This is a genomic window from Nocardiopsis synnemataformans, assembly GCF_965343085.1.
Classification (GTDB): Bacteria; Actinomycetota; Actinomycetes; order Streptosporangiales; family Streptosporangiaceae; genus Nocardiopsis; species Nocardiopsis alborubida.
Genome location: NZ_CBDRFA010000060.1, coordinates 1 through 54,315 on the forward strand (window position 1 = coordinate 1; position 54,315 = coordinate 54,315).

Annotated in this window: 65 protein-coding genes; 37 read left to right on the forward strand and 28 right to left on the reverse strand. The window is 69.5% G+C overall.

Going from position 1 to position 54,315, the window contains the following annotated elements:
• On the forward strand, positions 1-460 hold a 460-nt coding region (locus ACSIH6_RS27870), incomplete at its 5' end, for a hypothetical protein (protein ID WP_435111303.1).
• A gap of 88 nt (positions 461-548) precedes the next feature.
• On the forward strand, positions 549-791 hold the full coding sequence (locus ACSIH6_RS27875; protein WP_435111304.1) for a hypothetical protein: 243 nt from the start codon (positions 549-551) through the stop codon (positions 789-791).
• A gap of 206 nt (positions 792-997) precedes the next feature.
• Here ACSIH6_RS27875 and ACSIH6_RS27880 read toward each other — a convergent pair whose 3' ends face one another.
• Both ACSIH6_RS27880 and ACSIH6_RS27885 read right to left on the reverse strand, forming a co-directional pair.
• Positions 998-1,228 (reverse strand): hypothetical protein, encoded by a 231-nt coding sequence (locus ACSIH6_RS27880; protein ID WP_435111305.1) that lies wholly within the window; start codon positions 1,226-1,228, stop codon positions 998-1,000.
• Complete coding sequence (locus tag ACSIH6_RS27885) at positions 1,225-1,416, reverse strand: hypothetical protein (protein ID WP_435111306.1); 192 nt, start codon at positions 1,414-1,416, stop codon at positions 1,225-1,227. Before ACSIH6_RS27885 ends, ACSIH6_RS27880 begins: the two co-directional genes overlap by 4 nt.
• A 138-nt stretch (positions 1,417-1,554) precedes the next feature.
• On the opposite strand from ACSIH6_RS27885, the gene ACSIH6_RS27890 reads away from it, so the two are divergent.
• The 19 genes from ACSIH6_RS27890 to ACSIH6_RS27980 all read left to right on the forward strand — a co-directional run bounded on the left by ACSIH6_RS27890 (position 1,555) and on the right by ACSIH6_RS27980 (position 25,867).
• A complete protein-coding gene (locus ACSIH6_RS27890; RefSeq protein ID WP_435111307.1) occupies positions 1,555-1,908 on the forward strand; it encodes a DUF1360 domain-containing protein in 354 nt (117 codons plus the stop codon).
• Positions 1,909-1,911: 3 nt separating this feature from the next.
• A complete protein-coding gene (locus ACSIH6_RS27895) occupies positions 1,912-3,756 on the forward strand; it encodes a hypothetical protein (protein WP_435111308.1) in 1,845 nt (614 codons plus the stop codon).
• A 13-nt stretch (positions 3,757-3,769) separates the two neighbouring features.
• Positions 3,770-6,691, forward strand: coding sequence for a phage minor head protein (locus ACSIH6_RS27900; RefSeq protein WP_435111309.1), 2,922 nt, complete (start codon positions 3,770-3,772; stop codon positions 6,689-6,691).
• Complete coding sequence (locus ACSIH6_RS27905) at positions 6,691-6,924, forward strand: hypothetical protein (RefSeq protein ID WP_435111310.1); 234 nt, start codon at positions 6,691-6,693, stop codon at positions 6,922-6,924. The genes ACSIH6_RS27900 and ACSIH6_RS27905 overlap by 1 nt, the downstream gene beginning before the upstream one ends.
• Positions 6,925-7,058: 134 nt before the next feature.
• The gene (locus tag ACSIH6_RS27910; protein ID WP_435111311.1) at positions 7,059-9,125 is read left to right on the forward strand and encodes a major capsid protein; all 2,067 of its coding nucleotides are present in this window, start codon (positions 7,059-7,061) and stop codon (positions 9,123-9,125) included.
• Positions 9,126-9,198: 73 nt separating this feature from the next.
• Entirely contained in the window at positions 9,199-10,104 is a 906-nt protein-coding gene (locus tag ACSIH6_RS27915; protein ID WP_435111312.1) for a hypothetical protein, read from the forward strand.
• Positions 10,105-10,138: 34 nt separating this feature from the next.
• Entirely contained in the window at positions 10,139-11,956 is a 1,818-nt protein-coding gene (locus ACSIH6_RS27920; protein ID WP_435111313.1) for a fibronectin type III domain-containing protein, read from the forward strand.
• Positions 11,957-12,029: 73 nt separating this feature from the next.
• Complete coding sequence (locus tag ACSIH6_RS27925) at positions 12,030-12,227, forward strand: hypothetical protein (protein ID WP_435111314.1); 198 nt, start codon at positions 12,030-12,032, stop codon at positions 12,225-12,227.
• 8 nt (positions 12,228-12,235) lie between these two features.
• Positions 12,236-13,084 carry a hypothetical protein gene (locus ACSIH6_RS27930; RefSeq protein WP_435111315.1) on the forward strand — a complete coding sequence of 283 codons (849 nt, stop codon included), beginning with the start codon at positions 12,236-12,238 and terminating at the stop codon, positions 13,082-13,084.
• A complete protein-coding gene (locus ACSIH6_RS27935; protein ID WP_435111316.1) occupies positions 13,075-13,581 on the forward strand; it encodes a hypothetical protein in 507 nt (168 codons plus the stop codon). Before ACSIH6_RS27930 ends, ACSIH6_RS27935 begins: the two co-directional genes overlap by 10 nt.
• Entirely contained in the window at positions 13,581-14,009 is a 429-nt protein-coding gene (locus tag ACSIH6_RS27940; RefSeq protein WP_435111317.1) for a phage virion morphogenesis protein, read from the forward strand. The genes ACSIH6_RS27935 and ACSIH6_RS27940 overlap by 1 nt, the downstream gene beginning before the upstream one ends.
• A 71-nt stretch (positions 14,010-14,080) precedes the next feature.
• Positions 14,081-14,854: a hypothetical protein gene (locus ACSIH6_RS27945; RefSeq protein ID WP_435111318.1), complete on the forward strand. Its 774-nt coding sequence runs from the start codon at positions 14,081-14,083 to the stop codon at positions 14,852-14,854.
• A 6-nt stretch (positions 14,855-14,860) separates the two neighbouring features.
• A complete protein-coding gene (locus tag ACSIH6_RS27950) occupies positions 14,861-15,451 on the forward strand; it encodes a hypothetical protein (RefSeq protein WP_435111319.1) in 591 nt (196 codons plus the stop codon).
• Between the two features lie 167 nt (positions 15,452-15,618).
• The gene (locus ACSIH6_RS27955) at positions 15,619-20,724 is read left to right on the forward strand and encodes a phage tail protein (RefSeq protein ID WP_435111320.1); all 5,106 of its coding nucleotides are present in this window, start codon (positions 15,619-15,621) and stop codon (positions 20,722-20,724) included.
• Positions 20,725-20,734: 10 nt separating this feature from the next.
• A complete protein-coding gene (locus ACSIH6_RS27960; RefSeq protein WP_435111321.1) occupies positions 20,735-21,985 on the forward strand; it encodes a hypothetical protein in 1,251 nt (416 codons plus the stop codon).
• 1 nt (position 21,986) lies between these two features.
• On the forward strand, positions 21,987-23,153 hold the full coding sequence (locus tag ACSIH6_RS27965; protein WP_435111322.1) for a hypothetical protein: 1,167 nt from the start codon (positions 21,987-21,989) through the stop codon (positions 23,151-23,153).
• A complete protein-coding gene (locus ACSIH6_RS27970) occupies positions 23,153-23,338 on the forward strand; it encodes a hypothetical protein (RefSeq protein WP_435111323.1) in 186 nt (61 codons plus the stop codon). Before ACSIH6_RS27965 ends, ACSIH6_RS27970 begins: the two co-directional genes overlap by 1 nt.
• A complete protein-coding gene (locus tag ACSIH6_RS27975; RefSeq protein ID WP_435111324.1) occupies positions 23,331-25,178 on the forward strand; it encodes a glycerophosphodiester phosphodiesterase in 1,848 nt (615 codons plus the stop codon). The genes ACSIH6_RS27970 and ACSIH6_RS27975 overlap by 8 nt, the downstream gene beginning before the upstream one ends.
• Before the next feature lie 71 nt (positions 25,179-25,249).
• Positions 25,250-25,867 carry a hypothetical protein gene (locus ACSIH6_RS27980; RefSeq protein ID WP_435111325.1) on the forward strand — a complete coding sequence of 206 codons (618 nt, stop codon included), beginning with the start codon at positions 25,250-25,252 and terminating at the stop codon, positions 25,865-25,867.
• Between the two features lie 247 nt (positions 25,868-26,114).
• Here ACSIH6_RS27980 and ACSIH6_RS27985 read toward each other — a convergent pair whose 3' ends face one another.
• The 6 genes from ACSIH6_RS27985 to ACSIH6_RS28010 form a co-directional block, all read right to left on the reverse strand.
• On the reverse strand, positions 26,115-26,849 hold the full coding sequence (locus ACSIH6_RS27985) for a hypothetical protein (RefSeq protein ID WP_435111326.1): 735 nt from the start codon (positions 26,847-26,849) through the stop codon (positions 26,115-26,117).
• Positions 26,849-27,433: a hypothetical protein gene (locus ACSIH6_RS27990; protein WP_435111327.1), complete on the reverse strand. Its 585-nt coding sequence runs from the start codon at positions 27,431-27,433 to the stop codon at positions 26,849-26,851. Before ACSIH6_RS27990 ends, ACSIH6_RS27985 begins: the two co-directional genes overlap by 1 nt.
• Positions 27,433-27,828: a hypothetical protein gene (locus ACSIH6_RS27995; RefSeq protein WP_435111328.1), complete on the reverse strand. Its 396-nt coding sequence runs from the start codon at positions 27,826-27,828 to the stop codon at positions 27,433-27,435. Before ACSIH6_RS27995 ends, ACSIH6_RS27990 begins: the two co-directional genes overlap by 1 nt.
• An 18-nt stretch (positions 27,829-27,846) precedes the next feature.
• Positions 27,847-28,194: a DUF3846 domain-containing protein gene (locus ACSIH6_RS28000; RefSeq protein WP_435111329.1), complete on the reverse strand. Its 348-nt coding sequence runs from the start codon at positions 28,192-28,194 to the stop codon at positions 27,847-27,849.
• Positions 28,195-28,249: 55 nt separating this feature from the next.
• Entirely contained in the window at positions 28,250-28,522 is a 273-nt protein-coding gene (locus ACSIH6_RS28005; RefSeq protein WP_435111330.1) for a hypothetical protein, read from the reverse strand.
• A 66-nt stretch (positions 28,523-28,588) separates the two neighbouring features.
• Positions 28,589-28,987: a hypothetical protein gene (locus tag ACSIH6_RS28010; protein ID WP_435111331.1), complete on the reverse strand. Its 399-nt coding sequence runs from the start codon at positions 28,985-28,987 to the stop codon at positions 28,589-28,591.
• A gap of 125 nt (positions 28,988-29,112) precedes the next feature.
• Between ACSIH6_RS28010 and ACSIH6_RS28015 the strand changes: the two genes are divergently transcribed.
• The 3 genes from ACSIH6_RS28015 to ACSIH6_RS28025 are packed head-to-tail and all read left to right on the forward strand — an operon-like array spanning position 29,113 to position 29,974.
• A complete protein-coding gene (locus ACSIH6_RS28015; RefSeq protein WP_435111332.1) occupies positions 29,113-29,364 on the forward strand; it encodes a hypothetical protein in 252 nt (83 codons plus the stop codon).
• The gene (locus ACSIH6_RS28020; protein ID WP_435111333.1) at positions 29,361-29,684 is read left to right on the forward strand and encodes a hypothetical protein; all 324 of its coding nucleotides are present in this window, start codon (positions 29,361-29,363) and stop codon (positions 29,682-29,684) included. Before ACSIH6_RS28015 ends, ACSIH6_RS28020 begins: the two co-directional genes overlap by 4 nt.
• Positions 29,681-29,974, forward strand: a complete 294-nt coding sequence (locus tag ACSIH6_RS28025) for a hypothetical protein (protein WP_435111334.1) — start codon at positions 29,681-29,683, stop codon at positions 29,972-29,974. Before ACSIH6_RS28020 ends, ACSIH6_RS28025 begins: the two co-directional genes overlap by 4 nt.
• A gap of 52 nt (positions 29,975-30,026) precedes the next feature.
• Here the strand turns inward: ACSIH6_RS28025 and ACSIH6_RS28030 are convergent, their stop codons facing one another.
• The 8 genes from ACSIH6_RS28030 to ACSIH6_RS28065 form a co-directional block, all read right to left on the reverse strand.
• The gene (locus tag ACSIH6_RS28030) at positions 30,027-30,974 is read right to left on the reverse strand and encodes a hypothetical protein (protein WP_435111335.1); all 948 of its coding nucleotides are present in this window, start codon (positions 30,972-30,974) and stop codon (positions 30,027-30,029) included.
• Positions 30,971-31,597, reverse strand: coding sequence for a hypothetical protein (locus ACSIH6_RS28035; RefSeq protein ID WP_435111336.1), 627 nt, complete (start codon positions 31,595-31,597; stop codon positions 30,971-30,973). The genes ACSIH6_RS28030 and ACSIH6_RS28035 overlap by 4 nt, the downstream gene beginning before the upstream one ends.
• Before the next feature lie 59 nt (positions 31,598-31,656).
• Positions 31,657-32,844 carry a DNA polymerase III subunit beta family protein gene (locus ACSIH6_RS28040; RefSeq protein WP_435111337.1) on the reverse strand — a complete coding sequence of 396 codons (1,188 nt, stop codon included), beginning with the start codon at positions 32,842-32,844 and terminating at the stop codon, positions 31,657-31,659.
• Positions 32,845-32,927: 83 nt separating this feature from the next.
• Positions 32,928-33,146 carry a hypothetical protein gene (locus ACSIH6_RS28045; protein WP_435111338.1) on the reverse strand — a complete coding sequence of 73 codons (219 nt, stop codon included), beginning with the start codon at positions 33,144-33,146 and terminating at the stop codon, positions 32,928-32,930.
• Positions 33,147-33,269: 123 nt separating this feature from the next.
• The gene (locus ACSIH6_RS28050) at positions 33,270-34,055 is read right to left on the reverse strand and encodes a hypothetical protein (RefSeq protein ID WP_435111339.1); all 786 of its coding nucleotides are present in this window, start codon (positions 34,053-34,055) and stop codon (positions 33,270-33,272) included.
• A gap of 129 nt (positions 34,056-34,184) precedes the next feature.
• On the reverse strand, positions 34,185-34,559 hold the full coding sequence (locus ACSIH6_RS28055; RefSeq protein ID WP_435111340.1) for a hypothetical protein: 375 nt from the start codon (positions 34,557-34,559) through the stop codon (positions 34,185-34,187).
• Positions 34,560-34,646: 87 nt separating this feature from the next.
• Entirely contained in the window at positions 34,647-34,868 is a 222-nt protein-coding gene (locus ACSIH6_RS28060; protein WP_435111341.1) for a hypothetical protein, read from the reverse strand.
• 10 nt (positions 34,869-34,878) lie between these two features.
• On the reverse strand, positions 34,879-36,639 hold the full coding sequence (locus ACSIH6_RS28065) for a hypothetical protein (protein WP_435111342.1): 1,761 nt from the start codon (positions 36,637-36,639) through the stop codon (positions 34,879-34,881).
• 195 nt (positions 36,640-36,834) lie between these two features.
• Here ACSIH6_RS28065 and ACSIH6_RS28070 point away from each other — a divergent pair, with 195 nt between their 5' ends.
• From ACSIH6_RS28070 to ACSIH6_RS28105, 8 genes are all read left to right on the forward strand, one after another.
• Positions 36,835-37,134 (forward strand): hypothetical protein, encoded by a 300-nt coding sequence (locus ACSIH6_RS28070; RefSeq protein ID WP_435111343.1) that lies wholly within the window; start codon positions 36,835-36,837, stop codon positions 37,132-37,134.
• A 24-nt stretch (positions 37,135-37,158) separates the two neighbouring features.
• Complete coding sequence (locus tag ACSIH6_RS28075; RefSeq protein ID WP_435111344.1) at positions 37,159-38,097, forward strand: N-acetylmuramoyl-L-alanine amidase; 939 nt, start codon at positions 37,159-37,161, stop codon at positions 38,095-38,097.
• Positions 38,098-38,121: 24 nt separating this feature from the next.
• Positions 38,122-38,478 carry a hypothetical protein gene (locus ACSIH6_RS28080; RefSeq protein WP_435111345.1) on the forward strand — a complete coding sequence of 119 codons (357 nt, stop codon included), beginning with the start codon at positions 38,122-38,124 and terminating at the stop codon, positions 38,476-38,478.
• A 64-nt stretch (positions 38,479-38,542) separates the two neighbouring features.
• Positions 38,543-39,109 (forward strand): CAP domain-containing protein, encoded by a 567-nt coding sequence (locus ACSIH6_RS28085; protein ID WP_435111346.1) that lies wholly within the window; start codon positions 38,543-38,545, stop codon positions 39,107-39,109.
• Between the two features lie 103 nt (positions 39,110-39,212).
• The gene (locus tag ACSIH6_RS28090) at positions 39,213-39,446 is read left to right on the forward strand and encodes an Acb2/Tad1 domain-containing protein (RefSeq protein ID WP_435111347.1); all 234 of its coding nucleotides are present in this window, start codon (positions 39,213-39,215) and stop codon (positions 39,444-39,446) included.
• Positions 39,447-39,448: 2 nt separating this feature from the next.
• Positions 39,449-39,799 carry a RyR domain-containing protein gene (locus tag ACSIH6_RS28095; protein WP_435111348.1) on the forward strand — a complete coding sequence of 117 codons (351 nt, stop codon included), beginning with the start codon at positions 39,449-39,451 and terminating at the stop codon, positions 39,797-39,799.
• 4 nt (positions 39,800-39,803) lie between these two features.
• Positions 39,804-40,349, forward strand: a complete 546-nt coding sequence (locus tag ACSIH6_RS28100) for a 3'-5' exoribonuclease domain-containing protein (protein WP_435111349.1) — start codon at positions 39,804-39,806, stop codon at positions 40,347-40,349.
• The gene (locus ACSIH6_RS28105) at positions 40,346-41,698 is read left to right on the forward strand and encodes a glycerophosphodiester phosphodiesterase (protein WP_435111350.1); all 1,353 of its coding nucleotides are present in this window, start codon (positions 40,346-40,348) and stop codon (positions 41,696-41,698) included. The genes ACSIH6_RS28100 and ACSIH6_RS28105 overlap by 4 nt, the downstream gene beginning before the upstream one ends.
• A gap of 189 nt (positions 41,699-41,887) precedes the next feature.
• Here the strand turns inward: ACSIH6_RS28105 and ACSIH6_RS28110 are convergent, their stop codons facing one another.
• A complete protein-coding gene (locus tag ACSIH6_RS28110; protein WP_435111351.1) occupies positions 41,888-42,325 on the reverse strand; it encodes a hypothetical protein in 438 nt (145 codons plus the stop codon).
• Between the two features lie 127 nt (positions 42,326-42,452).
• Here ACSIH6_RS28110 and ACSIH6_RS28115 point away from each other — a divergent pair, with 127 nt between their 5' ends.
• Entirely contained in the window at positions 42,453-43,268 is an 816-nt protein-coding gene (locus ACSIH6_RS28115; protein ID WP_435111352.1) for a tetratricopeptide repeat protein, read from the forward strand.
• Between the two features lie 47 nt (positions 43,269-43,315).
• Here ACSIH6_RS28115 and ACSIH6_RS28120 read toward each other — a convergent pair whose 3' ends face one another.
• The 6 genes from ACSIH6_RS28120 to ACSIH6_RS28145 form a co-directional block, all read right to left on the reverse strand.
• Positions 43,316-43,636 carry a MazG nucleotide pyrophosphohydrolase domain-containing protein gene (locus ACSIH6_RS28120; protein WP_435111353.1) on the reverse strand — a complete coding sequence of 107 codons (321 nt, stop codon included), beginning with the start codon at positions 43,634-43,636 and terminating at the stop codon, positions 43,316-43,318.
• A 72-nt stretch (positions 43,637-43,708) separates the two neighbouring features.
• Positions 43,709-44,881, reverse strand: coding sequence for a DNA glycosylase AlkZ-like family protein (locus ACSIH6_RS28125; protein ID WP_435111354.1), 1,173 nt, complete (start codon positions 44,879-44,881; stop codon positions 43,709-43,711).
• 48 nt (positions 44,882-44,929) lie between these two features.
• Positions 44,930-46,240, reverse strand: coding sequence for a B12-binding domain-containing radical SAM protein (locus ACSIH6_RS28130; RefSeq protein ID WP_435111355.1), 1,311 nt, complete (start codon positions 46,238-46,240; stop codon positions 44,930-44,932).
• The gene (locus tag ACSIH6_RS28135) at positions 46,237-46,926 is read right to left on the reverse strand and encodes a dTMP kinase (protein ID WP_435111356.1); all 690 of its coding nucleotides are present in this window, start codon (positions 46,924-46,926) and stop codon (positions 46,237-46,239) included. Before ACSIH6_RS28135 ends, ACSIH6_RS28130 begins: the two co-directional genes overlap by 4 nt.
• Positions 46,901-48,058: a DNA glycosylase family protein gene (locus tag ACSIH6_RS28140; protein ID WP_435111357.1), complete on the reverse strand. Its 1,158-nt coding sequence runs from the start codon at positions 48,056-48,058 to the stop codon at positions 46,901-46,903. The genes ACSIH6_RS28135 and ACSIH6_RS28140 overlap by 26 nt, the downstream gene beginning before the upstream one ends.
• Entirely contained in the window at positions 48,055-48,543 is a 489-nt protein-coding gene (locus ACSIH6_RS28145; protein WP_435111358.1) for an ATP-binding protein, read from the reverse strand. Before ACSIH6_RS28145 ends, ACSIH6_RS28140 begins: the two co-directional genes overlap by 4 nt.
• A gap of 182 nt (positions 48,544-48,725) precedes the next feature.
• On the opposite strand from ACSIH6_RS28145, the gene ACSIH6_RS28150 reads away from it, so the two are divergent.
• On the forward strand, positions 48,726-50,060 hold the full coding sequence (locus ACSIH6_RS28150; protein ID WP_435111359.1) for an NsdA family TPR-like regulatory protein: 1,335 nt from the start codon (positions 48,726-48,728) through the stop codon (positions 50,058-50,060).
• 43 nt (positions 50,061-50,103) lie between these two features.
• Entirely contained in the window at positions 50,104-50,637 is a 534-nt protein-coding gene (locus ACSIH6_RS28155; protein ID WP_435111360.1) for an NUDIX hydrolase, read from the forward strand.
• Positions 50,638-50,699: 62 nt separating this feature from the next.
• Here the strand turns inward: ACSIH6_RS28155 and ACSIH6_RS28160 are convergent, their stop codons facing one another.
• From ACSIH6_RS28160 to ACSIH6_RS28180, 5 genes are all read right to left on the reverse strand, one after another.
• Complete coding sequence (locus tag ACSIH6_RS28160; protein WP_435111361.1) at positions 50,700-51,215, reverse strand: hypothetical protein; 516 nt, start codon at positions 51,213-51,215, stop codon at positions 50,700-50,702.
• A gap of 127 nt (positions 51,216-51,342) precedes the next feature.
• A complete protein-coding gene (locus ACSIH6_RS28165; RefSeq protein WP_435111362.1) occupies positions 51,343-51,783 on the reverse strand; it encodes a hypothetical protein in 441 nt (146 codons plus the stop codon).
• A gap of 127 nt (positions 51,784-51,910) precedes the next feature.
• A complete protein-coding gene (locus ACSIH6_RS28170) occupies positions 51,911-52,387 on the reverse strand; it encodes a hypothetical protein (protein WP_435111363.1) in 477 nt (158 codons plus the stop codon).
• Between the two features lie 204 nt (positions 52,388-52,591).
• Entirely contained in the window at positions 52,592-52,903 is a 312-nt protein-coding gene (locus ACSIH6_RS28175) for a hypothetical protein (protein ID WP_435111364.1), read from the reverse strand.
• The gene (locus tag ACSIH6_RS28180) at positions 52,900-53,151 is read right to left on the reverse strand and encodes a hypothetical protein (RefSeq protein ID WP_435111365.1); all 252 of its coding nucleotides are present in this window, start codon (positions 53,149-53,151) and stop codon (positions 52,900-52,902) included. The genes ACSIH6_RS28175 and ACSIH6_RS28180 overlap by 4 nt, the downstream gene beginning before the upstream one ends.
• Positions 53,152-53,301: 150 nt before the next feature.
• On the opposite strand from ACSIH6_RS28180, the gene ACSIH6_RS28185 reads away from it, so the two are divergent.
• Together ACSIH6_RS28185 and ACSIH6_RS28190 are read left to right on the forward strand one after the other, a co-directional pair.
• Complete coding sequence (locus tag ACSIH6_RS28185; RefSeq protein WP_435111366.1) at positions 53,302-54,147, forward strand: helix-turn-helix domain-containing protein; 846 nt, start codon at positions 53,302-53,304, stop codon at positions 54,145-54,147.
• Between the two features lie 3 nt (positions 54,148-54,150).
• A partial coding sequence (locus tag ACSIH6_RS28190) for a DUF397 domain-containing protein (protein WP_435111367.1) occupies positions 54,151-54,315 on the forward strand: 165 nt, incomplete at its 3' end.

The window sequence follows — 54,315 nt, forward strand, 5'->3', positions numbered from 1 at the left end:
CCACATCAACACAAGGAGGCAACTGCGCGTGGAAGGCAGACGCGGCATCACGCTGAAGGACATCGCCGCCAAGTACGGCGTGAGCCCGGACGGGGTGGCGACCTGGACGCTCCGGCCCGAGTGGAAGAAGCGTGTCCGGGTCATAGGGACCCTCGGGCGAGCCAACGAGTACCACCCCAAGGACGTCGACGCGCTGGTGCGTGAGTGGATGTGGCTGCCGCCGACGCAGACCAACATCCCTCGCGGGCAGTTGCTGACGCTGAAGGAGATCGCCGAGTACACCGGCATCGGCTATGCCACGGTCCGTTCCGATGCGGTGGGCAGCGAGGAAAGGCCCAGCCGCCTAGGGGAGCCGGACGACGTTCAAGGGCGTGCCCGGCTGTGGCGCCGGGAGACGGTGGACAAGCGCTACCGCGGCAAGCAGCTGCGCCGACGCAAACCCAAGGGTGAGGTGAAATGACGTAGTGGTGTGGTTAACTAAGTGTGCTGGTGGGGGGTGGCACCTCACCAACACCCGACACCGACCACACCCGCCCAGGAGGCGCACCATGGCCCACAACCCGACCACCGTCGAGGCCGCCTGCATCAACGCCTGCACCACCGGCTGCACCAACGGCACCTACGCCCGACGCGTCGAGTACGGGCCCGGCCGCGCCGACTACCTCACCATCCAGTGCGCCTGCCGCGGCACCGAGTGCCTCTCCTGCCAGTACGGCTTTCCCTGCGAGGTCAACGGCACCCAGTACGCCGACCCCGAGGCCGACCCGTGGGCGGACCTAGACGAGGAGTAGAACACCACCGTGGCCCTCCCCTCCTGCTCTGGGGGGAGGGCCACAGGCATCTTCGCTAAACCGCCCGCGCCCGGGCGCCTGCTCCGATAACGTCCTGAGTGCCCGATGCACAGGGGGAAGCGCGCATCCAACCGCCTGTGCGTGCTGACGCATCGGCTCCGGCGGGCCGGACGCTCGTGCCCGTGCCCCGGCCCGCCACACCCCTTCTACTCGGCCCCCTCGCGCGCCCCGGCCGCACAGTGAGCATCGATCGCCTCGGCCAGGCTCCTCAGCCCCCCGCTGATCTGCTCCGGCCTCAACGCCACCTCCACCTCCAGATCAGTGCCCGGCTGCGCGTCCTCCAGGTCCACATCCACCCCCACGTCGAACGTGCCCGCAGACGCCTCGACGCCCCCCATGCGCAGCACGACCTCCACCTGCATCTGAGCGACCTTCACTGCTTCCCCTCCTGCGCCTTCTTCGGGCCCTTCGTCAGGCGCCGCACCCGGCCGCCGGCCATCGCGACCACCGAGTCCGCCTGCGGCTTGGAGCGGTACGGCTTCACCGATCCGTCGGGGAAAACCACCTCCCACTCCTCGTCGCCAGCCATCACCGCACGGTCCTGCGGGGCCGTGTCGGCCGTCATCCCTGTTCGCCTGCGCCCACCACAATTGCATCCCATAAAACCCCCCGGCCTATCAAAAACAATAGTTTCTAAAAGTCGTTTTACCGATTTGCGTGTGCGAGTGGAAAAGGGCGTCTCGTGCACCTATAACCTGCGCGTGTGCCAGACCTGATCACTCTTATTGTCGCCGCCGGGGCGACTGCCAGGATCACCCGCCTCGTGGTCGCTGACACCATTTCTGAACCCGTGCGCCGGTGGGCCCTGCCCCGCATCGCCCGCGGCCGCGCCGACCGCGCACGCATCGCCCGCGGAGAACAGGCCCCACCCCCCTCAGGCCTGCGCGCAGCCCTGGTCACTCTCCTGACGTGCCACTGGTGCGCGAGCGTGTGGATCGCCGCCGCCGTCACCGCCGCGGCCTGGGCCAGCGGCGGCCACTGGGCCTTCACTGCCCCATGCGCCGCCCTCGCCATCGCCTACCTCGTCGGCTTCGTCGCCGACCACGAAAGGGAGTAGGCGATGCCCAAAGAGAGGATCAGAGAAGGAGGGGTATTCCGCCATTTCCGTCGAGGAACAGCGGAAAAGAACGGGGTCTCGGTCACCCGAGACGTCACCGTCGCCTCAGCCGCCCTGGTCAGCGACAAGCAGATCAAGCGCGCCGTCGCACGTAAGGACTGGCAAAAAGAACTCTGGGACTACTTCGACACGATCGGTGAACTGCGCTACTCGGTGCGCTGGCTCGCCAACGCCATCTCCCGCTGCACCCTCTACGTCGGCGAGTACACCGAGGAAGGCTCCGAACCCACACCCCTCACCGGCTCCGCCGCGCAGACGCTGCCCTGCCAACTCCTGGACGACCTGTACTACGGGCCCATCGGCCAGTCCGACATGCTGCGCCGCCTGTCCCTGCACCTGTCCGTGCCAGGGGAGTCCTACCTGGTCGGTATCGACCCCGACCCCGAACAGGGCATCACCGAACCCGCCTGGTACGTCGCCTCCAACGAAGAGCTCAAGGCCAACGGCAACAAGGTCACCCTGATCCGGCCTGAGACGGGTGAGCCGATCACGCTCACACCGGAGAACTCCACGGTCATCCGCCTGTGGACCCCCCACCCCCGCAACGCGTGGGAGTCCGACTCCGCGGTGCGCGCGACCATCCCCGTGCTGCGCGAGATCAAGGGCCTGTCCGACCACATCGCCGCCACCGTGGACTCCCGGCTCGCAGGCGCCGGCATCTTCGTCGTCCCCCAGGGCGCGTCCCTGCCCACCCCCGCGGCCGCCGACGCCACCGCGGTCCAGGAGGACCCGGACGAGGACATCCTGGGCGCCCTCACCACGGCGATGCTCACCGCGATCGAAGACCGCGACGACGCCTCCGCCGTGGTGCCCATCGTCATCCAAGTCCCCGACGACTCCATCTCCAAGTTCCAGCACATCAACTTCTCCAGCGAGCTCTCCGACAAGGTCTCCCAGATGCGCCGGGACGCCCTGGAGCGCTTCGCTACCGGCGCGGACCTGCCCAAGGAGGTCGTGACCGGCGCCGGGAACGCCAACCACTGGGGCGCCTGGCAGATCGAGGAGAGCAGCATCAAGCTGCACGTGGAACCGCTCATGGCGGTGATCTGCGACGCCCTCACCCGCCAGTACCTGTGGCCTGCCCTGCGCACCCACGGCGTACAGGACCCTGAGCAGTGGGTGGTCTGGTACAACCCCAGCGAGCTGTCCCAGCGCCCCAACAAGTCCGCGGAGTCGCTCGCCCTGTGGGACAAGGGCCTGCTCTCCGACGCCGCTACCCTGCGCGAGAACGGGTTCGCCGCCACCGACGCCCCCTCCCCGGCCGAGCACCAGCGGTGGCTGGCCGAGCGCCTCCTGCTGACGCGCCCCAGTTCCTCCGGCCTGCCCCAAGGGACCACCGCGGCCGAGATCAGCGCCGAGGACGGCTACGACCGCACCGCGCCCGCCCTGGTCGCGGCCATCACCACCGACCCCGGCCACATCGACCCCTGGTGGGTCAGCGCCGTCGAACAAGCAGCCCTGCGCGTCATGGAGCTGGCCGGCAACCGCTGGCTGGGCCGTCAGACCAAGCGCTTCCGCGCCGAGAACGACCTGCGCTCCCACCCCTCCTGGGACCTGCACACCCGCATCGGCGACACCCCCACCATCGAGGAGATCGACACCCACCTGCTGCGCGCAGACGCCCTCGCCGCGGCCGCCGTGTCGTTCAGCCCCTCAGTGCTGAACGCCCTCGACTCCTACTGCCGCCACCTGCTGACCACCCGCACCTCCCACAGCCGGGCCCTGCTCACCGGGTGGCTCGTCGAGAACGGCTGCACTCCGGCCTCCTCACTACCGACCGCCGCCTAGCACGGAGAGGGCGATGTACGACAGCAGCCGCACCCTGGAGCGCGCCGAGCGCAACGTCGGCGCGGCCGTTGACGACGCGTTCGCCGCCTACCTGCGCCAGGTCCGTCGTGACGTCCTGGGCGAGGACACCGTTACCGCGGACGCTTCCCCGGCCGACCTGCCGCCCAACCTGGACGCCTGGCCCTCGTCCAACGTGTGGATCGAGCTGGTGCGCCGCTTCATCGCTCCGGCCATCGCCGCGGCGTTTGGACTCGCCTTCGACACCGCGGCCCGCGCCGACCTGCACCAGTTCCACCGCTACCAGCAGACGTTCATGGACCAGGTCTTCGACCGGCTCAGCGCGTCGCTGTGGCCCGACACCGCTTTCGAGGCCGTGCGCGGGGACCTGGCCGAAGGCCTCGACGCCGGAGAGTCCATCCCCCAGCTGCGCGAGCGCGTCGGCGCCGCCCTGGGCGTGGACCGGTTCGGGTACCTGGCCGAGCGCATCGCCCGCACCGAGGCCCACACCGCGACCGAAGGCGGATCCTGGTCAGCGCACATGGCCTGGGCCGACCTCTCCGGCGAAGAGCTCTACCAGCTGTGGGACTCCACCCGCGACGGCCGCACCCGCCTCACCCACCAGCTCGCGCACAACCAGATCGTGCCCCTGGGAGGCCGCTTCCTCGTCGGCGGAGCCAGCCTGGCCTACCCCGGTGATCCCACCGGCCTACCGCAGGAGGTCATCAACTGCCGGTGCTCGACCCTCGTGGGCAGCCGGGACGAGGTCAGCAACCTGGCCGACCTCAGCCCCGAGGACCTGCCCGTGCAAGCGCCCGAGCAGCTCCCGCTGTTCGCGCGGTCCGTGGCCCACGTCCAGGACCGCACCAGCCCCCTCGTCCTTCACCCCGCAGCGGAAAGAGCACACCGATGGACCGCACCCCAGCCCACAACAACAGCCGTCGCCGCCGCACCCAGTACGGGTCCCAAGGTGGCCTCGACGAGCCTGCCTTCGAACCCGACGCGTCCGCCTGGACGGATGCGTGTGACAGCAGCAACGACAGCGCCAGCGACGCCGGCGCCGAGTGATCCCGGAGACGTCATGACCGAGACCGTGGCTGAACCCGCAGAGCCTGTGGCCCCCGTGCAGCGGCTGTTCTGGCGGGCCGCGATGGTGCCGCTCGACACCCGCGCGGACTACCGCATCATCACCAGCCCCAAGGACGGGCTGGTCAAGAAGACCTCGCTCTCCTGGCTGAAGTGGCAGGAGCGCACCGCACCCGGCCACGACGCCGCCGTGGCGATCGGCCGCGCCGACCGGGTGTGGGTGGAAGACGGGTGGCTGTGGGGCGAAGGCGAATGGGACCTGAAGGACCCCGACGCCCTGCGCGTGATCGACAAGATCGAGCGTGACTTCGCCGGGACACTGTCGGTGGACCTGCGCGACGGCTGGGCCGAGGAGATCATCGTCGACCGCGACGGCCACATCATCGCCGAGGAGGACCTGCCCGACGACTTCGACGAGCTGTACACCCTCTTCAACACCGGCCAGCTCCAGTTCATGATGCGCGTTCACGACTGGCGGTTCGAGGGCGTCACGCTGGTCCAGTCCCCGGCCTACTACACCTCCCGCATCTGGATCGTGCGCCCCGAGCAGGGCGCCCTGACCGCCGCGGCGACCGGCGATGAAACCCTGCCGCTGGCCGACCGCGACCGGGACTGGGACGGCGACGCCGCCAAGCGCCGCCTGGCCGACGCTGGCAGGCTCAACGCCGGGTGCTTCTGGCGCACCGACGACGCCGACCCGGACAGCGACATCCAGAACGACTACAAGCTGCCCTTCGCTGACATCGTCGACGGCGAACTCATGGCCGTCCCGGCAGGGATCATGGCCGTGGCCAACGTCCTGCAGGGCGGCATGGGCGGCGTGGACCTGCCCGAGGACGACCGCGACGAGATCCGTGACCGGGTCGAGGACTACTACGAGCACATGGCCGAGGAGTTCGACGACCCCGACCTGAAGGCCCCCTGGGAAGACGATGACGATGAGGACGAGGCGATGACGGCCGCCGCGAACACCGCGGTGCTCACCGCCGCCGCCGGGATCGCTACCGAGACCACCACCTGGGCTGAGCAGGTCGCCGCGAACATCCCCATGGAGCCCCCGGCCGAGTGGTTCACCAACCCCGAGCTGGCCAGCCCCACGAAGGTGCGCGTCACCGACCACGGCCGCGTCTACGGGCACATCGCCACCTGGGACACCAACCACGTCGGGTTCCCCGGCCAGAGCGTACGGCCGCCGCGCTCCCAGACCAGCTACGCCCACTTCCAGCGCAACCGGGTCCGCTGCGCCGACGGCACCACGGTGTGGACCGGCACGCTGGTCATGGGCACCGGCCACGCCGACACCCGCGTCTCCAGCTCGGCGGCTGCCGCCCACTACGACGACACCGGCTACGCCGTGGCCGACGTCGTGTGCGGCGAGGACGAGACCGGCATCTGGTTCTCGGGCTGCCTGAAGCCGGGCGCGAGCCCCCTGCAGGTCCTGACCCTGGACCGGTACTCGGTCTCGGGCGACTGGCGCCAAGGGGAACTCGTCGGTGTGTGCGTGGTCAACGTCCCCGGCTTCCCCATCAGCGAGAACGAACTGTCGCTGGTGGCAGCGGCCTCCGGCGGCGGCATCCTGCCGACCGTGCGCCTCCAGGCCCGCTACGACGGCGCCGACCCCGTCGCCCTGGTGGCCTCCGGCGTCATCGCCCCCGCACGCACCGCCACGGCCGCGACCGTGCACGAGCGCGTGGACCTGGAGCGGCTGCACCAGCGCCTGGACGAGATCCCCGCCCAGGTCTACACCGCGACCGTGCGCGCCCAGCGCGAGTCCGCGGAGCTCGCCGAGCTCGCCAGGCAGGTCGACCAGGACGCCTTCCAGGCGATGGCCGAGCAGATGGGAGTCGTGTGATGGGATGCGGGTGCGGGAACCGAACCGCGGCCACCTCCGCCCAGCAGATCGCCCGACGCGCCCCGAAGGCGGGGGACTGGGAGGTCCTGGACTACCAGGGCCAGCGCGTGCAGATCTACAAGGGCCGCGACGCCGAACGCCTGGCCACTCGCCACGGCCTCAATATCGGCGGGAGCTGGCGCAAGATCACCGAAGATGATGTGACCGGCGAAAACACACCTGCGGCTGTATAATCGCCGCAGAATCGGACCGCTGACCGTGACAAGTTCCGAGCGGCCCTACTCTTCAACTTCACACCGTTGTGTGCTGTCTGCGCGGAAGTGCCGGGCACGGAAAACCGACCGTTTTCACGTGCAAAGGCCCTGCCATGACTGTTCTCGAAACCCTCCTGTCCCGTATCCAGGAGGCGGATTCCTCCGGGACCACCGTCAGCCACGACGCGCTGTGCGACGAGGTCCGCTCCTACGTCAACTCGGCCGCCGGGTCCGACATCCACCTGGGCGACGAACTCCAGGTGGTCGCCCGCCACTACGGCGACCTGTACAACCACGGCGACTACGACCCCGCCCACGCGCCGGACATGCGTCGCCTGGCCGCCGCGCAGAAGGCCATCAAGGCCGTCTTCAACGAGCAGAAGGACGAGCGGGCCAAGCTCGACGCGGAGCTGGCCGCGGTCGCCGACGACGTTCTCAACCCCGACGGCGCTGAGGCCCCGGCCGAGGAGGACACCCCGGCTGAGGACGCCCCGGCCGCGGAAGAGGACACCGACGAGGGTGAGCAGGAGGTCGGCGAGCAGGTCGTCATCGAGCAGCCGCCGACCCCGGCCAGCCCGGAACCGGTCGTGGCCTCCGCCCCGCGGATCCGGCCCGCCCCGGTGCCGGTGCGCCGCCCCTCCGCGATCGGTCCCAACCGTGCGGCCCGCCCCTCGGCCGAGGGCACCGCCAAGCGTTGGTACTCCGTCGTGGCAGCCGCGGACGTGCCCCGCACCACCGCCGGGTCCGTGCTGAGCATGTTCGACCTGGCCAACGCTGCCATCAGGAAGTTCAGCAGCATGCCCATCGGGCAGCGCAACGTCCCCATCCAGCAGCAGCCGTTGGCGCTGATCAAGAACAGCTTCGCGCACGACCTGACCACCTACGGCGACAGCCGCGACCAGGAGGTCATCGACCGCGTCTCCGACGAGAAGCGCCTGCCGGGCGGCTCCCTGGTGGCCGCGGTCAAGCAGGCCAACGACGCCCTGGTCGCCGACATCTCCGGCGGCTGCTGCACCGAGGCCTCCTCCGACGTGTGGTGCGCGCCCTCCGAAACCGACTACACGCTGTGCCCGCCGCTGGCCTCCACCGAGGGCATGGTGGACCTGCCGACGATCCCGATCAACCGCGGCGGCATCAAGTACCCGGTGTGGCCGATGGCGCCGATGGACTGGCACGGGGTCAACCACCCCAACAGCTGCGAGACGCCGCTGGCTCCCAACCACTTCGTGGACAACCCCAAGACGTGCATCGAGGGGCCCTGCCCGACCTGGGTTGAGGAGCGCCTCAGCGTGGAGCACCTGTGCATCGAGGGAGACTTCCTGCGCGAGCGCGGCTACCCCGAGCTCACCCAGCGCTTCGTCGAAGACAGCATGGTGGCGCACGCCCACTACATGAACGGCGTCTACCTCGCCGACATCTTCAACCGCTCCGACGCGCTGGCCCCGTTCAACGTGACCACGGACGGCATCGGCAGCGTCAGCGACTCGGTGATGGACCAGATCGGGCTGCTCGTCGCCTGGTTCCGGGAGCGGTACAAGGTCGCGGAGGGCACCACCATGGAGGGCATCGCCCCCCGGTGGTTCCGCACCTACATCAAGGCCGACATCGCGCGAAAGAACAACCGTCCCTTCGCTACGGTCACCAACGCCGAGGTCGACGAGCTCTTCGCCGCCTACAACGCGCGCATGCAGTGGGTCCTGGACACCGAGGGCATCGACCCGACCGCGACCCTGCCCAACGGGGCCTCCGTGGACGGGCGCATCATGCCCGGCACCTGGGCGCCGTCGGTGGAGATCGTGCTGTACCCCGCGGGCAGCTGGGTCTTGGGGCAGCAGGACGTCATCCAGCTCGACACCGTCTACGACTCCACCAAGCTGTCCACCAACAAGTACACCTCCCTCTTCTACGAGGCCGGGTGGTTGCTGCTGAACCGCTGCAACCGGTCCTTCCGTATCCGCCTGGACGGGCTGTGCCGCAACGGCGGCGTCGGCGCGCCGGTGACCATCACCTGCCCGCAGCCCACCGTCCCGACCCCGACCCCCGAGCCGGAGCCGGACCCGGGCACGCAGACCCTGGCGGCCGCGACGAACACCCCCACGCCGTCGTTCAGCGTCGAGGCCTCCGTCGACACCGAGAACTCGACCAAGTCCAGCAAGTCCAGCAAGTCCAACAAGAGCTGACCACCCCAGCGCCGGGCGGCCCCGTAGTGGTGGCGGGGCGCCCGGCCTCCCCTTGGTGATGTGAGGAGCTGCGGTGGCCTACTGCGATGCCATCCCGCGCCTGCAGGTGCCGTCCCCGGACGCCACCGCCCAGGCCGACCCGCGCTACGGGCTGCTGTCCGCAGCGACCCTGGTCGAGGACATGGACCCCCACGCCTTCCACGGCGTGGAGTACGAGGCGGTCTGTGACCCCAAGGTGCGCCTGTACGAGGTGCACATGGACTGCCCCAACCCCGACCAGGCCGCGATCAAGGTGGGCGACCGGTCCCGGGTCACGATGACGGCCGACCCGTTCGCGGTCTATGCCGTCGAGCAGTGCCTGGACGCGCGCTCCAGCCAGCAGATGCAAGACGACCTGCGCCGTCGCCTCCTGCGCGGAGAGCGGCACGTGATGGAGGCCGCGGTCTACCACGGCCTGGCCGGAGCGGCCCCGTCTCTGCGTCACTCCAGCACGGTCGTGCTCAACGGCGGCACCGCGGTGGACGTGCCGCTCGCGGTCGGCGCCCTGGAACACCGGATCGCTCTCGCCGGTAGGACGGGCACGATCCACGCTCCCCGGTACATGGCCGCCGTCATGGACGACCGGCGACTGCTGCACCGCCAGGGCCCCACCCTGCGCACCCAGCTCGGCACGTCGGTCGCCTTCGGGTCCGGCTACACCGGCCAACCCCCCGCAGGGGTCGCCGACGACGGCAACACCTGGCTCTACGTCACCGGGCCGGTCACGGTGCGCCGCTCCGGCGTGCTGGAGCCCGCCCGCCTAGACGGCGGCGGCTTCGACATGCGCACCAACACGCCCTTCGTCCTGGCCGAGCGCGTGTACGTCGTCGACTGGCCCTGCGGAGTCGCCGCGATCCCCACCACCATCCCGCGCCTGGACATCGGCTTCGACCCGGCCTCGCTCACCCCGACGCCCCCCGAGCCCGAGCCTGCCCCGTGAACCTCGACTTTCCTGCTGCCTGGAGGTAGCCCCCATGGTGGATTGCCCAAGCTTCATCGGCGCCCGGGTCATGCGCGCCACGCGCCTGGACTCCTGCGGACGCCCCGTCTACGGCCCCGATTCCGTGGTGACCACCCGCGGTCTCATCTCGGTGAACATCGAACCGTCCGTGGAAGAAGGCGAAACGTTCACCCAGCGCAACATCAACGGCGACCTGTGCGTGAACGACCAGGGCGAAGACACGATCCAGTGGTACGACGTGTCCATCGAGTTCTGCCAGGTCGACGCGTGCCTGTGGCAGATCCTCAATCCGGCCTGGAAGCTGGTGCGCAACGCCCACGGCGAGGTCACCGGCCTGCGCATGGGCCAGAAGATCGACAACACCCGCGGCTTCGCGCTGGAGCTGTGGCCCAAGATCTCGGGCGAAGGATCGCTCTGTGACGACGACGCCCCCGAGGACGCCGACCCGCACGGCTACTTCCTGTTGCCCTACACGGTGGGCCGGGCCCCGGACGGGTTCAGCTTCGAAAACGGCGTGACCACCTTCACCCTCAACGGGAGGACCAAGCGCGGAGCCCTCTGGGGCAAAGGGCCCTACAACGTCACCTACGACGCTGACCGCAACCCTGTGCCGCTGCTGGAGCCCATCTCCTCCGGCGCCGGAGGAGAGGACCCCGACCACTTCCACTGGGACCAGACTCTGCTCTCCCCGCCCGAGCCCCTGTGCGGCTGCCAGCCGCTGGAGCCCCTCACACCCACTGTCGAGGGCGGCACCATCACCGTCGACCCCGTACAGACCAACCGGGCCTGCTTCACCGTGCAGGGATCGGCGGCCCGCCAGGTACGCATCGACTGGGGCGACGGCTCCGAGGCGGTCACCTCCCGCGTGGGCCGCGAGGAGTGCCACCTCTACACCGCGGCGGGCACTTACACCGTGGAGCTGTGCGACATCGACGCCGAGTCCGGCGACGCGGACCTGTGCTCGACCTACACCGTGGAGATCACCGAGGTCCCCGCTCTGCCTGACCCGGTCATCAGCGTCACCCCGGCCTCCGGCGACGCCCCGCTCCCGGTCACCCTGACGGTGGACAACCACGGCAACGGCGACGTGACGATCGACTGGGGCGATGGCACCGCGCCCACCCAGCACGACGGCGGCACCACCGAGGAACCGGCCACCTACCCGCACCAGTACCTCGCGGGCCGTCCCGAGCCGTACACCATCACCGTCACCGCGGTCGAGGACGAGCGCGCCACCGCGACCACCACGGTCCAGGTCGCCGCCGACGAGCCGCCGGTCGCCCCCGAAGCGTCGGTGGACCCGGCCGCCGGCACCGCGCCGGTCGAGACCACCCTGACGGTGAACAACCACGGCCGCGGCGACGTCGTCCTGGACTGGGGCGATGGCTCCGACCCCGAAGCGGTCACCGGAGGCGACACCGGCCAGGAAGCCGTCCACACCCACACCTACACCGAGCCCGGGGAGTACACGATCACCGTGACCGACGAGGCCGACGCTTCTCTGTCGGGAACGGCCACGGTCACCGTCGACGCCCCGCCGCCGCCCGTGGACCCGACCAACCTCGCCATCACCGACGCCACCGCCAGCGAGCTGGGCGTGAGCTGGGAGTGGGCCGGGAACGAGACCGACCTGAGCGCGTTCCAGGTCCGGCACCGCACCATCCCGGACGGCACCTGGTCCACCCCAGAGGCGGCGATGGTCAACGACCGCAGCTTCATCGTCACCGGCCTGACCGCCTCCACCGAGTACGAGATCGGCGTCACCGCGGTGAGCACCGACGGCACGTCCTCGGCCGAGGTCACCACGACCGGCACCACCACCGCCGTCTGAGGCGGTCCCTCACGTGTCGGGGCTGATGGCGGGTCAGCCCCGACACCCCCTGTCTTCGCGAAAGGAGTCTGCGGTGAGCAGCACAACCGGTGTTGTCCTGGTGGTCCTCATCATCGCGATCATGACGGTCGTCGCCCTGGCCGTCCTCGTCTTCGGCGCGGTGCGCGCCCTGGAGACGCGGCGCCCCCACCGTGGCAGCTCCTACGAGGCGCCACCTCCAGTCGCGCACCACCCCATGTTCGACCGGGACCGGGATCGGGACGGCCGGTGACCTGGCCCATGCCCCCCGGGTCGGGGCCGTGCCAGACCTGGCCGCTAGACCCCTCGTGCCTGTGCAAGGGCTGGTCGCCCAACCCGGGGGAGTGGACCGCTGAGCAGATGCGGTCGGTGGAGATGGCCACCGAACTGCTGTGGCGGCTCACCGCCGGAACGTTCGGGGTGTGCCCGCAGATCGTGCGCCCCTGCCGACGCTCCTGCCCCCAACCCCGGCACGGCGGCGGGATGCAGCCCGCGGTCATCGACGGCGTGTGGGTCAACCTCTCCGGCTGCGGATGCGGATGCGTCACCCGGTGCGACGACTGCGACTGCGGGCGCGGCCCCGACCGCATCACCATCCCGGGCCCCATCTACGCCCCGATCACCGCGACCGGCGCGGCCGACCCGGGCCACCCCGTCCGCGTGTGGGTGGACGGCCACCAGCTCACCCCCGACCAGTACTGGATCCAGGCCCCCAACCAGGTCGTGCGCACCGACGGCGGCCGCTGGCCCCAGTGCCAGGACATGTCCGTGCCCCACGACGCCCCGGGGGCGTTCGCGATCTCCTACTGGAGGGGCAACCCTGTCCCGCCGGGCGGGCGCCGGGCGGTGGCCAAGCTCGCCTGCGAACTCGACAAGGCCTGCCGCGGCGACGACTGCGAGCTGCCCGACCGCGTCACCGAGGTCGCGCGCGAGGGCATCTCCTACACCATCCTCGACCCGCAGGAGCACCTGGACCGCGGCCGCACCGGCCTGCGCGAAGTCGACCTGTGGCTGTCCACGGTCAACCCCAACAACCTGCGTTCCCGCCCCAAGGTGTGGTCGCCCGACCTGCCCAAGGTCCGTCGCGAAGGGATCCGCCCATGGGCATGACCTCGCCGTGGAAGGTCACGCAGGCGCTGCGCCAGTGCGTGGCCGACAAGCTCGCCACCATGTCCGTGCCGGTGTGCGAGCTGGCCATCATCTGGTCCGGACACCGCGACCCCGCCGACGTCTGCGACTGCACCTGCCAGGCCGGTAACGGCCAGGGGTGGGTACGCATCATGTCGATCACCCCGAAACCGACACCGGCCAAGATCCCCCTCGGGGGCTGCTCGGGCGGGTGGATCATGCGCATCGAGGTCGGGGTGCACCGGTGCGCTCCCACCGGGGTGGGGGAGGACCGGCCCACGGTGGAGGCCAAGGACGCCTACGCCAAGGCGATGATGGCTGACGCCCGCGCGCTCATGGCCGCCTGGGCCTGCTGCGACTGGCACGACAAGCACGAGATCCGCCGCGGGGTGAACGAGGTCGTGCCCGTGGGCCCCCAGGGCGGGTGCGGGTCGGTGATCGTGGTCGGGCAGGTCGAGCTGGACGGCTGCCCCTGCTGATGCGCGTCTACCTGCACCACTTCGAGCTTGAGGAGCTGCTGCGCGGCCCTCACGGGCCGGTCGTGCAGGAGGTGACCTCCCGCTCTCGGACGGTGTCGAACTTGGCCAAGCGCAAGGTCGGCGTGGACACCGGTCGGCTGAAGGGCAGCATTCGCTTCACGGTGCGGGTGCAGGGCAGCCGGGTCATCGGCACCGTCGGGTCGATGGTGCAGTACGCGCCCTACCACCACGAGGGCACCGGCATCTACGGGCCCCGCAGGCAACCAATCCGTCCGGTCAAGGCCAAGGTGCTCGCGTTCAAGCCGAAGGGGTCCCGGGCGACGGTGTTCGCCACGCAGGTGCGCGGCGCCCGGCCCAACCCCTTCCTCATCGACGCCCTGCGCGAGGCCGTGCCGTGGCCAGTGCGCATCAACCACCTCGCCCTGTGATTCCGTAACAGCATGGGCACGGTGCGTGATGGCTATCGTGGGCCCTACCCGCCAACTCAAGGAGAAACGCTGTGTCGACCAACATCGAGGTCATCGACTTCCAGACCCCCAAGGTCAAGGAACGCAAGAAGGTCACCACCACCCTGACTCTCGTGGGCCGCGAATACGAGGTCGTCAAGCCCAAGGACGCCGCGCTGTTCTTCTTCTCCGGCGCCATGTCGGAGACCGCGAACGACGCCGACGTGTGGTTCCAGGTCCTGAAGCTGATCGACGAGATCTTCGACCCCGTCGGCCGCAAGGAGTTCTACGAACGTGCCTGCGACCGCGAGGACCCCCTCACCGCCGGCGCCCTCTTCGACGCCCTGGAGCAGCTGTCGGAGCGATGGACCGCCAAGTCCGCGGCCCAGGCGGGAAGGCCCGTCGTCATCGAGGCCGTCCCTGACAGCGTCCCCGACGACCTGCCGATCCTGCACATCCAAAACGACGAGCTCGACCTGGACCTGAAGTTCTACCCGCCCAAGGACATCATCCTCGGCATCACCTCCGCCGCCCTGGGCGTGGGTGTGGACGACCAGTCCATGGTCTGGTTCACCACCCTGTTCCTGGACGCGTCCCTGCCGCTGTCGGACCGGCGCATGCTCAGGCGGCGCCTGCACACCCGCCAGGGCGACCTGGAGCTCGACGACCTGCTCGGCATGGTCCAGACGCTGACCGAGCGCTGGTACCCCGAGAGCGAGGTCGGCAACCGGCGCGCCCGCCGGGCCGCGGCCTCCCGCAAGCGCAAGGGCGGCACGACCACACCAGTCAAGGTCACCACCAAGCTCAACCCCCCGGCCAAGAAGTAGCCCCCGGTGGCGGGACTGCGCTCCCTGACGCAGCCGCCGCACCCGCTGCCGCACACCTTCCGGGTGGACGGGCACACCCTCACCGTGCCTGCCCACCCGACCCGGTGGTGGGTCCGCGCGCTGGCCGCCAAGGCCCCCGGCTGCTGGTGGTCCATCATCCCCGCAGGCCTGGACCGCGAGGACATGCTGTACCTGGTCCAGCGCCTGGACGACTCCCGCGACGCCTTCGACCTCGACCACATCGAGACCCTCGCCGAGAAAGTCATCGGTCAGATCATGGGCATGGACCTGTGGGCCGTGCACCGGCTGATGAGCTACGCCTACTCCAACTGGGTGCGCCTGGAGGCCTGGTGCTGGCAGAACGGGGCCCCGCGCCTGCTGGAGGGGCACCCGGCCTCGGTGGCCTCCGCGGTCTACGCCTGGAGGCTTTCGGCCGCCCAAGCGGCTGGCAGTGAGCAGAAAGCCCGCCAGGAGCTGAACAAACTCGACACCGAGGTGTGGGGTCCACCCCCGATGCACATGCACTCGGGGAACCTGCGTGATGTGACCCCGCAAGGGTGGGAGGAGAAGAACCAGGCCGCGTTCAAGGACTTTTGATCAGGCCGAATCCTCAGGCCATCACCCATAATGGGAAACGCCTCGCCGTCATGAGCGGAAGTGCCGGGCGGGCATGACCACCTTCCCAGAGGGCCACCCTCTGGGGCGCATCGCCGACTGCGCAGAAGTGCCGGGCGACTCGAATCCACCGGATTTGGAGTCCCCGCGTGACTGTGCTCGCTACGGCGGCCGTAGAAGTCATCGCCGAGACCGACGGCTTCGACGAGGACCTGCGGCGCAAGATCCACGACGCCAGCGCCTCTGCTGACCGCGCCTCCCGTGACAGCGGCCGCCGCATCGGCACGATCATGGGCGGCGCCGCCGTCGCCGCGGTCCTGGTCAGCGCCCGACAGATCAACCGCGCGCTCACCGGTATCGGCCGCGGCGCCCAGCGCGCGTTCACCGCCGCGCAACGCTCCCTGGACCGGTTCCGCGCCGGGTTCGAAGACGCCGAGGTGGCCGCGTCCGCACTGTCGGGGCGCATGGGCACCCTGGGCGGAGCCGCCCGACGAGCCTTGACCACCACGGTGGTCCTCGCCGAACGGGCCGCCAACGCCTTAGGGCGGGTCCGCGACGGGTTCATCTCGGCCGAGGTGGCCGCCTCCGCGTTCTCCGGCCGCCTAGGAACGCTGGGCGGGCAGATCCGCCGCGCCCTGAACCCCGGCATCGCCCTCATCGAGCAGTTCTCGAACGGTCTGGGCCGTGTCCGCGACGGGTTCATGAACGCCGACGCCGCCGCGTCCGCGTTCTCCGGGCGTTTGGGAACCCTCGGCGGGCAGATCCGCCGCGCCCTCGAACCGGCCCTGGTCCTCCCGCGCCAGATCACCGAGGGTCTGGGCCGTGTCCGCGACGGGTTCATGAACGCTGACGCCGCCGCGTCGGTGTTCTCCGGGCGCCTGGGGACGCTGGGAGGTGTCGCCCGGCGGGCCCTGAACCCCCTGTTCGACCTCACCCAGCGGGCCGCCGACGGCCTGGGCCGGGTCCGTGACGGGTTCGTCTCGGCCGACGCCGCCGCCTCCGCGTTCTCCGGCCGCCTGGGCACCGTCGGCGGCACCGCCCGCCGTGCTCTGGACGCGGTCACCAACGGGCTCGGCCGCGTCCGCGACGGCTATCTGGACGCCAACGCCGCGGCGTCCGCGTTCTCGGGCCGCCTGGGAACCCTGGGCGGCATCGCCCGCCGCGCGACCGACAACCTGTCCTCGACCTTCACCTTCCTCACCGGCAACAACTTCGCCGGATCCCAGCGCTTGATCGTCGGCCTGGGCGGCGCCCTGGGAGACGTGGCCACCACCGCCCGCCGCCTGGTCGGCGGCCTGGGCGTGGTCGCCAAGGCCTTCACCCTCGCCGCGACCAGCGCAGCGCTGTTCTCCGGCGCGACCGCGCTGATGCTGACGACCCTGCCCGCCCTGGGCGCATGGCTAGGGTCGATCTCCGCGGGCATCCTCGGCGGCGGCATCGCCACCATCGGCATCGTCGCGGCCGCCCAAGCCGAGCAGGTGCAGACCGCGTTCTCGAACATGGCCTCGCACGTGGGCGAGGTGATGACCGGCGTCGCCGGGCCGATCGAGCGCTCCCTGGTCGCCCTCGCCAACGACCTGACCGGCCTGTTCGACTCCTGGGCGCCCTCCTTCGAAGCCGGATTCGTCGCCCTGGGCCCCGCGCTGACCACGTTCTTCTCCGACGTCACCGGGTCAGCACGCTCCCTGGGACCGGCCTTTCAGGCCGGAAGCGAGGCCTTCGCCGAGATGCTGGGCGTGCTCGGCCCGCGACTCGGCGCGTCCCTGGAGCGGCTCTCAGTCGCGATGCAGGAACTGTTCGCCGCCGCCGACCACGACGGGTTCGCCAACCTCGTCGCCGGGATCTTCAACGTCACCGCGGCCCTGCTGGAGCTGTTCACCCGGGCCACCCTGGCCCAGGACGGCATCAGCCGCGACCTCGCCCCTGCCCTGGAGGCCCTGACCCCCCTGTGGGAGGGCTTCACCGGCGGCCTGTCCACCGCCGCGTCCGCCCTGGGCGAGTTCTCCCGCCGCTACCTGCGCGAAGTCTCCAACGGCATCGTCGCCGCGACCCCACTGCTGGAGGACTTCGGCGCCGGATTCGCCATGGCCGGCGACTTCATCGCCTCCCTGCTGGACGACCTGACCCCGCTCCTGGGAGCCATCGAGCCCTTCGTCGAGGGCTTCGTCATCGGCTTCACCGAAGCCCGCGAAACGATCGTCGACTTCGCCAGCGCCCTGCTGGAGCGCCTGGGCTTCGCGGAGGGGAGCCTGCGCGAGTTCGCGACCTGGCTCGGTGAGAACGAGGAACTGGTCCGCACCCTGGGCATCGCGGTCGGGTCGATCGTGGCCATCTTCGGCACCTACCGGCTCGTCGCCCTGGGCGTGGCGCTGGCCAACACCCTGCTGTCGAAGAGCTTCACCGCGATCGCACTCGGGATCCGCTCCATCCCCGTCGTCGGCTGGATCATCACCGCCCTGGGCCTGCTCGCTCTGGGCATCCAGCAGCTCTGGCAGCGCTCGGAGACCTTCCGGGACGTGGTGACCTCAGCCTGGTCCCGGATCACCGGCGTCTTCGAGGACGGCGGCGACCGGATCGGGGAGGTCCTGACCGCCTTCCGCGAAGGCTGGGACCGACTGGTCGTGGCCGCCCAAGGGGACGGCGGTATCGCCACCGCCTGGGAAGCCCTGCAGGACGCCGCCAGCACCGCCTGGGGCGTCCTGGAGCCGATCTTCGACCAGATCGGGGAGTCCTGGAACTTCCTGCTCGACCTCATCACCGGCGACCGGTCCCTGTCCGACGCCGGAGACCTGGTCGGCTCCTACTTCTCCAACCTCAGCGACATCGGCGAGAACATCGGCGGCTTCCTCATCCGCCAGCTCGAGCGCGTCCCGAGCATCGTCCTGGACGGCCTGGACTGGGTCGGTGAGACCTTCGGTCCGTGGCTCGTTGAGCAGCTCAAGAAGCTGCCCGGCTACGCCCTCGACGGGCTGCGTGTCCTAGGCGACACCGTCGGCGAGTGGTTCGAGGGTCTGCCCGGCCGGATCGAGACCGCTCTGGGTGTCACCGACGGGTGGGGCCAGTGGTTCTCCGACCTGGCCTCCGTCGCCGTGGAGCGCCTGCAGGAGCTCGGCGAGACCATCGCCGAGCACATCCAGCGCATCCCCGGCATCGTGCGCGAGCGCATCGGCGACGGCGCCGCGATCTTGGCCTGGCTCCGCGAGCTACCCCCCAAGATCGCGGGGTTCATGGTCGACTACGGGCCCCAGATCCTGCGCGGCCTGGCCATCGCGGCCACCGTCGTGGCACTGGGTATCCCCGCGCTCCTGCTCGGCCTGCTGGCGTCGATCCTTCTGGTCCTGGGCGTGATCGCCTGGGAGCTCATCAAGTGGGCGCACGAGAGCTTCACCAACATGGCCCTCGCCGCGGGCCAAGCCATCGGCGAAGGCATCAACCGAATCGTGCTGTGGTTCCAGGCGCTGCCAGGGCGCGTGCTGGCAGCGGTCCTCAACTTCGGCGCCCAGCTCTACGTCTGGGGCACCACCGCCCTCGCGCAACTGCGCCTGAGCTTCACCCAGGGGCTCGCCAACCTGCTGGGCAGCTGGACCTCGACCTGGACGAACCTGCGCACCAACGCAGAGACCACCTGGTCGCACATCGTCACCTGGGCCACCACTCAGGCCCAGAACCTGTACACGCGGGTGATGACCCCGGTCGACTCCCTGCGGCGCGCGGTGATCGCCGCGTTCGACGCAGCCCGCGCCGGGGTGGCGGTGGCCTGGGGCAAACTGCGCTCGGCCGTGGGCGAGCCCATCGAGTGGGTGGTCAACACGGCCTACAACGACTGGCTTCGCGGCGTTTGGGGCAAAGTGGTCGACAAGTTCGACGGCCCCGCCCTGCCCTCCTACACCGTCGCGTTCGCCAAGGGCGGCATCTTCCCCGGCAACGGCGGCGGCGTCTTCTCGGGTTACACCCCCGGCCGCGACGTCCACGCCATGCCCATGGCCGCTTTCAGCGGCGGCGAGTCCGTGCTGCGACCGGAAGTCACGCGCGCCTGGGGACCCAAGACCACCCTCATGCTCAACAAGCTGGCGCAGTCCGGCGGCGTCGCCGCGGTCCGCCGCGCCCTGGCGATGCTCTTCGCCGGGCAGAACCCCTTCACCGGCATGAGCGTGCCGCGTGTCGCCCCGGCCGCCGGCGGGGGAGGGTTCGCCCAGCGCTTCGCGCGCGGAGGCATCCTCGGCAACGTCACCGGCCCCCTGTCGGGAGTCGCGTCCTGGCTCAACTCCGCCAAGGACGACTTCGGTGAGGGCATGTTCGCCTTCCTGGAGGACCCCAGCGGAACCCTGCGTCGGCTGCTGGACCAGATCATGGACTACAAGCAGATGCCCGGCTGGGGCAGCACATGGACCAGCCAGCTCGCCAAGATCCCCAAGGGCATGGTCGACATCCTCGTCAAGGAAGCGGGCAACCTGTTCTCCCTCGACGGGATCGGGGACTGGGCCAACTTCGGCGGATCCGTCGGCGGCCGCATCGGCGCCGCCATCGCCTTCGCCCGAGCACAGCAGGGCAAGCCCTACATCTGGGGTGGTGTCGGACCCGCGGGCTACGACTGCTCCGGGATCGTCTCGGCGGTGCACAACGTGCTGCTGGGCCAAACCCCCTACAGGCGCAGGTACACCACCCACCCCTTCACCGGCCGCTCCTACGGCGGCTACATCCGCAACCTGCCCTCCCCGCTGATGGTCGGCGTCACCCACGCCAACGTCGGCCACATGTCCGGCACCCTGGCCGGCAAGTACAACTTCGAGTCCCGCGGCTCACGCGGCGCCGTCTTCGGCCCGGCCGCCCGCGGATGGAACAACAGCCTCTACTCCCACCGGTACGGGCTCGCCGCCATGGGCCGCATCCGTAACTCCCGCATGGGCGGCGAGGGACTGCTCTACGACGGCGGCGGCACCCTGTGGCCGGGCACCTACCTGGTCTCCAACAAGACCGGCAAACCGGAGTCGATCCGCACCTACGCCCAAGAGGAGCGAGTGTCCCGGCTGGTGCGCGCCGTCGAGCACCAGAGCGCCCAGGTCGCCCGCTCCCCGCTGGTGCCCATCGACCAGATCGGCGCGCTCCAACGGGCCCTGGGCGTGCGCGGCCGTGACACCGACACCGACGACCGGCCGCGGGTGTACGCCCCCATCACCGTCAACACCGTGGCCTCCGACCCCCAACAGATCGCGGTCCGGGTCGTGGACCGGCTCGTGCAGCAGTCCGGCGTCTAGGAGGACCACCATGGACATGAACTGGCTCATGTTGGGCGGGGTGGAGATCGTCAACACCGCACGCGTCCAGGCCTACACCGTCGGTGGATGCGGGGGCGCCCAGGTCGGCTGTTCCTGCCCCGGCCTGGCTCAAGCCATCGAGGGCGACGACGACTTCCCCGGGTACGGCCAGGACCCCGTCAGCGACGGCGCCCCCTGGGTGGACCCCGCGGTTCCCGAGTCCGCGGACTTCCTGGGCATAGTCGGCCTTGACGGGGAAGGCCTCAGCGTGGGCACCGCCTCGCGCACCCCCGTCGACCTGGCCCTGGGGGGAGCCAACATCGGGGCCCTCCGTCACCGGCGGCGCGAGTTCACCATCAAGGTGACCCTCGTGGCGCGCTCCCAGGCCGGGCTGTCCTACGGATCGGCGTGGCTGGCCTCTCAGCTCGAAGGAGACGACGACTGCTGGGGCAGCGAGGCGTGCCTGTTCGCCTGGTGCCCCTCCACCGCGGCCGAAGGCGACCGGGCGGTGCGGCACCTGTACGACACCGGCCTGCTGGAAGGCCCCACTCCGACCGCGTTGTTCAAGGCCTCCGAGGAGGTCTGGTACCAGGCCACGGAGTTCGTGCTGGTGGCGGGCAACTCCTACCTCTACTCCGACCCCTACATCGAGCTCGACCACCGCGACGGCGTCCAGGACATCGTCCGTGTCCCCCCGGGCGGCATCGAGGCCGAATGCGTGGACGCCCCGCCGTGCGCCTACGACCCGGACTGCCCGCCTCCGCCCCTGCCGCCCCTGCCACCGCAGCCGGTGGACCCGTGCTGGCCCACCACCGGCTTCCAAGCCCAGCGCACGATGTTCTCCGTCGCCCCGGGCGGGGTCGCCGCGGCCTACGACACCGTGCCGATCGTGCGAGTGGAGACCGGCGACGCCCCCTTGCGCAGGCTCAGCGTGCGCTTCTACGCCAACCCCACCGGCGCCCCCTGCTCACGGTTCATCGACCGCTGCCTGGCATGCGGGGAAGCCAACGTCGCCTACCTGCCCGCCGGGTCCGTGCTCACCCTGGACGGGCGACGCCAGCGCACCGTCCTGGACTGCTCCGGCGGCCGCGGCCTGGCCCTGTCCGAGCCCACCCCCTTCGGCCCCAACGGCGGGCTGTTCTCCTGGCCCGTCATCTCCTGCGCCAACGGACTGTGCGTGGAGGTGCTCTGGCAGCGCCACGGAGCAGCCGACAACGTGCGGGTCAACATCGACATGGCCTCCCGCCAGGCGGTGATCTGACATGGCCTCCGGCGAGATCTTGGGATGCGCCTCCGAGTACACCGCCACGATCCACTGGCGAGGCGGCCAGCGCGTGTATGCCTATCTGGACAAAATTGAGTCCGTGCGCTGGTCGCGTGAGCGCCGCAAGATCAGCGCCGCCTCGGTCTCGGTGGCGGCCTCCGGTGTTGGCGCCGGGTGCATGGCCCGACTGCTGGAGACCTACGAGTGGGTGCACGAGCTGACCCTGTACCGGGACGGCACCGCGGTGTGGCAGGGCCCGGTGAACCTGCGCGACGTCACCATCTCCGGCAACCAACCCGTCCGAGTGGAACTGTCGGCCGTCGACGTCGTCGGCTACCCCGCACGCCGCCTACTGCAGCGCACCCGCAAGCTCACCGACACCGACCTGTCCGAGGTCGGCCGCGCCGTGCTGGAGTCCTCGCTCGCCACCCGCGACCCCAACGTGCTCGACCACATCGTCACCCGGCCCGCCGGACGCAGCACCTCACGCACCATCCAGGCCTACTCCCGCTACGGCGCCGACGAGCTCTCCGAGGTCGCCGGACTTGGAGTGGACTGGACCACCATCGGCCGCACCGTGTACTTCGACGCCCCGGCGACCGCCAGCACCACCCCGCAGGGCGCCATCACCGGCGAGCACCTGCTCGGCGACATCCACGTCGTCTCCTCCGCCGACGACTACGCGAGCCGCGTGTTCGCCGCACCGCAAGCCCAGAACGGGGTCTGGCAGCACGTGGAAGCGGTGGGAGGCTACTCGCCCGTCTACGGGCTCGTCGACCACCTGGTGCAGACCAGCTACCCCTACAACCTCACCAGCTCGGGGGAGTGGGAGCCCTCCGGAGAGGACGCGCTCTCGCGCGCGCAGACCAACGCCGCGCTGCGCCGTGCCGCCCAGTCCCGCCACACCCAGATGTCACGGCCACCGCTCGTGGTGCGCCCCGCCGACAGCTCCCGCCTGGACGCCGCCACCCCCATCTCCATACACCGACTCGTGCCCGGCGCACGCATCGACCTGGCCGTCGGCACCCAGCCCCCGCTCGCCATCCAGGCCGCCATGCGCTTGACCCGCGTCACCGTCGAGTGGGACGCCACCGGGGAGAAAGTACAGGTCTCCCTCGTGCAGATCGGCGGCCCCACCGACCAAGACGACCTGGAGGCCCCCTGATGCAGCCCCCGGACCTGACCGAGCCGGGAGAGCGCCTTTCCGCTCCCGAGCGCGAAGCGCTCCCCGCGGCCCTGGCCCGCCTGGCCCGCCCCCACCGGCCCCGGTCGGTGCGCTGCGCCGAGGTCGTGGTCACCCTCGGCCAGACCAGCAGCACCCTTCACACCCAAGGAGAAAACGATGGCTAGGTGCTCTGGCGGAGCCAACGCCTGCAACTGCATCATCCACGCCGGCCAGGGCATAGCTGCCCCGGGCAACGGGTCCCTGGCCGACCCCACCACCATCTCGGTGAGGGCGTCCCGCGACGCAGCGAACTGCGTCCGCTTCGGTAGTGACGGCGGCCTGTTCGTGCCCTGCAGGGAGGGCGAGTCCCAGGACACCTGCGGCATCAGCGTGGGCAACCTGCCCACCGAACGGCTGGTGTTCGGCCGCGGCGGCGCCGGGCGCCTGCTGGCCCCCGACCACACCCTGACGTCTTTCCGCAGGGCCGTCGAGCTGGGCCTGGACGGATCCCACGCTCTGGTCCGTGAGCTCGGCGACGGGACCCCGGTCTGCTACCCCAGCGAGACCATGACGAACCAGACGGGCATCCCGGGGATCACCCTGGCCGGTATGGGCGTGGGCGGGTACAAGAACGTGCCCATCCGCACGGGGTGGAACCCCAGCTCCACACTGAATCTCGGCGGTCGCCATGGCTTCTTCGGGTTCGGAGAGCGCGACCGCGTAGGAGGCGTCACGCTGGCCGAAGTACTGGACACGGTGGGGCGCCGGGCAGTCCTGAACCTGGAGCTCATCCCTCCCTACTCCGAGGCCTTCCCGCACAAAGTGCTCTCCCACATTTACAGGTACTGCGCCCAGGAAGCCATCATCGTTTCCTCCAGGATCATCGACGACCTGGAACCCTTCGTGACCGCGAACATCCCCACCTGGCTTGTCGTGCCCGACGCGGCCTCAGCCGATGAAAACCCTCCTTCTCTACTGCTGGACCGGGGTGTGGAGTGGATGTCGGGCCGGGTGGGGCTCGTGACCACCGACCAGTTCGTCGCCTACGCCACCGCGGGGATCCACACCATCGGGTACATGTGCAACCGCCATTACGACTGGGAGTACCTGGACGAGATCGGCGCCCGCGGTTGCCTCTCCGACGACGCCCTGTACATGACGGCCGACCCGGACCGGTACCGCTCCAAGACGATGGCCGAACCCTTGGACTACCCGCAGGTACAGCCCGGCGTCATGGGCTACTGGACCGATCAGCGCATCAACCTCCCGTCAGGCCCAGGCGTGCCGGGGGAGGTGTACTGGCCCAACCAGGGCCGCGGCTTCTACTTCCCCATCGAGTACAGCTCGTCGCGCTCCTTCTACATGCCCCTGCGGGGAGCAACCGCGCAGGACGAGCCGGACGGCACGCCTTACCGAACCCCGTCCGGAATCTTCGACGTCTCCATGGGATTCGTGAACCCGATTCCCTGGCCCGACGACTACACGCTCGAGATCGACATGAGCTACCGGGACACCCCGTCGCAGAACCGCACCGCGGGCCTGCTGCTGGGGCTGCCCGATGACCGCGCGCACGAGGACCGGGCCAACGCTGGCGACCCGTTCTGGATCGCGGGCTTGTCGTGGACGGGCGCGGTCTACGTCGAGCGGTGGGAGAACGGTTCCATCATCGCCAACCACCGTCAGCAGGGCCCTCAGCTGGCGGAGGACGTGTTCTACCGGGTGCGGTTGACCGTCACCCCCGAGAGCGTGACGTTCTCGAAACTGACCGCCTCAGGCCAGGTGCAGGTCAGCGCTACCGTCACCGACTCCTCTTTGAGGGGCCCTTATACCAGCTGGTACAAGAAGGAGACCAACGCCGACGGGAGTTGGTCACCTTTCGCAGTGGCCTGGCGCAACCTGGAGATCTACTCCAACAGCGACCCGGGCGAGCGCGTGTCGATGACCGCGCCGCTGCCGAGCGAGAAACCGCCCGTGCAGGACGTGCCAGGGCGCCCCGGGATGGGTCCGGGGGACTCAGCTGTGTGAAACCGCTCCCCGCCGTGCGGAGTGGGCTCTACGATCCACACCAGGAGCCGCTGATACGGATCGGAGTCGTCATGGCGCGCACGGTAGTAGCTGGGCTGGCGGTAGTGGGAGCCCTCGTGGCCACCGGATGCACCAGCACACCGCAGGAGACGGACCCCGCCTCACAGGAGGTCGAGGCGGGCACTGAGCAAACGCAGGGCCCGGTCGTCGCCGACCCGGTGGAGTGGGGCACCCAGGTCGCCGTGCCCGCGGGCACAGGACAGGTCGAGCTGACTCCGGTGGGGCTGCGCTACGTCACCACCGAGGAGATCACCAGCCCGACCGAGCACGACCACCCCTCCCGCGAGGTGTTCGCGGTGGTGCGCTACGAGGCCGCCGTCCAAGGAGAGGAGGCGGCCTCCATTTCCCAAGAGTGGGGGTGGCGCGCTGGCGGCCAGGAGCACGGGCGTGGAGACGGCGGTCACGCGGGTACGGCCCCGTGGATGGGCGCGGTCCCGGAGGTGTACGCCGACACCCCGCTGCTGCCCGGGGAGGAGCCGACGGTTGGCTACGCCACGTTCGACCTGCCGGGCCGCGGGGGAGAGCTGACCTTCACCGACCTCGACGGGGCCATGGTCCGGTGGACGGCGCCGGAGGAGGACACGGGTGAGCTGGTGGAGCTGGAGGAATGGCTCACCAGCCAGCAGTGACCCTGTGTAGGGGCTCGCCTCGGGGTTGCGGGCGCTGGCGTCACGGACGGTGAAGAAGAGGAGAGGCGGGCGGCCGCGGGGAGTCAACGCGGCGCCCGCCTCTTGTCGTGCCGGGAGGGAGCCTCGGGGACGGTACGAGGGACCGGCACATGGGGGCGGCCAGGAACTGGAGTTGGACAGACCCGTGGGGGTCCTGGCCATGAGCAGAGTGGCACACCGGACGAGTCCGTGTCACGGTTCGACGCCTCTACGTTCCCGGGCGGATGAGGCGGGCGTCCCACCAGTGATCCCCCAGAGGGCCACCAGACACATAGACCACGTCTTGGGGAAGGTCTTGCGTCGAGATCCAGGGTTGGTCGACGTCGTCACAGGCCGTGGGTATCTCGTAGCCGTCCTCGGTGAAGTGCTCACAGCCGGACTGCGCTGAGACCGGAGCCCAGTAGGGAGGCCGCGAGACCACTCCGATCGGGTGCGCGTCACCGGCGCGGACCACGGGGCTGCCGATGGGGAAGCGGGAAGCGAGCGCTTCCTCGACCAGAGGGCGGCGGCACTCGTAGGACAGAGCGACCGCACCCCGCCGGAGCAACTCGCTCAGGTGATGGGATTCCGGGGTGCGCAAACTCATCCCCAGGTCGGCGTCGGCGTCGCACGTCCACAGTTGCCCGTCGGGGGTCAGCGCCAGGTCCCCCTCACCGGGGGGCCAAGCGCGTGGGGCGGGGCGGTGGTCGAGCCGGTCGACCAGGGCGTGACCGAACCACGCGACCCACTGCACTGGTTCCTGCGCGGTCTGGGCCAGGAAGCAACTGGCCTCGGCGGCCTCGACGGTGGCCTCGATCCACCGGCGCCGGACCGCCATCACCTCGCGCAGGATGGGAGCGGAGAGGTCGTAGGTGATCGCCGTGGCCTTGGTGAGATAGTCATCCTCAGCGTGCAGCAACGTGGTGTAGACCGTGCGGACGTAGTCCAGGATGCGTGGATCCATCACGCCTCTGACGCCGGGCGCAGGAAGGAACCCACCCACCACCCACTTCGGCGGAACCCGTCGATGTAGACGATGCCCTCGGTGTAGCGGGAGGCGATCCAGGGCAGGCCGCCACCGTCGCTGATGGCGTCCCATGACGGCGGGACCGTGACCACCCCGACCGCTCCTGGGATGCTGGGGTGACTCACACGGCTGCCCAAGGGGAAGCAGGCTGACAGCGCTTCCTCCACGAGGGAGTACCGGTCACGGCCGTGGTAGAGCACGACTCCTCCCCGGCGGCGCATCTGGTCAACGGTGCATTGCTCGTTCGTCTCCCCGTGCTGGACCAGGTCCGGGCCTTCAGCGACCCACAGCTGTCCGTCCGGGGTGGCCAACAGGTCGCCCACGGCCGGAGGCCAGTGGCACGGGGCGTCGAGCACAGGGTCGTCCTTCGGCGCGGCGGCCAGTCGCGCGTCCACCCACCGCTGGCGCGCTTCCAGTGCCTGGCGGACCGAGCCCGGGGCGCAGATGTCCATCTGCTGGGCGGTGGTGAGGTAGTTGCTGGCAGCCTGGGCCACGTCCGCGATGACGGTGTGCGTGCTCATCAGCAGCTCCCCTGGGTGGTCAGCTGGCGGTACACGTCGAGCACCGTGGCGTGCTCGGGGTGGGACTCGGGGATCAGCTCCAGCAGCCATCCGACTCGGGCCGTGGCCTCTTCGAGGTGACCGCGTCCGTGGCGCAGCCGGGCGCTGACCATGTGCCCGTAGACGAACCCGGTCAGGTCGTCGGCGTGGGCGACGGCGTTGCGCAGCCGGAACACCTCGGCCATGGACGGGTCGCCGTACACGGGCTGGTCCAGCTCCCAGACCAGGTAGGAGCGCATCTGGTTCCACCGTCCGGCCTGGGCCATGGCGTAGGCCCTGGCCAGGATCAGGCCGGGCCGGTCGGCGCGCTGGCCGTAGATCTGCTGCCAGACGGTGCGGTTGGGCGAAGCGGTCACGGGCGTTGCTTTCTAAGGTCAGGTGGTCAGGAGGCGGTGGAGCGCGGCCTGGAGGGCGGTCGCGGCGTCGGCGGAGAGGTTGTCGATCGACCCGTCGTCGTTGATCGCGCACAGCAGGGCCGGGCCGCGCAGGGAAAGCACCTGGAAGCCGTGCTCGCGGGACAGGAAGGTCGCCCCGGCGTTGAACTCCTCCCGGTCCCGGTCCAGGTAGTTCTCGTCCACCCACAGGGCCGCGCCTGCTTCCAGGTACATGACGTCGGCCGTCTCGCAGCCCAGGACCGTGCTCGGGTGGGCGAGTTCCTCGGTGGTGAGCGTGCGGGCGGTGATGGTCTCGTCCGGGTGGATCAGGAGACTGGTCGGCTGCACCGGCATTCCCTTCGGGGTGCTTTCGAGCCCCGCCCGGGTGGGCGGGACAGGGGCGTTACTCGCAGTCAGCGAGGCAGTCGCGGGTGGCCTCGTCCGAGGCCAGGTGCGCGTCGAGAAGCTTGTAGGCCTCTTTGTCGATCGCGGCCAGGTCCACCCAGCCGCCCGCCAGGGTCTTCATCGCGCCCAGGTCGGCCCCGCAGTCGCGGCAGTTGGCGGTGCCGGTGTAGTCCACGGTCAGGGCCGGGACGTGGTGGGTCAGGACGAAGGGGGCGGGCAGCTCCACGGAGGCCGCGCAGGTGGTCGGGGCGGCGGTGAGGGTGGCGGTCATGTCGGCCTTCCGTGGGGTGGTCGGTGGGGGCCGGTGGCGGGACCGGCCCCCCTGGGGCGGAGTGGATCAGGCGGCCAGGCCGTGCTCGCGAACGGCGACCAGGGCGCGGACCGCCACCACGTGGTTGCACTCCTTGCCGTAGTGCCCGGCGGTGCACGAGCAGATCTCGGCGACCTTGCCGTCCAGCTCGGGCGCGATCACGACGGTGTAGAGGGCCTTGAAGGAGCCGCGCACGGTGTAGGTGTCGGGGCCGGTCGCGGTGATGGCCCGGCGGCGCTTCAGGACCAGGGCGGCCTTGCCCGCCACCCGCGTGGAGTGACCGGACAGGACCTCGGCCTGCACGGAGCGGCGGGTCTTGCGGCGGCACTTGGGGCCGTAGCCGTCGGCGGAGGGGTTGTGCAGCAGGCGGCCGCACTCGCAGCAGCGGCTCTGGATGGCGGTGCTGGTGGTGTTGGTGCTGGTCATCGCTGGTCTCCCCGAAGTGGTGCTGTCCCCTTGCTGATGACCTCAGTATTTCACAGTGCCTGCGAATTTACAAGTCACTGCGAATTTGGGATTGTGAGTCGCAGTGACTGTGAGACCCTGGGGTCATGACACCCGAGGAGCGCCTGGACCGCATCGCCGACATCAGCCGCCAGATCGCCGACTTGGAGAAACGCAAACAGGAGCTCACCGACCAGCTCAACCAGGAGATCCACCAGGCCTTCCCCGAGAACCGCGGGGAAGTCGGCAAGCCCCCGCACGGCTTCATCGGCAAGCTCGTCAAGGCCAGCGGCAAGTCCCGCACACACATCGACGACGTCCGCGAAGGCAAGTACCTCAAGACCCCCTCAGGCCAATGAGTACGCTGCCGACGCTGCGGGGATGCCATGATGGCCACGACGCCACAGACCGCACCCGCGCAGCGGCCGCGCACAAGGACACCCCGGTGAAGAAGAAGAGCAAGTACGCCGAGCTCAAAGCGTCCGTCCGTCTCCACGACGAGGAGAATCCGCACGAGGGGATCCGCGCCTGGAACGACTTCACAGCGCAGGTCGAGAAGCTCGCACGGGACCCGCGCTTCGCCCATCTGGGCGTCAAGATCGAGTACTGGGAATCGCTCCTGCCGGAGTGGCCGCTCATCTACCCCTACGAGGACGACGAGGAAGGCGAGACGCCGTGACCGCATGGATCGGTGTGCCCGACGACCGCAGCCGAGAGGCCACCCGCGCCCTGGTCGACGCCGGCGTGAAGGTCGAGGGCACCTGGACAGTGCCGGCCCCCGGGGCCACGCCGTCGCGGCGCGACCCGGCCACGGTCTTCCTCGCCGCGTCCTTCGGCGCGACCTTCCTCGGTCTGGCCGTGTGGGGGCTGTGGGCGGGCGGCTGGTGGAGCGTTCTGGGGGTGCTCTCTCTGATGGCAGGACTGATGTGCATCGCCGGATCCCTCTCGCGCCCCACTCCGAAGGAGTAGCGCCCTCCCGCTGTGGCCCCGACACCGTTCAGGTGTCGGGGCCACAGCGCGTTCACACCCGGGTGACGATGTGCCCTCCTGCGCGCGGGGCGTCCTCCGGGCCGCGGCCGTGGCTGCGTACCCACACCATGTCGTCCGGCTCCAACCCGCTGGTGTGCGGGCGTCGGCGCCAGTGCGCGGTCACGTCCACCCGCTTATCGAGCCTGCGGCCGCTGGCGCCCGCCTCGGACCTGCAAGGCTGCCACGGACGCAGGTCCACCACCCGCACGCTCGGCAACGGGCGGCCCCGCTTGGCCACGGTGCGCGCCACCTTCGTCTTGCGGTCGGCGTCCACCTCGGTGGTCTCGGTGATGCGCTTCTGGCCCATGTGCAGCCAGGTCGCCAGCAGCGTCCGTACCGGCTTCTCGTACTCACGGGCCGCGCGCTCCATCCCCGGCCGCTCGGACCACCAGCGGCCCTGCCCGAACGGCACCAGGATCTCGCGCTCGTACCCGAACGTGTGCAGCTGGATGCGGTCGCGGACCTCGCGGGAGAGGCGGTCTCGGACCGCGGTGCCGTCGACGTAGAACGACACCCAGACCAGGTCCTGGTCGTAGGGGCCCCACGAACAGGCCACCACCGGCTCGACCGTTCCGTCGTCGGTGGCGGCGGTGTCGATGGGGTCCTGCCAGACCAGAAATCCATACGGGGAGGGCAGGTGCGCCGGGTGCAGGGAGAACCGCGGCAGAAGCTCTCCGGCCTGGCGGGCTTCTTCGGTCGCCTGCGGCGTGATGCTGAACAGACGGGCCCGCTCCAGGCGGTCGGCCTCGTCATTGGCAAGGTTCTGCGCGATCTGGGGGATAGGCAGGTGCACCCACTTGGTGGGGATGTGGAAGGTGCCTCCCTCACGGAGGGCGAGCATGCTTGCCCACAGGCCAGCGGTGACGGTGCGGGTGTAGCCGACCAGGGTGTGCCGCAGCTCAGGAAGTCGGTTGGCCGGGATGGGCGTGTAGGCGCTCAACAGGTCTTCCTCTCCAGGTGGGTGTTGATGGCGTTGGCGAGTGCGCTGTCGGTTGTGACCAGATCCAGCAGGTCCTCGGCGTGCATGACCAGGGCAGCGGCTTCGTGGGACAGGTCCCAGGCGCAGGCCCGGTGGTTGACGCCGATCTCGTTCAGGGCTTCCAGATGCTCGTTCAGGTCGGCACGGCCGGTGGTCTCCTGGGCCGCCTCGACCGCTTCGGCGAGCGCGTAGGCGGCCCTGCCCAAGCGCATGCGCCGCAGGGTGACTTCGAGCGGGTTGCTCGTGTAGTCCAGGACCTCGATGTCCTTGCCGGTGACCAGGGCGGTGTTGATCAGCAGGCTCACTCCGGCGGGCACGCGGCTGGTGCGTGAGGCGGCGCGCAACGCCACACCGGTCAGGTGCTGGTCGGTGGGGTAGTCCAGCGATGGTGCGGGCAGTACCTCGTGGGTGGTGACGTAGCGGCGGTGTCCTGCGGCGAAGCGCACGGTGTAGCCGGGCACGGCCGCGCCGGTGACGTGGCCGGTGACCACGGCGCGCCGGAGCTCGAAGGCGGGCTGGCCGCCGCGGATGCGGCCGTCGCGGGCCATCACGGTGGACCCGACAGGGTGAACGAGTGCGGCCACGATGGCCTCCTTACGTGGGTGGCGGGGGAGGGGCCCGGCCGGGCCCCTCCCGAGGGGTGTTAGCGCTGGCGGATGCACATGACCAGGTAGCGGAACGCCATCGGGTCGTCGGGGCGGTCGCCCTCGGCGGTGAGCACCAGCTCCATGCCGGTGCTGTAGTGCACGGTGAGCCGGTCGCTGGTGATCGCGTTCACCCCGTCGGCCAGGAAGGTGATCTTGGCTACCCGGTGGTGGTGCGGGGCGCCGGTCACCTCGACGGCGCGGACGGGTGCGCTGGCCCGGCGGCCGGGGATCACCGCGTTCGGCGCGACCTCCATCCCGTGCTGGTCGTGCTGCCAGATGTCCACGGACCCGCCGGGCGTGGAGAGCTTGCCCGCGGCCTTGATGTCGGTGGCCAGGAGCTTGCGGTCGACGGTGGCGGCGCCCGCGATGTCCTTGGACAAGACCGTGTCGATCACGCTGGAGGCGATGTGCTTGTCCAGGCGGCGAGTGATGAGGGTGATGCCCTCGGCGCGCACACCGGCCAGCCCGTACTCGTCCTGGTCGTCGGAGAGGACCTCCACCGTCCCGGTGCCGCTCCAGTGCTTGGCGACAGCGACCAGAGGCTTGACGGGCAGGTTGTAGTCGCCGGGCACCATCAGTCCCTGCGGGGACAAAGGGGCGACGGCCATCCGGTAGCGGTCGGTCGTCTCCAGCCGGGAGAGGCCGTCCTCGGTGATGTGCAGATTGGCGCCGGTGAGCACCGGCAGGGTGTCGTCGGTGCCTGCCGCCGCGGCGACCCGGGCCAGGGCGGTGGTGTAGTCGGCGGTGGCGAACCGGGCGATGATCTCGGGGGCCTGGGGGAGCGTCGGGTAGTCCTCGACCGGCATGTCCTCCAGCGGGATGGAGTACCCGGCGAAGGTCAGCGCGGGGCCCTCTTCCTCCAGGGTCAGGCTGACGTCGGTGGCGTCGGCCTTCTTGGGGGTCACGATGCTGCGTAGGGCGTTGAGCGCCGTCAGGAGCGCGCCGTGGTGGATGAGCAGCGTGGTCTCGTCGCTGATGTGGGCGTCGAGCTCGACGTCGACCAGGGTGTCGTAGTCGAACTGGGACAGGTGCAGGGCGCCGTCGCGGCTGGCGCGGATGAGGGTTCCGGCCAGGCAGGGAACGCTGGGGCGGCGGGCCGCGGCGATCTTGGTGGCGTTCAGGGCGCGCAGCAGGTCCTTGCTGGGGACGGTGAAGACGGTGCGGGTGGCGGTGGTGGCGGGCATGGCCGGGTCCTCTCCTGGGCGGGTAGTGGGGGCGTCACGCCCCCACTATTGAAACAATAGAATTCGCTAGTGACAATCGGGCATTAGAAAGCCCGGTCCACCTCCTCGGCCTCCAGTCCCAGCAGCACGTCACAGACCCGTGAGAACCACCTGTACTCCTCCTCGTAGTACTCGACCAGGTCCTGGGCGAACATTCCGGTGACCTGCAGCGCGTTGCGCGCGGCGTTCATCGACCCCCAGGAGGTCGCGACGACGCCATACACGGGCTCAGGAATCGCGTCGAGCAGGTTGATGCCTTCCATGGCGCCCCTCCGGATGGTTGCGAACGTCCCAACACCTGAACTATAGCAACAGAGTACGTCAGTTACAAGAAAGGGTTGTGGGGGTGCGACACCGTGTGTCGCACCCCCACTCTCAGAGCAGGATCAGGCCGATGGCCGCCGCCCACGCCGCGCGGTCAGCTCCGCCTGCAACCGCTCCGCCTCGCCGCGCCGCCACCGCGCGATCCCGTCCGCCCCCTCCTCGCCCGGCGGCCACAACCCCTGTGCCAGCCGGAACTCCATCGCCTCACGGCTGGTACCCGGCACGCCGCGCTCGGCCGCCTCCGCGAAGTAGGTCAAGAGCTGCTCCCAGGTGAGCAGGTCCTCGGGCGAACCCGTCGGCTCCAGGGGAAGGCCCTGCGCGGCCCGCCGCAGGCGGTCCAGTCCGCGCTCGGAGTAGACGCTCGTCCCATCCCGTGTGCCGACCATCGGCGGCCGTAGCTCCTTGTGCTTGATCCACCAGGTCTTGCGCACCGTGTTCGCGGACACGCCGACGTGCTCGGCGTACTCCGGCACCGTCCAGCCCTGAGCGATCATCTGCTGGATCTGCTCCAGGGGTGGGCGCGGGTACAGCTTGGCGCGGCCGTGCCCGATCTTGATCTCGCCGACCGCCCTAGGGAACAGGTCGGGGTGCCACTTGGGCCAGCTCATCGCGATCTGTCGCGTATCCAGGTCGTACTCGGCGGCGAAGTCGGCGATCGTCACCGTGCCAGCCCAGGCGACGTCGAGGTCGACCAAGGCGTAGGTCGGCTGGCCGGAGCGCTCACCGACCGCGTCGGGCAGGGGGTGTTCGCTCGCCCAGTCGGCGAGCTCCTGGGGGTCGACGCGGCGTGCCGCGGCGTACTCCAGCAACGTCACAGCGGGCGGTGGTGTGCGTTCGGGGGTTACCATGGGTGTCTCCAGAGTGAGACGCCGCGGCCTTTTGCCCCCCGACCCCACGGGGTCGGGATGGCCCCGGCGCGGCTGTGGCCCGTCCCATGACGCACACCAGGGACGGGCCACAGCCATTTTCGTTAGTGATCAGACCTGAGTGGCGAGCACGCGCGCGTTGATGCGCAGCTGCTCCCACTCGGCCAGCGCGTTGACGTGCGCCAGCATGTGGGTGTCGAACCCGGCTTGGCCGATGCCGTCCGCCTCCGCGCTGCGCCGGGCCGCGTGCACCCACTGGCGCAGCGCCCGCACCAGCAGGTGCGTGTTCGGCGCTGGGTCCTCCTGCGCGGCGAAGGCGTCAGCGATCTGCCACAGCATCAGAGACCACGTCTCCAGGCTGGTCAGCCGCTCCTCGGGCTGTCCGGCGTCGATGCCCAGGTGGACCAGGACCACGCACGTGCGCTTGAGGGTCTCGGTCAGGTCCTGGCGCTTCTCGACGTCGGTGAGCAGGCGAGGCTGAGACAAAACGTCCTCCAGAGTGAGTGCTTGCTGTTGCGGGTGTTGGGTTTGCCCTCCCAACACCCGCAACTGTCTCAACAGATTACGCTAGTGTCAAGGAGTTGGTTTCCACCGGCCGTGTCGCGTCGACACGAACCGTCGCCCAGGCAGCTTCGCCACCGTCACTCCCAGCGCCCGCGCCAGCACCTCAGCGTCCAGACTCTCCGGCGCCAGCGCCGACAACACCTCGCCGGCCTTCGCTCCGACCTGGTGCACCACGGCCCACCGGCCGTCGCGCACGTACCCCACCTCGAACACAGCGCTCTGCTCACCCATGGCCGAAAGCTTAGGCGCCGTCATCCTTCGCAGAGGGCTGGAGCCAGTGCTCCGGCATGTCGATGCGCCACTGGTGATGTTCGAGCCCTTGCGGGCGCGTACCAGTGGCCTCCGCGAAGCTGATCCCTCCTTTGTTTGAAAGAAGTTTCATGAACATGACCTCTGCTTCTCCGAATTTGGCTCCACGGTAGCTCATGAGACCCTCGGAGACGTCGACACCATCAAATACGATGCTTCCGCGATTGAATTCCGTATGAGAGAAGAGCATTTCGCAACCATGTAGTTCGACGTTCTTGAAGGTGGCATTGGTGCCGTCGAAGGTTGAGTCGCTGAATAGAATTTTTCCGCCGCGCAGGTCTTGAGAAGAAAAATCGAAGACTCCTCCAAAGAACTTCATGCGAGCGAAGGACAATGTTCCTTCAGTGAAGTCTTGTGCCCTGAGCCGGAAAGTTCCGTGTTGCAGTTGAGAGCGATGGAAGCGGATCCATCCGCCTTCTGACCTGGCGATGCGGAGCGAGATGTTGCCGAGAAATTCGCATCCGTCGAAGAGGACACTGCCCCCCATTAAGGCTGTGCTCTCCAGGGAGAGTACTCTCGTGAAGCTGACCGATTTGAAGATGACGCGACCCCCTTCAAAAAGGGCGCCTGAGAGTTGAAGGTCACGCTCTTTAAAAGATGAATAAGCAAATGCCGTGAAGCCGCCATAGAACTCGGCGAGTTCCATGTTCAGGCCTAGTGTTGTTTCGAATTTTGCGTGAGTGAAGTCAATTCGTCCTCCTCGAATTTTTACTTCTCCGAAGTTTGCTTGAAAGCCCAGGAAAGTGGCACCGCGGAAGGAAACGTTTCCTCCGGTGAACTCCGATTCGGAGAAGTCTGCGTCTTTGAAGGTTGCTCCTGTGAAGTCAAAGTCTTTGCCTCTCCAGCGCGTCTCCCGGCGAATGTGGTCTCTGATGATCTGAACGATCGTCTGTCGGAACGACGTTTCGTTGTGATGCTCTGTCCCCGAGAGTTCGCCGTCCGCGATGTAGGGGGTTTTGAGCTGGGCACAGAGCACGTTGATCGCTGTCTGAGCCTCTTCCTCGCTGGGGGCGGTATCGGCCACATGCGCCATGGCGTAGGCGCCGGCCAGACGGATCGCGTACTGGTCGCTGCCGAGTTGCTCGCTCGCTGCGGCGAACCGGTCGGTGAACAACCGGGACACCTCGCGCTTCTCGGTGAGCTCTGCTCGTCTGTCCTCGGCCTCGGTGGTGCGCTGTCGGCGGTAGTTGATCACCAGCAGTGCCGCCGCGCCCAGGCCCGCGATCACCGCGAAGGCGCGGGTCACCAGTTGGTCGGCCAGCCTCAGTGAGAACTCCGGAGGAGGTTCTGGAAGGGGAGCACCCAGCAGCCACCACACCCCAGTGACCATGCCGACCACGATCGCCAGCACCGCGGCCCAGGTCGCGGAGATCACGCGCACCAGACTGGACTGCTCGACCCAGGCGCGCACGTTCCACCGGCGCGTACGCACCAGCGTCACCAGGAACAGCATGGCCCCAGCCACGATCGGCGTGACTGACTCCGCGGCGGGCAGAGCCCAGTACGCCTTCGCCGCCGGGACGACAGTCCGGATCATCGGCGCGATGGCGAGAACGAGGCCGCTGCCCATCAGCAGGCTGGCGGTGGGGTGCGCACGCATCCACGCTCTGAGCGTGCGCCAGCGCTCGCGAAGGGCAGGGCGCGGTGCAGATGAGGGAGTGGGCTCGATCTCGCCCAGTGGGGGTTGGTTCATGGGCGCACCGTAGCCGGACACGGAGACAACAGGGCGTCGTGGCCGAGTTCGGTCAGGCCGGGGCGCGGAGCCCGAAGAAGAGCGGGCCCGAACCGTCGCCGGTCCGGGCGTCCGGCCCCCTTCGGTGCTCATAATAGGGGACGGCTATCACCCGCTCCATTTTCATAGCCGAAAAGAATCCAGAGGGAGGTGCCCGTGTCCGAAGACGTGCAGGAGAGCGGCTTGCGGGTGGAGCTGGTGGGGATGCGCGGTGACGTGCTCGCACAGCTTGCGGAGATCCGCGGAGACCTACGTGTGGTGTGCGAGCAGAACGCCAACGACATCGAGCACCGCCGCCAGCTAGCTGCGGACCTGAAGCAGGTCAAGGACGCCCAGACCACCTTTGTCACCAAGACGGAGATGGACCAGCGCCTGCGCAACAGCCTCACCGTCGCCAGCGTCGTCCTTGGCACCATCACGCTTTTGATCAACACCGGCGTCCACTCCTTGATCTGACGCCCGCCCTGAGAGGAGAGCCGGATGGCTCGTATGCCGGGCGCCACATGGCGCCCGATCGACAAGAACTTCACCTACGGCGGATGCCGACCACGCTTCGTCATCTTGCACATCATCGTCGGGACCTTGGAGGGGGCGGACTCCTGGTTCAGGAACTCCAACAGCCGCGTCTCAGCGCACTTCGGTACCGGCCGCGACGGAGAGCTCCTCCAGTGGGTGGACACCTCCAGCAAGGCCTGGGCCAACGCCGGCGCCAACGGCGTCGCTATCAGCGTCGAGAACGAAGGCCAGGTCGGTGACGCCCTGACCGGCGTGCAGATCGAACGGTGCGCCGAGGTCCTGGCCTGGGCCCACGAGGAGCACGGTGTGGCCCTGGCCGTGACCAACGACCCGAATGGATCGGGGCTGGCCTTCCACAACCTGTGCCGGGACTGGTCCCTGTCCGGGACCGCGTGCCCCGGCCCGCGCATCGTCGCCCAGCGCGAGCAGATCGTCGAGCGCGCCAAGCAGATCATCAACGGAGAGGACGACAACGACATGCCCGGCCACCGCCGCTTCGAGAAGACCAAGCCCCAGGAGCTCCAGCCCGGTATCTGGCGCAGCCTGAAGTTCGACGCCCGCCACGACGGCCCCGGCGAGTTCTACTCCCTGGTCGGCCCCGACGAGAAGGACGGCGCCATCTACGACCTCTCCGTTGGCGTCACCCTGGACGGCCTGGAGCCCGGCGACGAGGTGCAGCTGCGCGCCACCGAGTACGAGCCCGACGACAACGGCGGCTGGCAGATCGCCCGCAACCGGCCCATCGACAGCCCCGTCCACGCCAAGGCCAACGGCCACTTCACCTACCACTGGAAGGGAAACCTCGGCGCGGGCCGCCGGGTCCGTATCCGCATCGCCCAGTTCGGGCGCGAGAGCGCGACGATCACCGACGCGACCTCCGACGTCCTCTACTGGCCCAAGTAGCCCTACGACCTGCAAGGACCGCCCATGACCGGCACGATGCAGTCTCTCGTGCGCACCGTAGTGCCCTACGCCGTCGGTCTGGCCACTGCGCTCGGCGCCAAGCTGGGCCTGGACCTGCCCCACGACGTCCTCACCGAGGCCTTCACCGTCGCGACCACCTTTTTCGTCGGCACCATCTACTACGCCCTCGCCCGTGCCGTCGAGCAGCACATCACTCCCAAGTGGGGCGCGCTGATGCTCGGCTCCACCAGCCACCCCCACTACAGCAAGGACACACCCGCGCCCGCGGCTGTCGCAGCCCCGCCGCCCTTCCCGGGCGACACGTCGGCCGCCGCGGCTGTCGAGCCCGAGTCCTCGTCGGGGGAGCACACGCACCCCTGACCTTCTCTGCGCGGTCTGGCCCCCTTCACCCTTCATTCATCACGCCAGACAGCAGGAGAACACCATGGCCACACGGCGCCCCTGGGCCCTGCCCGCCCTGGGAATGACCCTCGCCCTCCTCCCGATCCTGACGATTCCTGCGTACGCCACCCCCGGCGGACCCGACCCCAAGCCCGGGTACGGCAACGAGCCCTCTCCCGACCCCACGCCGGGCCCGGATGACGAAGCTCTGGCCCTGACCGCAGAGGTCGTCACCCTCATCAACGCCGAGCGCGCCGCCCACGGCCGCGGCGAGGTCCTGGTCGACGAGCTGCTGTCCAAGGCGGCGGCCGAGCACGCCGCGGACATGGCCGAGCGGGACTTCTTCGCCCACACCAACCTCGACGGCGAAACCCCCCAGGACCGAGCTCTGCGCCACGGCTACGACGACTACGGCGCCGAGAACATCGCCTGGGGCTACTCCACCCCCGAACGCGTCGTGCACGAGTGGATGAACAGCACCGCGCACCGCCGCAACATCCTCAACGGCGAACTCGTCGCGATCGGTGTCGGCTACCACAACGAGGACCGCGCCCTGTGGGTGGCCAAGTTCGGCCGCTCCCTCACTCTGAACCCGGAAGAGGCACGATGACCACGATCAGCACCGCGCTCCAGGGCCCGCACGCACGCGGGTGGTCCTGGCTGTCCACGGTCCGCCCGCCCGCCCCCGTCGCCGCGTCTTGAGGAGGTCTTCCATGGCGAACCCACAGGCGCCCGGCGCGGTCACCGGCTACCAGCAGCATCCGCAGGAGATCATCGACTTGGTCAACCGGGTCAAGGCCGCGGAGAACATGATCGGGGACCTGGTCGCCGAGATTCGCGAGCGCAAGGACGTCGACCAGCGCATGCTGGGGCTGGGCCGCAACGACCTCCAGATGGGCTTCATGCGCGTGGTCCGCTCCGTCTTCCAGCCCGAGAGCAGGCTCTGATCGTGGACGTGACCGCCATCGCCCAGGTCTGCCACGAGGCCAACCGCGCTCTGCAGACGGTCATCAACGACCCCGTCACTTCGCCGCCTTGGGAGCAGACCCCCGACTGGCAGCGCGCCTGCGTCATCAACGGCGTGCGCAAGGCCCAGCAAGGGGCCAGCCCCGAGGAACTCCACGCCTCCTGGTGCTCGTCGATGTGCGCCGAGGGGTGGGTGTACGGGCCGGTCAAGGACCCCGACCACAAGACCCACCCGTGCCTGGTGGCTTTCGACGAGCTGAGCCCCGAGCAGCAGGCCAAGGACAGCTTGCTCCACGCGGTCGTCAACGCCCTCACCGAACAGAAGGAGACCTGACCACGTGCGCGTCTTCTACGACACCGAGTTCATCGAACGCGGGGCCGACCACCCCCTCCACCTGATCAGCATCGGCATGGTCGCCGACGACGGCCGGGAACTGTACGCGGTCAACGCCGACATGGACCAGGACCTGGTGCGCACCCACCCCTGGGTGGGCAAGCACGTGTGGCCCCACCTGCCTCTAGCCCAACCCTGGCCCGGCACCCGCGGCGGGTCCCATCCGCGCCTGGACCTGGACGACCCCGACGTGCGCCCCCGCGCGCAGATCACCCGCCTCGTCGAGGACTTCCTCTCCCACACCCCTGACGTCGAGCTGTGGGCCTGGTACGGGGCCTACGACCACGTGGTGCTCGCGCAGCTGTGGGGAACCATGACCCAGCTGCCCGGGCACGTACCGATGTGGACGAACGACCTCAAGCAGGAAGCCCACCGGCTGGGCAACCCCCGTCTGCCCGAGCAGCCCGAAGGCGAGCACCACGCCCTGGCCGACGCCCGCCACAACCTCACCCGGGCCCGCGTCCTGGACGACCTGCGAGGCACCCGATGACCTTCAACCCCTGCGGGCCAGGACCCGTGGTCATCGCGCACCGCGGCGCCTCGGCCATCGCCCCCGAGAACACGCTGGCGGCCCTGTCCATGGCCATCACCCTGGGCGCGCCCCTGGTGGAGGTCGACGTACAGCTGGGCGTGGACGGCACCCTCATCTGCGTGCACGACACCACCCTGGCGCGCACCCACGGTGTGGACCTGCCCGTGGCGGACATGACCGTCGCCGACGCGGCCACCCTCATGGTCCAGCCGCACCTGTTCGGTCACCCCGCCTGGGGGCCACAGCCGACCCCCACCCTGGACCGGGTGTTCGCCGAGTTCGGCCGCGCCCCCGTCACCTGGCTGGTGGAAGCCAAGGCCCCCTCCGGCACCGACGCCGCAGAGTGGGCCCGCATCGGCGAGGCCATCGTCGCGTGCGCCCGCCGATGGGGCGTGGCCTCCCGCACCATCGTGTCCGGCTTCCACCGCGAGCCCGGCTACGCCGCGATCCGCAACGGCATCCCGGCCTGCTTCAACGCCACCCGCGGCGCCGACGACCCCTACGTGCTCTCCCAGGAGGGGTTCTCCTACTACGGGATGCGCCTGGACGCCGACGAGGACAACATCGCCGCCGCTCACGCGGTCGGTCTGAAAGTGCTGCCCTACACCGTCAACCGACACGTGGACCGTGACCGGCTGGCCGCGCTGGGAGTGTGGGGCATCGTCACCGACCAACCCTGGTACCTCAGCCGTGACTACCAGCCCGCCCCGGGGCCGGTGTACACCACCCCGGCGTGGCCGCACGGGCATCTGCCCTCGCCCGTCACACCCGTCGACGGGCAGGTGGACGGCGGCGGCCTGGTGTTGGCGTCGCCCTCACTGGCCGCTGGGGACGCCGACAACTACACCGCGGTGATCGCGGGCGCGGTGTCGGGGTGGTCGGCCGCCCACGCCCGGCAGGTCTGCGTGGATGTGGACGTGGAACTGCTGGCCGCCGGCGGCCCGTCCAGGTCCGCGCAGATCCATCTGGCCGAGACCGACATCGGCTACGACGACAACCACCACGGCCGGGTGGACGCCTACAACGTCCTCGTGCGCGCTGACGGCGAACTGGCGCTGTGGGCCGCGGTCGACGGCGCGGCGATCGAGCTGGCGACCGCGCAGGGGCCGCCGCTGGCGGTCTCAGAAACCGCCCCGGCCCGGGTCAGTCTGCAACTGCGTGTGAACGGGCCCCGGGTGGAGGTCACGCGCACCGACACCTCGCCCCCGGTGACGGTGGCCACGGACAACGAGCAGGTCCAGCCCCGCTACGTGGGGCTGGGAGTCCGCGCGGCCAAGGCCCGCTTCCTCGATCTGCGCCTGCGCTGATACGGCGCTGCCTCGACCCGCCCCTTCACGGGAGCGGGTCGAGGTGCTAGGGGCGTTTCGCGCAGTACCGGCAGCCGATCTGGCGGTGGCGGACCTTGCTGTAGCGGGGTGCGACTTCGGCGCCGCACGTCATGCACCGGCACGGCCACGGCTGTGTGGCCCCGGTAGGACACCAGCGGCATGCCTTCTTCACTCGACGGCCTCCATGCCGAAGGAGACGATGGTGCCGCCGAGGCGATAGACGCCGGGTTCCACCTTCTTGCCGTCGGGGCCGGTGACGTGCTCGCCGTCCCAGGAGATGGTTTCGGGCAGCTCAGGGTGGCCTTCGACCATCACGCGGGTGTGCTGCTCGCTGAGCAGGACGGCGATGTGCTGGCTCTCCACGATCAGAGCCTGAGGGCCCTGCTCGGCGGCGGCCCGGCGTACCGCTGCCCAGGAGCGGCGGGCTTCGGTGACCGCGTGCGATCCGGTCAGGTGGTAGCCCAGGCGGGTCGCGGCGGCCAGGGAGACCAGCGCCCCGTCGGGCCGGTCGTAGTGCATCAGGCGGACGGGCTGGCCGTCGGTGGCCACGCGGGTGACCTGTTCGCCCAGGGTGTCCCGTGCGGCGGCGGTGGACATCTCGCGCATCGGCAGTTCCTTCTCAGAGGTGGACCAACACCGAGGCCGTACCACTCACGACACAACTCGTATTGCCAGAAACACAACATTCTCGGTGTGGCGCGTCCTGACACACCCACCTGAGAAGCTGAACACTATGAGTGATCAGAGCGTGACCTCCGTCGTCGACGCCCTCCTTGCCGCGTCCACCACCGCCGCCATCGCGCTGGACCAAAAGGAACACCGCCCCACCGCAGCCGCCGAAGCCCAGGCATGGTTCGACCAGCACCGAGACGAAGTGCTGGCCGCCGCCCAGAACGCACACGAGACCGGACAGCACGAACTCGCACTGTCCCTGGACACCAACCTGGACATCTACCTGGCTCACGGCGCCGACACCGCCACCGCCGCGCGCAGCGCCGCCCGAGCCCTGCACTCGGCCCAGGCCCTGGGCGTGACCGAGGTGATCTACGGCCGGGCTCTGGCGGCCTCGGACGCGCACCGCCGCCACGGTGACCACGAAGCGGCCATCACCACAGCACGGCACGCCCTGGAGGTGGACCACCTCCCCGAGATGTCTCGCGTCCGCGCCACCTACACCCTGGCCATGACCCTGGCCTGGTCAGGCGAACACGAGCAGGCGCTCCCGCTCTACCAGCAGGTCATCGGCCAGACCTCCACCCTGCCCGTGGACCTGGCGGCGGCCGCGGCGAACGGCATCGCCTGGACGCTGGCCGAGCTCGGCCGCGCCGCGGAAGCCCTGCCCTACGCCACCCGGGCCCTGGACCTGGCGATGGCCACCTGCGACACGAACACGGTCGCCGCCGCCCACGACACCCTGGGCGAGGTCCACACCGCGCTCGGCGACATCAGCAAGGCCCGAAGCGCCTACCAGGACGCGCTCACGCTCTACGAGCGCATCGGCTACCAGGTGCGCATCGACCAGGTGCAGGAGAGCCTGGCACGACTGTGAGCCCGTGAAAGGAAGAGGGGCTGCCCCTCACGGGCAGCCCCTGAAGCTCACGACCAGGTACGGGTCTCGTTCAGCGCTTCCTTCTCCCGTAGCGCCTGGCTCAGATCGATGCCTTCGCGGTTGGCGATGGCCGCGAGGTAGATCAGCACGTCGGCCAGTTCCTCGCCGAGGCCGCCCACCGTGCTGGTGGGGTCCACGCTGAGCGAGGCACGCTTGCGCACGGCCTTGCACACTTCCCCGGTTTCCTCCGCCAGCTTCAGGGTCTGCTCGACCAGGGTGCTGTCGGAGAACCCGCGCTCCACCTCCATTTTCGCCACGTATTCCTGGATCTGGGCCAGGGTGAGCGGGCGGTCGGGCAGCGGCTCCATAGCGAGGTCCCTTCTCGGGGTGCGAGAGGACGGACGCTACCAGCGAGACGCGTGGGGGAGGAGGAGAACGGGTCAGCTCGCGGCCAAGGTGTGATCCAGCCCGGCGCGCAGGAGGCTGCTCATCCGCCGTGCGGCCGCGCGTACCGAGGAGCGGTCCGCCGCCGAAGTCGTCCCGGGGACGAGCCGGTGACGCACTCGGCGGTCCTGCTGGTCCCACGCCCAGGTCCCGACCACCTGCCCGTCCACGACCACGGTCGGCAGGACTTCTCCGATCTGGTTGAACGCCTTGGCCGCTGGCAGCGGTCCGAGGTAGCGGGTGCGGGTCTCGAAGTAGGCCTTGAGCGCGACGTCCTCGTGCGCCAGCAGGTGCGCACCGCTCTCCTGCGTCCCGCAGCTGGCGAACTCCTCGAACCGGTCGGCGTTCATCACCATGGGGTGCGGCGACCATGCCGGTACCGTCACCTGGACCAGCTTCACACCCGCGCGGAGCCACGCCTGCTCCACGGCCTGGCGTGACAACGCCGACCACCAGGTGGCGTCGCGCATGCTCACTGGACCGTACCGGTCCAGGTAGGCGCCCATCAGCACGGCGGCCGCCTGCTCCCGGTTCATGGCGGTGTCCAGCCCGGGGTAGGCACGAGCGGCCACGTCGAAGGTGCGCTGCTCGCGGTTCCACACCGGCGAGGCGTTGGTGTAGGCGAGGGAGCCGCGCTCCCACGCGAGCTTGAGCGCCACTCGCACCGCAGGGACGGCCCGCCCGCGCGCGGCCAGGTGCTGCTCGATGTCCCGGTGCCCGGTCGGGCCCTGTTCGTCGAGCAGGGCGAGCAGGTCCACCGTCGCCGCGGCGACATCCTCTTCGGACACCTGGGCGTTAACCACGGCCCGCAGCGCATCGCGTTCACGGAAGTGCCGGGTGGCGGCGTGCGCCGCGGCGGCCAGGGGCAGGGGCAGGGTGTGCAGGGTCTTGCGCATGCACCGCACCGTCACCAGGTCCCGGCGCCCCTGTGGGGTCAACAGCCGCAGCACCTGGGAGAGGTCACCCATCCGCGCGGCGGCGGTCTGGAACGGGGAGGGCAGGCGTGCGGCATGCAGGCCCAGTGCGAGGTCGGCGGTCTCCTCCACCGTGGCAAGGCGGGCGTGAGGCGCCAGCCCTTGACGGGCCAGCACCCACTGCCACAGCCGGGACGCCTCACCGTCGGACAGACGGTGGGCGTCCACGACCAGGGGCGCGAGTTCGGGGGTCATGGGCGGGAGGCTAACAGCCTCCTCCTCTCCAGGGGGCGGTTACGGCGATCATCCTTGAGGTCCCCATTCGGCTTCGACGAAGTCGCGCAGCTCGGCGTAGGAGCGCTGGGTCTCCTCCCAGTCGGTTTCGGTCCCCCACCAGTGGCGGTCGTTGTGGTGGATGTGGAACCTTTCCCAGTCGCCGTCGAAGCCCGGCTCGTGGTGGGTGCCGTGCACCCGGTGCAGCAGGGCGTTGTCGTAGACCTCGGTCCCGGGCAGGGGCACGAACCGAAACAGCGACACCCGGCCCAGGTGGGGGCGCAGCTCGCGGAGCAGGGCGATGGTCTCCCTGGTGGTCTCGGTGTTCTCCCCGGGGTAGCCGTGGATGATGAACGCCTTGGCCTGGATGCCGGCGGCCGCGCTCAGGTGGATCGCGCGCCGGATCTTGTCCTGGGTGGTGTTCTTGCGCATCGCCTTGAGCAGGCGCTCGCTTCCGGACTCGACGCCGTACTTGACCTCGATGCACCCGGCCGCGGCCATCGTCTCCAACAAGGGCTGGTCGACGGTGTCCACGCGCGAGAGTGCCGACCAGCGCAGGCCCAGATCGGTGATGTGGGAGCAGATGTCGGCGACCTTGGTCTTGTTGACGATGAAGTTGTCGTCGACGATCGCGAAGCCCTCGATGCCATAGGCGTCGATCAGGTGCTCCAGCTCCTTGCGGGCCGAGGCACCGCCTCGGTACTGCATGCGGCGCTGGGCGACCGCGCAGAACGAGCAGGGGAAGGGGCAGCCACGGGAGAACATGGTGTGGGCCATGCGCACGTCGGTTCCGGCCAGCCGGTCGGAGAGCACGAAGTCCTCGGTGGGCAGCAGGTGGCGGGCTGGGTCGGGCAGACGGTCTATGTCGCGCATCAGCACCCGCGGCGCGGTGCGGACCGGTCGGCCCTCGCCCGGGTACACCACCCCGGCCACACCGGTGAAGTCGCGATCGTGGGCGTGGTCCAGCAGTTCCAGGATGGTGTCCTCGGCCTCCCCGATCGCGGCGACGTGCGCGTCGAAATCGGCCAAGGACTCCTCAGGGTAGAAGTTGGCGTGGACCCCGCCAACCATCACCAGCGCCCCAGGATCGATGCGTGCTTGGCGGCGGGCCTGGAGCATCAGCCCGTAGGTGGCCGAGGAAGCGAGGCTGAACCCGACCGCGTCGTAGCCGGACAGGTCCAGTCGGGTGCGCCCGTGGGTGACGCGTTCGATGGCGACCTGGTGCCCGGCCTGCTCCACCACGGACGCCAGGTAGAGCACCCCGAACGGCGGGAACTCCTTGCGCCCGTCCTTGAACCGGGCCATGTCGTACACCTCGGGGTAGAGCAGCACCACCTTCATGCCACCCGCCCCCGTCCGGCCTGGCGTGCGGCGAACTGCGCGCTCACCTTCTCGGCGAGCTGCACCGCGACCACCTCCGGGGCCAGCGCCTCGGTGGAGTGCTCCAGTACGGGCAGGCCCGCACGCTGGTAGCGCTGCGCGGTCTCGGTGAACAGGGTCCGCTCCCGATCGGCCGCCGCGGTGTCGGTGTGGTGGAAGCGGCTGTAGTTGCTACCGCGGCTGCGCGCCCGGTCAGCGCAGACCCGGGGCGAGGCGGTCAGGAACACGAACAGGTCCGCGGGGCGCGCGTACTGGTACAGGGAGGCGATGAACTCGGGGTCGGCACCGTCGAGCTGGTCCAGGACGAACGCGGTCGGGGTATAGCGATCGCACACCACGATCCGGCCGGCGTCCAGGTGGGGCAGGAGCGTGGTCGCCAGGTGGTGGTAGCGGTCGGCCGCCATCAGGCAGGTGAGCGCCAGGCCGCGGATGGTGTGCGTGCTGTGGCGGGCAAGTTCCCCGATGGGGGAGCTGGAGGGCTGTGCTTCGAGAACCGCGCAGTGGCCTGTGGCGGCAAGCAGCCGGTGCAGGTGGCGGGCTGTGGTGGTCTTGCCGACCCCGGAGGGGCCGTCGAGGGAGACGAGGAATCCGCCAGGGGCAGCAGGCGGTGGCGTGTTCAGCTCATAAGGGCGTTCGGTCCTGTCCACGGGGTCCTCCCAGTGCGAGGGTGAGCACGGTCAGGGTGGAAAGCTGCGTGGGTGTGGTGGTGAGGGAGCGCCACCAACGAGCGAAAGCCGGTTCGTCGTCGGACCGGCCGAGAACCGGGACGGCCTGGGCGGCGCACTTGCGTACCGCCATGTCCGCGTAGGGGTAGAGCGAAAAGTCCCCGGTGGCGTCGGCGACAGCGGCTCCCGCTGTCCACCGGCCGATACGGGGGACCGACTGCACCTCCACCACCAGGTCCTGTGGTGCCAGGTCAGCCCACTTGAGCCCGAACTCCAGGAGGGCCTCGGCGGCTGCGAGCAGCGGACGGCGCTTGAACGCCATACCCAGCTCGGCGAAGTCGCTCTCGGCCAGGGCGAGCACCGCCTCGGGACGAGGGAAGGCCGTGGGAGCATCAGGCAGCGGCGCCCCGTGGGCGTCGCAGAACCGGGCGAACATCGCCTGTGCCTGGTCGGCCCGGGCCACCTGGCGGATGATCGCGGTGGCCAGGGCCTCCCACAGGCTCGGGGTGCGCAGCCGCTGGACCGGCCCCTGCTTCTGCAACGCCTGACGCAACGCATCGGGGACTCGCGGTCCTAGAACTGCAGGGGAGTACACGTCCACGACCGGCGCCGGGCCCAGGCTCTCACCCACGCGTGCCACCGTCAGGTCCGTGTGGGCCTGCGCCGTCCACACGCCATGCTCGGTGCGCACCGTGCGTCGGCGTCCCGAAGCCGTGACGCTCCAGCCGGGGTGGTCACACCACACGAACGCTCCCCTCCCCGAGGTCTGCGGTGACCGGGCACCATCTTCGTCCTCGCTGCTCGCCGGGGCGGGCCCGTCGCGCCCCAGGAGCGTCACCAGAGCCGCCAACGCACGCTCACCCCTCTCGGACAACCCGGTCCAGGGGTAGAACCTGACCTGGCTGACCACAGTCGCCACCAGCGGCTCGATCTCGGCCAACACGCGGTGCAGGTCGGCGAGCGTGCGCGTGCCCGCAGGGATGAGATGGACGAGCTCTCGGCGCACCGGCTCGCTCACCCGGCTGGCCTGTTCCGGGGGCAGCAGACGCACGCGACCGGTGACCAGATGCAGCTCGACCGCCCGCGGTGCGGCCCTGTCGCGGTCCTGTGTCATGAGGCTGCCTGGAACATCACACGCGCCCGCTCCGAGCGCCGCCTCGGCCGCGGCAGGTGAGCCCACACCGTGTGCCCGTCCACACCACCGGCAACCCCCCACTCACACGAGAGCGCGTCGACGAGCCGCAGCCCGTTCCCCGCCTCCTCGGCGCCGTCGGCCATGCGCACACGTCCCGCCTTGTCCAAAGGGCCCTGGTCGGTGACCTCGATGCGCACCACCGTGGGGGAGTGGGTCAGCGTCAACCGGGTCCACCCCCCGGGGATCCCCGAGACGGTGTGCTTGAGCGCGTTCACGTACAGCTCGTGGGTGACCTCGATCAGGCTGTCGGCCTGCTCGCGCGACATACGGCTGGCCGCCCACACCCACCTGCGCACCTGCGCCGCCAACCGCTGGTCGGCGCCGTACTCCACCACGTACACGCCCGGCTCGGTGACGCGCACCATCCGGGGCAGCGGGGGCGGAAGTAGATCGGCTGGTGGCACGTCAGCTCCTGTCGAGTGAGTGGAGGACAACGCTCAGGCGCTACCGAGCGGCGCAGAACGCCGTGTGAGACCAATTACATAGGGATATCGTCGAAAGGGCCCCCGACGGCAGGTGCGTTCACCACGACCCGAGACACCCCTTTCACACCCCGTGTGAACGGCATGCCACAAGAAAGGCCATCGTGTCTGAGCCCAACGCCCTCCTGGCCACCCTCATCAGCGAGGCTGGATTTTCCAACGCAGGACTCGCATCCAGGATCAACCAACGCATCAACACCCGCTACGACCACACAGCGGTCGCACGGTGGGTACGTGACCACGCGATCCCCCGCGGCCGCGCACCCCAGATCATCTGCGAGATCCTGTCCCAGCGCCTCGGCAGGCAGGTCATCTTGAGCGACATCGGCATGGACCGCAACGAAAGCCAGCACCCCTCCACCGCCTTGGACGCCGTCGTCACCCGCACCACAGCGATGTGGCGCCAGGACCACCGTGACGACGCCTTCCTCGCACACACCCCACCGACGAGCGGTCCCAATGTGATCGTGCCGCTGTTCGAATGGGAGAACCCCCCCGGCGACCGGGACGTGTCACACACGGGGTCGCGGTCGGTAGGAGACAGCGACGTTGACCGGCTGCTGACGGCACGCCACCGCTACCAGGAGATGTACCGGCGAGCTGGAGGCATTCCGGTGCGCCCGCGTCTGGCGCGGTTCCTCTCCGAGCAGGTCGCCCCGACAGTCGCGGGCACGTACTCGGACACAACGGGACGCCGCCTGTACCGCACAGTCGGATCACTGACCGCGCTGGCCGGCATCTGCGCCTACGATGCGTCCCGGCAGGCACTCGCGCAACGCTACTTCCTGTCGGCGCTGCGCATGGCCAAAGCCAGCGGGGACAGGGCGTTCGGGGCGTACATCATCGCCCTGCTCTCCAACCAGGCCATGGCCGCCTCCGAGTACCGGCTCGTCATCCAGTACTGCGAGACCGCGCTGCGAGCCGCCCGCGGCGACCTGTCCCCGGCACTGGTGTCGGACCTGTGCACCATGCAGGCGCGCGCCTACGCCCGCCTCGGCGACCAACAGGCTTGCCACGCCCACATGCAGCATGCCGAGACCGCCGCTGGAAGGATCCGGCAGGAGGAAGAACCCACCGAGACCTCCTACGTCCAAGACGGGCTGGTGCAGACCCAGCACGCTGAAGCGCTCCGGCAGCTCGGCGACCTGGCCGCGGCGGAGGAGTACGCGGTCGAGGCGGTCCGCACCGCTGACAGGGCGCACCTGCGTGGCCAGGTCCACCGGCACGCAGGGCTCGCGATGATCCGCGCGCAGGACGGTCGGGTGGACGAGGCCCTGGAACCGGCGCGGGCGATGCTGGCCCGGGTGCAGGGCATGGAGTCGGGCAGGCTGCATGACCGAGTGCGGTCGGTACGGAAGGCGTTGGCGTCGCGCTCATCGGAGCCGGAGGTACGGGAGTTCGCCGAGCAGTGCGATGCGGAGCTGGCCTTGGGCCTGTGATTGGGTGACACCGTCATCTGCCACCGCCACTGGGGGAGAAGCTGTGCGCTGGACCGTTCACTCCGAAGACGAGCTGTACCGCGACCCCTGGCTGAACATCCGGGTCGCGGACGTGGAGATCACCGGGGGCCGACACCTGGAGCACCGGCTCATTCGGTCCGCGCCGGGCGCGGGAGCGGTGGTGATGGACGAGCACGACCAGGTCCTGCTGGAGTGGCGGCACCGGTTCATCCCCGACACCTGGGGCTACGAGATCCCCATCGGCGGCATCAACCCCGGTGAGACGCCCGAGGCCGCGGCGGCGCGCGAGGTCGAGGAAGAGACTGGCTGGCGGCCGGGCCCGCTGCGCCCGCTGCTCTACATCCAGCCGACCCCGGGGATCTCGGACTCCGAGCACCACATCTTCTTCGCCGACACCGCCGAGCACGTGGGCGACCCTGCCGAGGACTGGGAGGCCGAGCGGATCGAGTGGGTGCCGCTCGCCGATGTGCCCAGGCTCGTGGGGGAGCGGAAGTTGGTCTCGGGCACGTCGGTGTCGGCGCTGCTGCATGTGTACGGGGTGGGGCGTCCGGCCTGAGAAGCACTGCGGCCGCCGCGAAGCTGACAACTTCGCGGCGGCCGAGACCTGCGTCGAGCGGGTCAGGTGATGGTGTTGGTCAGGTGCCGGCCGATGCGGCCCACGAGCACACCCTGGCCATGTCCGGTCAGATCCAGGTAGTACAGGCGCGGAGCCGCCCCCCGCGAGTCGATGCGTACGTGAGCGAGCATCAGCATGGCGCCTTGGGGGTGGACGCTCGCGGGCACGGGGAACATGCGTTGCTCGACCCATTTCCCATAGATCTGTACCTGCCTGGACTCGCCCGGGACGAGGCGTTGCGCACTGATCACCGGGCCCGCGCTGCCATCACGGCAGTAGGTGAGAAAAGACCCCACCGGCCGCCCGTCGGCCTTGGCCCGGGCGTAGCCGCTCAAGGCCTGGAGCGCCTCCCAGGTCTTTCGAGCCCACACACGACGGCGGACTCCTGCCAGCTCATCCAGCTCCAGCGCTGCTTGGCGGTCGCCGGTGAAGCGCACTCCCTCCAGGCCCGGTAGGCACTTCAGGAGCTCGCCGAAGGTGGTCGGGGTCCGCGGGACGGTTCGCGCGATCGAGGCCATGTCACTCCTTGAACGGGGTTTTCACGCTGTCACGTCGCCGTAACCGGTGTGCGGTGAAGTGTCTTTTCGGTTCTGGGTTGGCCGGTATGGGGAAGGCCCAAACACGCTCCGTTGAGCTGGAGGAGAGTCAGCGCGTCATCGAGGGAGAGGTCGGTGCGGTGGGCGCCTGCTCTCCGCGGCCGCCGTTGCCGCGTCGACACCACGGGCACCAGGGCGTGATCCGCTGGTGCCGCTGAATCCACACCAGCCCGGTCCCGAGCATCACCAACATCAGGCTCAACCCCAGCCGCGGGTCCACGAGCACACCCACGGTCAACGCCAACGCTCCGCCAGCGAGTACCGCTCGATTCGGCCGTTCACCTACCCAGTGCAGCACGTGCAAGGGGTGTTGCCACCGCTCAGCCAGCTCTGAGCCTTGGAGAGGGATGCCCGCTATGCACAGCTCGCACAGCTTCCCCTGGTGTCCGAACCGCTCCAGCAGTGAGCTCACGTGCAGGGAGAACATCGCCAGGGAGAACCCCCACCAGCTCAGGTCGGGGACCCACACACACGGGACAGCGGCGAACATGGTCCAGGGAGAAGCCAGTCCGGCGTAATGGCCCACGCTGACAGGGACAGGGCGGATGAACGGTTTGCGCGGTTGCACTGCTCTCCTCGGATGAAGCGGGCTGGTGGTGTCGAAGGCGATGTTCTGGTCAGATCCGGGTACGCGTCGGGTCACGGCCGATCCAGCCGACGATGACGCCGTCCCCGTCGAAGGTGCGGTCCAGGTAGTACAGGCACGGCCCGACGCCGTGGGTGCTGATACTGATGCGCTCGCTCATCAGGGCTTGCCCGGTCACGGACACGCTGAGGGGCACCGGCAGCAGACGTGCGTGCGGGACGGGCCGCTGGCGGCGGGGCAAGGTGGTCTGCCGGGGGACTGGTCCCGCAACGGCTTGGCGGCAGTACCCGGGGAAGGTGCCGCTCCACTCCCCGTCGTGCTTGGCGCGGGTGTAGGTGCTCAACATCAGCAGCGCGGCCCAGGCCTTGATGATCCACCGGCTGTGGTCCTGGCCAGCGAGATGGTCCAGGTCGCGGGTGGCGTCGCGGTCGCCGGTGAAGCGCACGCCGCGTAGGGAGGGCACGTGCTCGACGAGTGCGGTGAAGGACTCGGGGCACGGGTGGGCCATGGTGATCCTCGGGTGTTCAAGTGCTGTCCGGGGGGCACAAGGCAAGGCCCGAACCACCGGGGTTCGGGCCTTGTGGTGGCCCCCAGGCCGGAGGGAGGTCACAGCCTGGGGACCACGTGGAAGGCGGCCCCGCCCCCTTGCATGGGGCCGCCCGTTGGTGCCCATGACCCCGGCAGCATCAAGGCGAACCGGGGCCACGGGGGTCTAGAGACGGTCGTCGGGCCACACGCCGAGGTGGCCCTTGCCGAAGCGGGGGCCGGGGTTCAGCATCTTGGTGACGGCCTCGGCGACGGTGTCGGCGATGATGGTCGGCTCGGTGTCGGTGTCGGGGTCGCGGTCCGTGATCATCCAGCACGACGGCAGCCGGACGATCCGGTACCGGTCCCCGAACCGCTCGTTGAGCCGGGTCAGGGTCGGCTGCCAGTCCAGGGGAGGGACCGCGTCGATGGCCTGCGCCCACACGGTCAGGTCGAAGCCGTCGAGCGCTCCGGGGCGCTTCTCCTGGGTCACGGTCACCGGTCCCCCTCCCGCTGCGTGGTCGACAGCGACGCCAGCAGGTCCAGCGCGGCCAGCGTGGCGCACACCCGCGCGGCGTTGAGGACCCTGCGGGCGCTGCGCAACGCGGGGTCGGTGGTGTAGGGGCGCACCAGCGCCGGGTCGTCGGTCTGAGCCTGGGACAGCACAGCGAGCGCGGCGGTCGCGGTGACGGCCTGCTTCGGCCGGGGCCGGTCCAAGTAGGGGCGCGAAGCCAGCAGTGGGCGCATGTCGGGTTCTCCGATCATCCGTGTCTGGACGTGTGGGCTAGACAACATCCAGTAAAAATGGTGATTCACCGATTTGCAAGCCCCAGGAGAGAATCCGCGATGCGGAATCAGACATTGAACGCAAATCACTTGCCCATCTACGATGGGTCCATGTCTAGTACCGAGTCCTTCTCGCCCACAGTCCGACGACGCCGCCTGTCCGCCGAACTCATCGCCCTGCGCGAGAAAGCGCAGCTGACCCTGGAGCAGGCCGCGGCCAAGCTGGAGTGGTCACGCGCCAAGATCGCCAACATCGAGACCGGTAAGCGGAAGCGCCCCTACGTCACCGACGTCGAGTTGCTGCTCAACATCTACGGAGTCACTGATGAGGCCCACATCGAGGCCTTTCGTGATCTGACCCGCCAGGCGCGCACACAGGGCTGGTGGACCAAGTACGGCGACCTGCTGGACGCCTACACCGGCTTCGAAGCCGAAGCGAGTTCCATCTCCACCTACCAGCCCAACGTCATCCCAGGCCTGCTCCAGACCCCCGACTACGCTGCGGCATCAGCGCGCGCAGCGATCAACTCCTCTGACGACGTCGAACGCATCGTGGACGCTCGTATGCGTCGTCAGCAGATCCTGAAGACAGCTCGCCCGCCGCGGCTGTGGTCGGTGATCGACGAAGCGGTGATCGCGCGCGGTGCTGGCACGAAGGTCATGCGAGAGCAGATCCAGCACCTGGTGGAGATGGCCGAACGGCACACCAACATCACCGTGCAGCTGCTGCCGTTCTCAGCTGGCCTGCATGCCGGGGCGAGCGGCCCCTTCGTGATCCTGGACTTCCCCGTCGCCGCCGATCCGTCGCTGGTCTATCTGGAAACTCGTCATGACGGCCTCTACCTGGAGGAGCCGGAAGTCATCGCGGACTACCGCACCGTCCTGGGTCATGTACAGGGCGCGGCTCTGAGTCCGGCAGAATCAGTCACGCATCTGACCAGCCTGATCGAGGAGTGACTCATGCAGGAGCAGGAGATCGACCCGAACAGCCGTGCTTGGCACAAGGCGAGCTACAGCAGCACCGCCCGCGAATGCGTTGAGGTGTCCGAGGGAGAGACCACTCTGGTTCGTGACACCAAGAACCGTGAGGCCGGGTTCCTCGGCGTCCCGGCCGGCGAGTGGACC

Bases quoted from the DNA above. Each gene is read 5' to 3' on its own strand.
- ACSIH6_RS27905 (WP_435111310.1), top strand. From the start codon at position 6,691: ATGGGATGCGGGTGCGGGAACCGAACCGCGGCCACCTCCGCCCAGCAG.
- ACSIH6_RS28040 (WP_435111337.1), bottom strand. From the start codon at position 32,844: ATGCCCGCCACCACCGCCACCCGCACCGTCTTCACCGTCCCCAGCAAG.
- ACSIH6_RS28140 (WP_435111357.1), bottom strand. From the start codon at position 48,058: ATGACACAGGACCGCGACAGGGCCGCACCGCGGGCGGTCGAGCTGCAT.
- ACSIH6_RS28045 (WP_435111338.1), bottom strand. From the start codon at position 33,146: ATGGAAGGCATCAACCTGCTCGACGCGATTCCTGAGCCCGTGTATGGC.
- ACSIH6_RS28060 (WP_435111341.1), bottom strand. From the start codon at position 34,868: ATGGGTGAGCAGAGCGCTGTGTTCGAGGTGGGGTACGTGCGCGACGGC.
- ACSIH6_RS28160 (WP_435111361.1), bottom strand. From the start codon at position 51,215: ATGGCCTCGATCGCGCGAACCGTCCCGCGGACCCCGACCACCTTCGGC.
- ACSIH6_RS27985 (WP_435111326.1), bottom strand. From the start codon at position 26,849: ATGGATCCACGCATCCTGGACTACGTCCGCACGGTCTACACCACGTTG.
- ACSIH6_RS27875 (WP_435111304.1), top strand. From the start codon at position 549: ATGGCCCACAACCCGACCACCGTCGAGGCCGCCTGCATCAACGCCTGC.
- ACSIH6_RS27900 (WP_435111309.1), top strand. From the start codon at position 3,770: ATGTACGACAGCAGCCGCACCCTGGAGCGCGCCGAGCGCAACGTCGGC.
- ACSIH6_RS27935 (WP_435111316.1), top strand. From the start codon at position 13,075: ATGGGCATGACCTCGCCGTGGAAGGTCACGCAGGCGCTGCGCCAGTGC.
- ACSIH6_RS27965 (WP_435111322.1), top strand. From the start codon at position 21,987: ATGGCCTCCGGCGAGATCTTGGGATGCGCCTCCGAGTACACCGCCACG.
- ACSIH6_RS28020 (WP_435111333.1), top strand. From the start codon at position 29,361: ATGAGTACGCTGCCGACGCTGCGGGGATGCCATGATGGCCACGACGCC.
- ACSIH6_RS28105 (WP_435111350.1), top strand. From the start codon at position 40,346: ATGACCTTCAACCCCTGCGGGCCAGGACCCGTGGTCATCGCGCACCGC.
- ACSIH6_RS28180 (WP_435111365.1), bottom strand. From the start codon at position 53,151: ATGCGCCCACTGCTGGCTTCGCGCCCCTACTTGGACCGGCCCCGGCCG.
- ACSIH6_RS27975 (WP_435111324.1), top strand. From the start codon at position 23,331: ATGGCTAGGTGCTCTGGCGGAGCCAACGCCTGCAACTGCATCATCCAC.
- ACSIH6_RS28130 (WP_435111355.1), bottom strand. From the start codon at position 46,240: ATGAAGGTGGTGCTGCTCTACCCCGAGGTGTACGACATGGCCCGGTTC.
- ACSIH6_RS28065 (WP_435111342.1), bottom strand. From the start codon at position 36,639: ATGAACCAACCCCCACTGGGCGAGATCGAGCCCACTCCCTCATCTGCA.
- ACSIH6_RS28010 (WP_435111331.1), bottom strand. From the start codon at position 28,987: ATGACCAGCACCAACACCACCAGCACCGCCATCCAGAGCCGCTGCTGC.
- ACSIH6_RS27910 (WP_435111311.1), top strand. From the start codon at position 7,059: ATGACTGTTCTCGAAACCCTCCTGTCCCGTATCCAGGAGGCGGATTCC.
- ACSIH6_RS28170 (WP_435111363.1), bottom strand. From the start codon at position 52,387: ATGGCCCACCCGTGCCCCGAGTCCTTCACCGCACTCGTCGAGCACGTG.
- ACSIH6_RS27940 (WP_435111317.1), top strand. From the start codon at position 13,581: ATGCGCGTCTACCTGCACCACTTCGAGCTTGAGGAGCTGCTGCGCGGC.
- ACSIH6_RS28005 (WP_435111330.1), bottom strand. From the start codon at position 28,522: ATGACCGCCACCCTCACCGCCGCCCCGACCACCTGCGCGGCCTCCGTG.
- ACSIH6_RS28125 (WP_435111354.1), bottom strand. From the start codon at position 44,881: ATGACCCCCGAACTCGCGCCCCTGGTCGTGGACGCCCACCGTCTGTCC.
- ACSIH6_RS28050 (WP_435111339.1), bottom strand. From the start codon at position 34,055: ATGGTAACCCCCGAACGCACACCACCGCCCGCTGTGACGTTGCTGGAG.
- ACSIH6_RS27895 (WP_435111308.1), top strand. From the start codon at position 1,912: ATGCCCAAAGAGAGGATCAGAGAAGGAGGGGTATTCCGCCATTTCCGT.
- ACSIH6_RS28085 (WP_435111346.1), top strand. From the start codon at position 38,543: ATGGCCACACGGCGCCCCTGGGCCCTGCCCGCCCTGGGAATGACCCTC.
- ACSIH6_RS27930 (WP_435111315.1), top strand. From the start codon at position 12,236: ATGCCCCCCGGGTCGGGGCCGTGCCAGACCTGGCCGCTAGACCCCTCG.
- ACSIH6_RS28115 (WP_435111352.1), top strand. From the start codon at position 42,453: ATGAGTGATCAGAGCGTGACCTCCGTCGTCGACGCCCTCCTTGCCGCG.
- ACSIH6_RS28120 (WP_435111353.1), bottom strand. From the start codon at position 43,636: ATGGAGCCGCTGCCCGACCGCCCGCTCACCCTGGCCCAGATCCAGGAA.
- ACSIH6_RS27990 (WP_435111327.1), bottom strand. From the start codon at position 27,433: ATGAGCACGCACACCGTCATCGCGGACGTGGCCCAGGCTGCCAGCAAC.
- ACSIH6_RS28080 (WP_435111345.1), top strand. From the start codon at position 38,122: ATGACCGGCACGATGCAGTCTCTCGTGCGCACCGTAGTGCCCTACGCC.
- ACSIH6_RS28015 (WP_435111332.1), top strand. From the start codon at position 29,113: ATGACACCCGAGGAGCGCCTGGACCGCATCGCCGACATCAGCCGCCAG.
- ACSIH6_RS27885 (WP_435111306.1), bottom strand. From the start codon at position 1,416: ATGACGGCCGACACGGCCCCGCAGGACCGTGCGGTGATGGCTGGCGAC.
- ACSIH6_RS27960 (WP_435111321.1), top strand. From the start codon at position 20,735: ATGGACATGAACTGGCTCATGTTGGGCGGGGTGGAGATCGTCAACACC.
- ACSIH6_RS27980 (WP_435111325.1), top strand. From the start codon at position 25,250: ATGGCGCGCACGGTAGTAGCTGGGCTGGCGGTAGTGGGAGCCCTCGTG.
- ACSIH6_RS27920 (WP_435111313.1), top strand. From the start codon at position 10,139: ATGGTGGATTGCCCAAGCTTCATCGGCGCCCGGGTCATGCGCGCCACG.
- ACSIH6_RS28110 (WP_435111351.1), bottom strand. From the start codon at position 42,325: ATGCGCGAGATGTCCACCGCCGCCGCACGGGACACCCTGGGCGAACAG.
- ACSIH6_RS28185 (WP_435111366.1), top strand. From the start codon at position 53,302: ATGTCTAGTACCGAGTCCTTCTCGCCCACAGTCCGACGACGCCGCCTG.
- ACSIH6_RS28090 (WP_435111347.1), top strand. From the start codon at position 39,213: ATGGCGAACCCACAGGCGCCCGGCGCGGTCACCGGCTACCAGCAGCAT.
- ACSIH6_RS28165 (WP_435111362.1), bottom strand. From the start codon at position 51,783: ATGTTCGCCGCTGTCCCGTGTGTGTGGGTCCCCGACCTGAGCTGGTGG.
- ACSIH6_RS27970 (WP_435111323.1), top strand. From the start codon at position 23,153: ATGCAGCCCCCGGACCTGACCGAGCCGGGAGAGCGCCTTTCCGCTCCC.
- ACSIH6_RS28075 (WP_435111344.1), top strand. From the start codon at position 37,159: ATGGCTCGTATGCCGGGCGCCACATGGCGCCCGATCGACAAGAACTTC.